Raw genomic sequence first — 56746 nt, forward strand, 5'->3', positions numbered from 1 at the left:
GCGCCTCTTTGCGCTTTGCCCTTCCCCCCCACCCCTGTGTGTGCCAGTATTTTCGGGCGGTCAGGGCACCTGTTTTCGGGTCAGGGCTACAACGCTACAACGGTTGAGAATGTCACCGTTGTAGGGTCCGTTGTAGGCTTTTTTGCAACCAGATCAGCCACTTACCACCTCCCTACAACGCTACAACGGCAAAAGCGGTATATGCCTCATGTGTGCACGCGCGCGCGCGCGCATGTGAGGCTATCTCTATTTCTCCGTTGTACCGTTGTAGGTAGATATCAAGTATCTGGAAAGATTGAGAAAAAGCCTACAACGGGACCTACAACGGAGGCCAAAAGCGTTGTAGGAACCGTTGTAGGCCTGCGGTGCGATCTGCCTAACCCTCTGAAAAGCAATAAAAAAGGGGGTTTTTGAGATGGCAAAGGCGCGGAATTCCATGGAAGTCATGGCGCAGAAGGCTGCAGAGCGGATCGCCGAGGCGCGGCAGGCCGGTCAGCAGATCTCGTTCCTACCGGATGAGCGCGGTGCGCCGCCGGTCGACACGATCGAGCGCAAGGCTGGCCGTCCGTCCGGTGCTGCGGGCAAGGGCAGCAGCGAGATGCGCAAGTATCTGGCGGCCAAGGGCATGCGCATGCCCGAGGATGTGCTGGCCGAGATGGCGGGCCTTGCCAGCAGCGACACCGCCCTGATCACGGCGATGATGCAGGCCGAGCAGGTGCTTGCCTGGGCGTTTGCGGAGGCCAAGGACAAGGATGGCAAGATCCTTGCACCCGGCCCCCAGCAGCGCCTGGCCATGTTTTCCCAGCTCTACGTCCAGATGCTGCGCGCCGCTGACGCCCTGCTGCCCTACGGCACGCCCAAGGCAGCGCCCGACGTGGCGGTCACCCAGAACGTGCAGGTGGTCATGGCGCAGGGTCCGTCGCAGTCCGACCAGGGCGGCAGGATGCGCGATGTCACGCCCCGTTCGGACCGTCGGATGCGTCCGGCTGATGTGCGTCTGCAAATTGAGCAAAATCAAAGGCTTAACGAGGATGATGCGCAGGCATCGGACGGCGACACTCGGACGGATGAGGCAAGCGATTGAGAACGTTGGATAAAATGCGCACCATCGCACTAATTGAAAATCAGTTTGATATGCGCCGGATCCGCGCCGCCAGTTGCCCTGGTGCGGCATCGACCCACGCTGTGGTCATGGCCCTGCGCGCCCTGGCAAACCGGCCTCGACCCCCCCGGGGGGGGCCTGCGGCCCCTTTCTGTATGCCCCCCTTTCCGACCCCATTCACTATTTTGGCAATCCAAGGTCCGAAAAAATGAGCGTGAACATTGGCCATATGAAACGGGGTAAGGGGGTGAGCTGGTCGCTTGCTCATGAAGGGGCTGGGGGGGCTCAGGCGTCCGTGGACGCTGCTATCGCAGATTTGGAGGGTCTGGACGCGAAAGAGGCAATCGAGACGCTAGACGTGTCGTCCCCGGACGGCAATAGCTTTCTTGCCCTGCGTGATGACACGTTCCCCGGCCCGATCGCCGAGGAGTTCTATTGGTCCGACGGTGACGTGATCGCCATCCAGGGGCCGGTCGGCAGCGGTAAGACGACCACGCTGATGAAATCGCGCCGCCGCCGCGCGATCATGATGCCCCGATCCACCATCGACGGGGTGCGCCGCTACAAGGTCCTGTTCATCCGAGAGACCTACCGCCAGCTGTGGTCGACCAGTATCCCGTCTTATCTCGAAACCTTTCCCAAGGGGCTGGGCAAATGGTCCGGCGGGCGTGGCGACCCAGTGACCCATGTGATCAACTTTGAAGATCAGGATGGCCCGATCGAATTCACCGCCGAGTTCATGGCTTTTGGCGATGATCCGATCGCGGCGATGCGCGGGATCCAGACAACCGACATCGTGCTGAACGAAGCCGACACGATGCTTGTCATGATCCTGACCGTCGGCATCGGGCGGATCGATCGCTTCCCATCGCGCGAGCATTTTGCCGGTCTGCCGATCGATCTGCAGAGCTATGGCCAGATCTGTTGTGACCTCAACGCGCCGGATGAAGACAACTGGTGCTTCAAGGTCTTTCACGACAAGGAAGAGCGCGAGCGCATGGCAAAAGAGCTGTCCATGGCGCTGCCCGTGGGCACCAAGCCCATCGAGATCCTGTTCTTTGAACAGCCGGGCTATGGCATGCCGGGCTGCGAGAACCTGCAGAACCTGTCACCCAGCTATTACCCGCGCCAGATCGCATCGATGCAGCTCGCAGGGCGGGGCGATATGGTCGATCGCCTGGTGCGCAACAAGGTCACGTACCTACGCGTGGGCGAACCGGTGTTCAAGCGCGAGTACAACAAGCGGATCCACGTCGCCGAAGATACGATCCCCTACGATCCGCGCCTGCCGGTGCTGATCGGCCTCGATCAGGGCTTCAAGGGGGCTGCCGTGATCGCCCAGCTGGCCGGGTTCTTTCGCTGGCGCATCCTGGGCGAGGTGCATTACCCCAACGACCGGCTGTTTGCGCATGTGTTTGGCCAGCGTCTCAAGGAATATCTGGATGAACGCTGCCCTGGTGCGCGCATCGAGGCGGGCTGGGGCGATATGGCGGGCGAACATGGCGCCAGCCAGTCGGCAGATGAGAACGCGACCTGGAACCTGATGGTGGGCCGTGCGGCGGGTTTCCACATCCGCCCGCAGGTGATCGGCACCAACCGCATTCAGCCGCGGCTTGAGGCGATCCGCGCCGCCCTGGAAGCGCCGATCGAGGCGGGCGAACCCGGGCTGCTGATCGATCCGGACTGCAAGTTCCTGAAGCGCGGGTTTGAGGCGCGGTATGTCTGGACCGATGAGATCGATGCCAGCGGCGACAAGCGCAAGGTACCGAACAAGAAATTCACCGAAGCCAACGTGATGGACGGCCTGCAGTACCTGCTGCTGGGCCAGCATCGTGGCGACGGTATGAGCCCCTATGTGGCGAGATTGTCTGACAAGCGAAAGGGGCCGCCGGACATGCGCGGCCATAAAGGCGGGCCGCCGTTGTCGGGCAAACCAAAAAGTGGCCTGCGCACGGGATGGGACATCCTGAACCCCTATGGAGCGAACTGATGACAACACAAAAGGCCAAAGCGACAACCGCCGCGCCCAAAAAGGCCGCGCCGAAACCCGATCTGGACAAGCTGGAACGGATTGTGACGCTGATGAAGGATTATCCCAGCATCAACACCGACATGCTGCACCGACTTGACGTCGAAGAGGGCATGACGTTCCGCATGTCGCTGGGCAAATCCCTTGTCGCAGCGGGCAAGCTGAAAGCGCGTGGCCAGACGGATGCCGAAGCCGTCGAGAACTGGGGCAATGCTGCCCGTCGGCTGTTGCGCGCAGAAGGGCGGGCCGTGTGATGTTCCAGCACACATTCCGCGAAAAGGGCCTATGGCGCGGCTGGTTGAAGAATGGCCAGTCCGTCGAAATCTCGACAGCCAAACATGGATGGGATTTTGGCGCTGGCATCCACATTCACGGCAATGATGATGACATGGGCGACAGGATGCTTTTCCTCAAGCTCTGGCGCCTGACCATCGTCTTGCCCATGGGTGTGATCGAGCATCCATGGCCTGCAATGGATGGCCCGCAGTGGTCTGCCTATGCCTCCAGCGAGTTCGGCTTGATGTTCCACTGGGGCATGTCGAGCAAGTCGTTTGACATGCCATGGTTTTTGCACACGCTGGCCTATGAGCAACAGATGGCGGACGGATCCTGGATCAGCGTCTTTGATCCGGATGCAAAGCCATATGCGGAAGCATATCCATTCACCTACACGTTGAAATCCGGAAAGATCCAAAACCGGATCGCAACTGTGTCCAAGCGCCGCCACGTCCTCTGTCGGCGCATGTTCAAGATGTTCGGCTGGCCGAGATGGATCAAGGAAAGCATCGATATCGATTTCGACGGCGAAGTCGGTGAGCGTTCCGGTTCGTGGAAGGGCGGCACCATGGGCTGCAGCTACAACCTGCGCCGCGGTGAAACGATGGAGCAAGCGCTGCGCCGTATGGGGCGGGATCGAAAATTCAGATGATCCAAGCGGGACCATACGAGGATCACGCGGCACTGGAGGTGTTCCGCCGCCTCGATGCCTCTGACCTTCAGGAGGCCGCGCTGGCGCGGGGGGCGGAGGGTTCGCACCTTGCGCTGTGGGCGGAATGGCGGGGCATGCAGGCTGTGGGCGTCCTGTCCCACGTCCTGCGCACCCGCAGCGGCATGCCGTTCGCGGTGCTGGCCGTTGTGCCAATGTCACGCGGCGTCGCCCAGGGCGCATTCCTTGCCCGGTCCCACACCAGTTTCCGCATGCCGCTTGCCCGGGCGGCTGTGGAAATTTGCCAGCGTCTGCCCGTCTGGGCAAAAAGCGCCGGCATTCACCGACTTGAGGCCCGCTGTTGGGCCGCACATCCCACCGCCCCCCGCTTTCTGGCGGCCTGCGGTTTCACGTTCGAGGCGATCACGTCGGGCTATGGCCCGAATGGATCTGCCGATTTCCTTCAATTTGCATGGGTTCAACCAGGAGGCCAAAATGTGCAGTGCACCTAAAGTTCCGAAATCCCAACCGGCCCTGATCGCCGCACCCCAAACCGGCGAAGCTGCCAGCGGCAACATCGAGGCGCGTTTGCGCCAGGCGCGATCGGGGGCCGCCGCAAACATCCTGACATCGCCACTGGGCCTTGCCGGTGGCGGCAAGCTGGGCGGGGGCATGTGATGAAATCCGCAATCCTGTTCCCCGGAGATGAGCGCGCGCGCGAAGCTGAGCGGCGCTGGACCGAGCTGAAGGAGCCGCGCCTGCAGTTCGAAAGCGATTGGGAGGATATCGCGCGCCTGATCCGCCCCCAGCGTGGTGGGTTCCGCATCGACACACCCACCACGCGCGAGCTGACCAAGACGCTGAACAGCGAGGGGGCCATTGCGCATGGCCATTTCGCCGCCGGGATCTATTCCGGCATCACGAACCCGGCCACCCGCTGGGGTGGTTTCACTACCCCGGATGAGGATCTGAACCGCTGGCCACCGTTTTCCGAATGGCTGGATCGGGCCGCTGCCAAGGTGCACACGTCGTTTTCGCCATCAATGAGCAGCTTTTACCCTGCCAGCTATCAGATCTATGCGGATCTTGCGGCCTTCGGTAACGGTGCGGCCTATGACGAGATCGACACGGATAATCGCAAGTTTATCGATGTCACATTTTCCCTGGCAGAGATCGTCGTGGATGTGGATTTCCACGGCCGGGTGATCGAGGCGGTGCGCAAGCGCCATCTGACGCCACGCCAGGCAGTGCGGGCATTCAAGGGCAAGGTGCCGCCGCGCGTGGCCGAGCTGGCCGAAAAGGCCAGTATGGAAAAGCACGTCTATTTCCAGCACGTCATGCCGAATGAGGATTTCCAAGCACGCAGCCTGGGCACACGCGGCAGGCGCTGGCTAAGCCTGTGGTGCTGTGCGCTCGATTACTCGGTCGTGCGCGAAGGCGGCTTTGATGACATGCCGATCTATTTCCCGCGCTGGGATGTGGACAGCGGCATGGCCTATGGCACGGGGCCCGGTTCGATCGCGCTGGGATCAGCCCGCAAGCTGGACCTGATGGAGGCCGCGACCATGCGCGCCGCCCAACGGGCCGCAGATCCGACCAAGCTGGCCCCGGATCGCAACGCCGTGCCGCTGGACGGTGAATTCCGGCCCGGGAGCGTCGTCTATGGGGCCGTCAGCATGCAGGGCAACCCGCTGGTGCGGTCCGAAGAGTTCAACGGCAACATCGGCCTGACGCTGGAGGAAAAGCGCGCCGCCGCCGAGGCGGTCCAGAACGCGTTTTACTACTCGGTCATGAACATGACCGGGCGCACCGGCGTATCCGATGCAGAAAACCGCGTGATCGAAGAGGCGCGCCTGCGCAACTGGGCACCCCATGCCGATCGCATCATGGAGGAATACGCGGCGCGCAAATACGAACGCCGGTTCCGCATGCTGCTGAAGGCCGGGCAGATCGCGCCGCCCCCCGAGGGGATCCCGCCGAACACGCCGCTGATGGTATCCTACACCTCTGCCGCTGCCATGGCCCTGCGCGCCTCGGAGGCCCAGACCGTGCGCCAATACGTTCTGGGCGATCTGCTGCCGCTGGCCCAGCTCAAGCCCGAGATCCTAGACCGGATCAGCGCGGACGATTACGCCGAGGTGCTGCACGAAGCGAGCATGGCCGTGCCGCAGCGGGTGCTGGTGTCGCGCGAGGTGGCCCAGCAGACGCGGGAGGCGCGCCAACAGGCCCAGCAGGCCGCGCAGGCGGCTGAGCTGGCCAAGACTGGCGGTGCCGGGATGCGCGACATGGCGCAGGCGTCGGCCATGATGCAGGGAGGGCAGGGCAATTGATCCTCGACCGCCTGTCGATGGTGCTATCCCGGTTCGGGACCACGGCCCATGCGCGCGCGGCGGCTGCCGAACATGCCGCCATCTGGCGCGATGCTGCGCGCAAAGTGCCCGGGCTTGTTCCCGATCTGATCCGTCAGGGTGGGCTGTGCGCGGCCGAGCCTGTGAAAATGACCGGGGGCGCGCCCAGTGTTGCGCCCCTCGACCCATACCGGCTGGCCTATGAGGCGGGCCGCCGGGATCTGGCCCTGCAGCTGCTTGCGGCGGCGGGGCTGACCGTAACCCAAATGAGTGAACTTCTTGAGGAGCAGGATTATGTTTGATTTTCTGATGCGCATCCGCGCGCGGCGTGTGTTCAATGTGGCCGATGCTGGCGCTGGTGGCGGTGGTGGAGCCGATGATGGCGCTGCTGCTGCCGCTGCAGCAGCGGCAGGTGGAACTGGTGGAGACGGTTCTGGCGCTGCCGGTGGCGGAGCTGACGGGGGCGCGAAAAGCTGGTGGGAAGGCGAAAAGTTCAGCGCGTCCCAGCGGGAACAGCTGACGGCTCTGGGCCTGACGGTGGATGATCCGCTGGATGCGGTGGTACGTCTGGCCGACATGGAAAGCAACGCCAAGAAAAAGCTGGGCAAACCGGCGGATCAGCTGATCAGCAAGCCCGGCAAGGACCAGGATGTCGCGGACTGGATGCGCGAAAACGCCAGCGTGTTCGGGATCCCCGAAGCGGCCGACAAATACACGATCGAAAAGCCCCAAGACTGGCCCAAAGATGCCGCCTGGGACACTGACATGGAGGCGAAGGCGCGCGAGCTGGGCCACAAGATGGGGTTGAACGGATCGCAGCTGCAGGGGGTGGTCAACCTCTACGCGGAAAAGATGGCAGGTATGCTGACCGGCGCGGAAAAGGATCTGGAAACCTCCAGCGCTGAGCTGCGCGCAGATCTGCAAAAAGACTGGGGTGATCAGTACGGCTCCAAGGTTGCCTTGGCACAGCAAGCTGCCAGTGTCTTGGCGGAACAGGCGGGGCTGGACAGCACGGGCCTGATGAACATCGCCCAGGTGCTGCAGGGCGCGACCGGCGATGCCAATACCCTGCGCCTGTTTGCAACCATCGGCGAGATGATGGGCGAGGATCGGATGATCCAGATGCCTGGCAATGGCGGGGGGCTGGGCACGACACCAGCCGAGGCGCAGACCCAGCTGAACGCGATGCTCAAGCCAGACAGCGACTATGCCAAGGCCGTTGCGGACAAGCGTGCAGGCAAGCCGGGCGCAGCTGCGCGCTATACAGAGATGGAAAACCAGCGCACCAGTCTGGAAAAGATCATCTCTGCTGCCACAGCCAAGGCTTGAGCTGAAATATCACAAGGCCCTGCGCATTGCGCGGGGCCTATGTTTCGGCACCACATCTGGCGTTTTTTCTTGACATCCCCGCAAAATTCGCGATGAACTTGCCCCTGACGGGCGACCCTGCTTTTTACGGGTCCGTCTGATCCGGGCAATTCCGGCGACTAAGCCACGTTAAGGTTCAGGTGTGGGTCCGGCGTTCCGGGCGACCCCTCCGAAAATTCAACACATCATCGCTGATTTTTCGTGAGAGGGACCTTTATGGCCTATCAACAGGTGGTCGAACCGCACCACAAGCTCAAATTTACCGGCAACGTGACACTGGTCCATCAGCAGATGGAAAACCCGCTGCGCGGCGCTGTGACCGTGACCACGGCCGAGGGCGAAGCGCAGGACATCGCCGATCTGATCGATGCCGACGATTACCAGAGAGGCGAAGATTACAGCCGCCGCAACCCGGAATTCGTCCCGAAGAATTCCCGGCGCTGGCTGGTCCGCCCCGAGGTGATCGAAACCGGTCAGTACATCACCAAGGAAGAAACCTTTGACAAGGCGATGGACGCCAGTTCCATCCTGCTGCGCAACAAGGTCAAGGCCGTTGAACGCGGCGTGTTCGATACCATCCTGGGCGTCGAAAAGGTCAAGGCGACCGGAAAGTTTCGCATTGCCGGCGGTGGCATCATGGGCGGCGTGTACGAGGGCAAAACCCCCAACACGCTGGTGACCCTACCTGCCGGAAACTACATCGCGCACAATTTCGGCGGCAGTGCCGTCGGCCTAACAGCTGAAAAGCTGCGCGCCGCGACCGAGGCTATGGAGCTGGAAGATTTCGGTCTGGAAACAGACGAAGAGATCTATGGCTTGATCAGCCCGAAGCAAAAGACGGATCTGATCAATCTTGCGATCGCCACCAAGACCAGCCTGAACCCGTTCGAGATTGAGAACATCCGCAGCGGCAAGCCCGGCATGCTGCTGGGCATCAATTGGCTGTTCTCCAACCGCTTGCCCTATGACAGCAACGGCTATCGCCTGAACCCGATCTGGACCAAGTCCAATGTCGTCGCCGGGTTCTGGCAGGATGTCGATGGCCGGATGTGGAATGACACGGCCGCCAAGAACCTGCCGTATCTCTACGTCGACGCCTACGTGCAGGCGGGCCGTATGCAAGACACGGGCGTGCGCATCATCCGCAACGTCGAGAGCTGACCGGACCAGGCCGGTCTATTCAGCCCGGCCTGACCTGACCCCAAAATCCTTCAGGAGAGAGCCATGGCCGTCGTTTCCGGCAAATCCAACCTTATCCGTGATCATTTCGACATCACCGCAGTGCCGCCCGACCCCGAAGTGGCGCGCGGCCGTCTGATCCTGTCCACCGGGCGGGTGACCAATCTGACCACCGACAGCAACTTGTCCAAATATTGCATCGCTGAAGTGCCATCCAAGGCGCTGGTGCATGAGGATACGTTTTTCGACGTGGCGGACTGGGGCTTTGCCCAGATCGTGATCGGCACCGAAACCGACACCGATGCGCTGGTCGATCAGACCAAGGCGACCGAAAACATCGTGACCCCCTTTGCTGTCGGCGATACCAGCCATCTCAAGCGCTGGTGGGAAGTTCTGGGCCTTGCCGCAGATCCCAATGGGCTGCTGGAACTCTGGGTGCATGCAGAGGCAAACGCCACCGCTGCGGGCACCATGGATTTCCGCATCGCCTATATCATGCCCTAAACCAAACGGCGGCCGGGTCTGACCCGGCTGCCCACGAGGTTGCCTGATGACCACAGCCATTGCCGCCAGTTTTATCGCCCGACAGGCCTTTCGCATGATGGAACTGCGTCCGCTGCAGTCTTTTGGTGAAAACACCGAAGAGGCGATCGGGGCCACGGAGCAATACCCCGAGGCCATGGGCATGGTTTTGGAAGCATATGACTGGTCGTTTGCCCGCCGCCTTTTCAAGCCTGCCCTGGCCGATCTGGGCCCGACAGAGGTGGCGGATCCGGACTTTCCTTTCACCTATACCATGCCGCCCGAGCTGTTGAAGCTGCGCAAGGTCTATGATCATGTGCGCTACCGGCTGGACGGTGCCCTTTTGCGGTGCGATCGGGCGGGTGTCCTGGTGCGTGGTACGATCCGCATCACAAACGAAAACCGATGCCCCTCTGATTTCAAGCTGGCGGTGTCCTGCCAGCTGGCGGTCCTGTTAAGCCCAAAATTCGTGGGATCACGCACCAAACGTGTGGAGCTGAAGGACGATCTAAGCACCGCCTTCCAGCGTGCGATCACGTCGGACAATTCCACAGCATCCGCCAGCCGCATCGATGGCCTGTCTGCGCAGACCAGCGATGACTGGGTGGCCGAGGTGCTGCGATGACGGCGACACGGCCGCCGCAGGTTGCCTGGTCCAGTGGCGAGCTGGACCCGCTGCTGCATGCGCGTGAGGATTTCCAGCGCCACCAGACCGGCCTTGCGATCTGCAGGGGCTTTCTGCCCCTGCGCCAGGGCGGTTTTACGCGTGCGCCTGGCACGATCTTTCGCGGCACGACACGCGGCAACAGCGTGGCGGTCCGGGTGCCCTTTGTCTTCTCGACCAGCGATGCCCAGGCACTGGAATTCAGCGACGGCAAGATGCGCGTTTGGCGCTATGGCGTACTGGTTCTGAGTGGCGGCGTACCTTACGAGATCGATACACCCTTCACCGCGGCGGATCTGGCAAACCTGAATTATCTGCAGGATGCAGATGTCATGTACCTTGTCGACGGCCGCAACCCCATGCAGCAGCTGAGCCGCTTTGCCATCGACAACTGGACCCTTGCAGAGGCTGAGCTGGATGCCGGACCCTTCCGAGTGCAGAACCTGGACGAGGATCGCACCATCCAGGTGACCAACGGTGCCGGGTCCGGTGCCATCACTGCCTGGGTGGCCAATGCCAATCTTATCGTCAATGATATCCGCAAATTTGGATTGCGTGTCTATCGCTACAAGGGCACCGGCGAGACCATTGGCGTTGCCACAGATGGATCTGTCGGACCAAACCCGCCCAGCCATGCGGCCGGAACAGTGGCAAGCACAGTTACACCAGATCCCGGCGCAACCTATGCCTTTTGGGAATTTTTGTACGACACCAGTGTCAAACCGGGTGATACAAATGTGACGCTGTCTGCAGTTGGCGATCTATTCACACCTGAACATCTGGGCGTGGTCTATCTTCTGGAACCAACAGACTGGCTTAAAGTGCCGATCTGGACTGGGAATGTCGATGTCAACAACGGCCAGCTGGTCCGTTATGATGGCAATGTCTATGAACTGAGTTTGGCCAGCAATACCGGTGTAAATCCACCGGTGCATACCTCTGGCACCGTACAAACCGATCTGAACAGATCCACCCGTTACCGGCATGTCTCCACCGAAATCGGCGTCGTAAAGATCACGGAAGTGCTGGATGCAAACACCGCACTGGCCGATGTGATCAAAGCCGTACCGCAACCCTGCATCGATGATCCGACCTATCGCTGGTCAGAGGGTGCCTGGAACGACATTTATGGCAATCCGCGCCATATTGCGCTGCACCAACAGCGCCTGTTTGCAGCACGCACTGAGACCGAGCCTCGCACAATCACTGCATCGACCATTGCTGCCTATCGCGATTTTGAGCCCGGCGATGAAGACGACAGCAGCTTTTCCTATGACATCGGTGGCGTCAGTTCAAAGAACGAAATCAACTGGCTGATATCCGGCAAGCGGGGCATCTATATCGGCTCGCTTGGCGGAGTGCGCCTAGGATCCTCCGGCGGCAGGGATGAGCCGATCACGCTGGCGACCTTTCGCCCAGAAGTTGTGGCGACCGACGGTGCTGCAGCGGTTCAGCCCGCGCTGCCCTACGGCTGGCCCGTCTATGTCACGCGGGACAAATCGCGTGTCATGGAAACCCGCTACAATTTTTCCGAAGATGATATGAGCCCGGTCGAGCTGTCGCTGCCGTCGCAGCATCTGGGCAATCCGGGTTTCGAACAGATCGTCTGGCAGCCATCGCCCTATCAAAGGGGCTGGTTTCGCCGTGGCGACGGCACGCTGGCCTGTCTGATCTACGACCCCAAGGAAAATGTCCTGGGCTGGGCACCGGTCCCGGTTGCGGGTGGTTTCGTCGAGCATATGGACATCACGCCCAGCGAGGACAGCCGCTATGACATCCTGACCATGATCGTGCGCCGCATCATCGATGGCGAGACCGTGCGCTGTATCGAAGAGCAGGCGCTGAACGTGTTGCCCATGAACGGGGCCAGCGGTGTCGAAAACTTCAATCACGCCTTTTGCAGCGCAGAGTTTTCCCCCGCATCGCCCACCAGTGAATTTTCCATGCCCCATCTGGCCGGTGAAATCGTTTCTGCCTGGACCGATCGCGGATCCTATGATGGCCTGAACGTCGCCCCCGATGGCGGCGTGATCCTGCCCGATCCGGTCAGCCATGCGTTCATCGGCCTGTTCGATGACACACACCGGGTGCGCACGCTGAGCATCCGCGCCGATGCGAAGGATGGCGACACACGCGGCAGAAAGCGGCGGTTGCAAAAAGGCAGCGCCCTGATCCTGCACCGCACCGCCGGCGGCTTTGTTGCAGCTGTCGAGCGCAGCCGCGCCGAGCAGGAATATGTCGGATCACAGACAGAGATCCTGCCCTATTCGGTGGGCGAGCAGATGGCCCGCGATGCCAACGGCATTGTCGAGATCGATATCCAGAGCGGCGAAGCCCACGAAGTTGCGATCGAATTCACGCCTGATGGCCTGAAACCCATGACCATCACTGGCCTCGTGCCCAATATCGAAGAGGTTGGCGGCTGATGTGCATCATTGAGGCAGGGGCAGCAATTGCAGGCGCAGCGCAGGCTTTGACGCTGGCGCAGGGTCTACAGCTTGCCGGGACCGCCGTCGCTGCAGGTGGATCAATCTGGCAGGGTGTGCAGGCCCAGAACACGGCCACTGCGCAGATCAAAGAGATCCAGACCCAGAAAGAACAGACGCTGCAGCAGAATGCAGTCGAGGATCAGCGTTATCGTGGCCAGTTCCGTCGCCAGATCGCGACGCAGCGGGCCGAGTTGGCATCGCGCGGCATTGATCTGGGTAGCCCGTCCGCCGTCTATCTGGGCCAGACCGCTGCCGAAGAAATGGCCTTTGGATCCGCATCGATCCGCCAGACGGGGCAAGCGCAGGTGACCGAGCTGACCGGCCAGCAGCGTCTGCTGCGTGCGCAGGGTCAGAATGCCATGCTGAAGGGTGGGCTGTCTGCAGCGGGCAGCGTTCTGACAGCGGCCCCCGAGATCTGGCCGGAGCTGCTGAATTGACCCGGCTGACGGTCCCCACTGCCGGTATCAGCGCGGGCCCCGTCGCCCGTGCCACCCCGCAGCAGGCGCCCGAGGGCGGCGCCGCCTTTTCCGAGCTGGGCCAGACCTTGTTCCGTGTCGGCACCGGGCTTGAAAACGAACGCCTGGACCGCGAGATGAAACGCGCCCAAGTGGACGTGACCCGCGATGTGAACGATCTGCGCTTGCAGGTCGAAGAGATCGGCGATCCGGACGCCGCAGATCAGGCCTGGCAAGAGGGGGTGAAAGGTCTGCGCGATCGTTTCCAGACCGAAACGACAGATACCGGCCGCCCACGGATCGATCCTAAGAACAGCGAAAAGTTTGGGCTGGTTTTTGATGACCTGACCAATTCCGTGGCATACAGTCTGGGCCGCCGCACGTTGGGCCTGCGCAATGCAGAGCGCGAAGCAACCTATGTCAATTATGCCTATGAGGCCGCGCGCACCGGCGCCAGCGCTGATGAAGGCACGATCGATGTGCTGGTGTCGCAAGGTGATGAGCAGATCGATGGCCTGGTGGCCGCTGGCGTGATTGATGCGGCCGAGGCCGAGCGCCGGCGGATCGGGTTGCGTGGCGACATCTCGAATGCACGCGCAATCCGCATGGTCAAGGAGGATCCGGAAGGCTTTATTGCTAAGTCCACAGCAGGCGGCTTTGACGGCTTGGAGGCTGACACGGTCGCAAGTTATCAGGTGCAGGCCCAGAATGCGATCGAGGCCGATGCCAAGGCCGCTGCCACGGCTGCAGAGAAAGCCGCCAAGGAACGCAAGACGGCCGTCGATGACAGGGTCAAGGAAATTCGCGACATTGCTGCCGATGGTCGCGAGGCGGTGGATGAGCAGTTCCTGAGCAATCCCGAGGTCAAGGCATCCGAATTCTTTGGCGAGGCACAGGCTGCGATTTCCCTGCGCAAGGAAAACGGATCGCTGGCCACCATGAACCCGGCCCAGCTGGACACGTTGATCGCAGCGGAAAAGGGCCAGAAGGTCGCGAAGCCCTACCAGACCGAGCGGCTGAAGGTTCTGCAGAAATGGCGCGATGATCACGAAAAGGGCTATGACGAAGACGCCATAAAATATGCCGACAAGGTCGGTGTCGCAAAGATCACACCCATCGATTTTACGGCAGACAGCACGACGCTTGCGACCGAGCTGACCCGCCGCGCCGAAATCGGCACTGATCTGGTCGATCAAGGCTATACCCGTGACCGGCGCATTCTGACGGATGATGAGGCGGATCATCTCAAGACCGCCCTTGATGTCGATGCGGATCCGGAGGAACGCCTGCGCCTGGCTGCAACGATCGCGGGCACGCTGGGCACGGGCGAGCTGATCAAGCTGGATGATGATCCGGTGTTGATCCATGCCGGGGATTTTATCGCAGCGGGCAATTCGCCTGGCCGTGCGCTGGACATGCTGCGCGGCGAGGCGGCGATGGCGCGCGACAACATCGTCATGCCACCGCTGAAGGACCGGCGCGGCGCATCCTTTGAAGTGCTGGACGCGGTCTATGCAGATCTGCCCGGCGGTGATGCGCTGCAAGAGCGCACACTGGCAGCGGCAGACGCGCTTTATGCGCAGCGAATGGGGCGGATTGATCCGACGGCCGACATCGACCAGGACCGCTATCAGCAGGCCCTTCATGAGGCGCTGGGGGGTGTCGGCAGGTATGGTACCAGTCAGGCCCGTGGCGGCATCCAGGACATGGACGGTGTGCCGGTCCTGCTGCCCAAGGGGATCAGCGTGGACAGCGCCCAGATCGCGATCGCCACATCCGGCACGGTAAAAGACCCGACCAACCCGCGCGCCGCCCAGTGGTCTGATGAGGCTTTCGCCAACCGCATGCGCATCGCTTCGGGCGGGCAGGTGCCAGACATCAACGGCGAACTGCCGGACCGTCGCACGCTGAGCGATCTGCAGATCATGGCGGTGGGCGACGACAGCTATGTGTTTGTCCGCCCGGCTGCAGATATGGCGGATCCGCCGACCATGCTGATGAACCAGGATGGTGCACCTTTCACCTTCAGCTTGCGCCGTCTTGTGCGTGAGGTGCGCAAATGACCTTCACCCTCGGGCAGATCAAAAGCGCGCCGCTGATGGCCCCGCTGCAGGGGCAGCTTCCGGATTTTGGCGAAACCTTCAGCGCCGGGGTTCAGGCGGAGCGGATCGAGACAGACAGCTGGCAGCGCGCACAGCGCACAAGCCGCAGCCTGCTGGACGAACAGAAGGATCAGCTGACATCCGGCAACCTCTATGGCGACGGCCCGACACCGACGCGCGCGCGATCGACACAGGCGCAGTTCGATCATCAGCTGGATTATGTCCTGGCGCGCAACGCCGAAATGCTGGGCACCAATCCGGAGCTGCGCAGATTTGGCGTGCCTTTGCCCACCACCCGCGAGGAATTTGCCGCCGAGGTCACCACCCGTCTGAAGGCTGAGCATGACGATGCCATGGACGTGCTGCAGATCGGCAGCGGTGGCACCGCCTTTCTGGGCCGGATGTGGGCCGGTGTCACGGATCAGAACACCGTGCTGGCCCTGCCGTTCGGTGCCCCGGCCGGGTCGCGCATTCTGGTCGCGGCTGGGGTAGAGGCGGCAGTCAACACCGGGATCGAGGCGCTGACCCTGGGGCGTCAGTACGACATGGCCGACAGGCTGGATCTGCCCCAGCCGAACACTGCCCTGCAGCTGGGCATGGCGGCTGTGACTGGTGGCATTCTGGGGGGCGGTATCGCAGGGGCAGGGCGGTATCTGAGCTATCGGCGTACCAGGGCCGATGCCCTGGCAGCACAGCGCCCCGAAGGCGCGCCGCAGCTGGGCTTTTCCGATGATGTCGCCCAGGCCGAGCGCGAGCTGCGCGGTCAGGCCCCCAGATCAGATCGCGCACCGCAGCCAGCGGCATCGCCACCCCCTGGCGCACCGGCTGGCTGGGTCGAGATCGAGAATGGGATTTTTGCCGGTGAAAGCGGTGGAGATTTCAACGCGCTGTTCGGCTTCCAGAACCGCCAGGGCGGCACGTTTCAGGATGTGAAGCTGACCGAAATGACGGTTGACCAGGCGCTGGATTTTTCCGCACCCAGTGGCGCCTATGGCCAGTGGGTCAAAGGCAAGATCGGCAGCGTTGCCACCCCGATGGGGGCGTTTCAGGTTGTGGGATCCACCCTGCGCGCCGCGAAAAAGGGCCTTGGCCTGCGTGGCGATGAAGTCATGGACGAAGCCCTGCAGCGCAGGATCGGCGTCTGGATCTACCGCGAGCAGGGGACCGGTGCCTGGGAAGGGTATCGCGGCCCACGCCGTGATCCTGTCGGGCCAGTCAATCCCAATGCCCGCGCGCAGGAATTTCGCGGCTATTCGCAGACATCGCGCGGTTACACCCAGACCGGACAGGTCAGTGCAGGCGATGGGATCCGCGTCGATGTGGAATATCAGGTTGTGGATCTGGCCAGCCTGCAGCGCGCCAGCGGTGATCTGCAGCCGCGCGATCGCAGCCGCGCATCGAGCGATGAGCAGATCAGCGCCATTGCCTCCGGGCTGGATCCCGCCCGCCTGATGCCATCGCCAGAGGCGGACCGGGGCGCGCCCATCGTTGGCCCCGACAGCGTGATCGAAAGCGGCAATGGCCGCATCGGAGCACTCGAACGCGCGTATCAGATGTATCCGGACCGGGCCGATGCCTACCGCCGCCAGATCGCCGATGCGGGTTTTCCCATTCCGGAAGGGATCGATCAACCGGTCCTGATCGCGCGGCGCACGTCTGAAATGGACAGCGGCCAGCGGCAGGGATTTGTGCGCGCCGCCAATCAGTCGCAACTGGCCCGGATGAGTGCGACCGAACGTGCCGGTGTCGATGCACGTGGCCTGAATTCGCAGACCATTGGATTGTTTAACCCGGCCCATGGCCTCGACACAATCGCCAACCGCGATTTCACCCGCGCCGTGCTGAACACGATCCCCCAGGCCGAACGCGCCGGGCTGGTCGATGCCGCCGGTGCCGTGAATGCCGAAGGCGCGCGCCGCATCCGTGATGCGCTGTTTGCCCGGGCATACGACGCGCCAGACATCATCGCGCGCTACGCCGAAACCGAAGCCGGGCCGCTCAAGTCCCTGATGGATGCCCTGGTCGATGCTGCCCCCCAATGGGCGGCCCTGCGCAATGCTGTAGCTGATGGCCGTGTCCGCCCGGAAATGGACATCACACCCTTTGTGCTGGATGCGATGCGCACCATCGCCCTGGCGCGCGAGCTGGCGGCCCGCGACGGCGGCAAGATCGGCGCGGCCCTGGACAACATGCTGGCGCAGACCGATGCCTTTGTCGGTGACACAGCGCCGCTGACCGTGGCGCTGATCCGCAAGTTTGCCCCCGGTGGCCGGACCGCCAACAAAGAAAAGATTGCCGACTTCCTGAAGCGCTATGCGGATGAGGCCCAAAAGATCGGCGGCACCGAACGTGGGCTTTTCGATGCGCCAGGCCCACTGGACGCGCTGAAGGCCATTGATCGCAGCGCCTTCAGCGGTTTGACCGAGATCGGCCGCGCCGCCGTGCCAGCCGCCCCCACGCGCGACCTGCAGCTGCAGGACATGCCCGAGGGGGCCTTTGCCGATGGCGCATCCAGCCCCGAAGTGCTGGCCGTCAACAAAAGTGTCCTGAGCGAGATGCAGGCGGCCCTGCAAACCCGCCAGCTGACCCAAGCCGAAGATGAGGCGATCGAGCAGATGCTGGAAACCCAGATCCGCGCGAAAACCAGCCTGACCCCCGATCAGCAAAAGCGCATCGATCAAAGCTATGCCACCAACGGCGCCGATGATGTGGCGCAGCTGATCCGCTCAGGCATGGTCGATGCCCCCCAAGAGATGACGCTTTATCGCGGCTTTGCCGGATCTGATGTTGCCCCCGATGGGTTGCTGTCCTTCAGCGCCAGCCAGAAGACAGCCGCGAATTTTGGCCGGGTCGAAACCGTGACCATTCCTGCAGGCACACCGATCTATTCGCCCCGCTCTGGCATCTCTGGCGGCGAGGTGCTTGTCCCGCGTGAAACCTATGAGGGCCTGACCGGCAAATCCCTGTCCACAGCCCCGGCGGATGCGGCACCGACTGTTGCCCAATCCGCAGCACCGGATCGCCAGATCATGGCAGAGCTGCGCGCCTTCGAGGCGCAAGGCTTCGATATCCGCAACCAGAATGGCGACATCGTGCAAACCATCAGCCTGCGCGATTATCTGGATGATATCGATGCTGACGAGGTTCTGGAAACAGTGATCAGCGGCTGTACCGTGAAGGTGGGCAGCTAATGGGGTTGTGCGGCATTAGAAGCTGGAATGTGAGAATTGCCGTTGCAGGCATGCCAACGAAACGCGGCGGCTCGCTGACCGAATTCGCCAAAACACCACCCAAAGTGGAACAGCACGACGCTCGTCTGATATCGAGCGCCACAGGCAAAATTCTCATCTATGGCCGTTGTGGTTTGTCGACGGCACAATTCATTCCAACGGTCGAAATCGGAAAACATGACTTTTTCGATAAATGCTGGGCTTTTAGCAAGCCTAGCATTGCCTTCTGCAAAAGCTGTGGAGGCGAGAGAAATGGACATAAACAAAAAAAACCGAAAGCCCATCATACCCTCCCTAAGCCCGCAAGCACATTGACACCACACCAGACCTCTGGCAACCTCGCTTTGCACACGCAAAAAGCATGTGCCAGATTTGGCGATCTGATAACCTCTAGGCGCTCAATGCCGCGCCGTTTGCGCGGCATTTCTATGTCCGGGCGCAGTGGGATCCCTTGCGGGATGCCGGTACCTAGAGGCCGGTTCGCCAACCTGCTGTTGCTCGGGCACCCGTTTGGCGACGGCCCCGAGTTCAATTCGAACTCTAGGAGGGCCGCGTCATGAACGCAGCAATCATCCCATTTGACTTTGAAGAACAGGCCGTGCGAGTGATCATGCGCGGCGAAGATCCGTGGTTCGTGGCAGCAGATGTCTGCCGTGTTCTGGAAATTGGTAATTCCCGTGATGCAGTTTCCCGCCTCGATGACGATGAGCGCGACACGGTAAATCTGAATACCGTCGGTAGTACCGACGGTATTCGCGGAAACCCCAACGCAACTGTCATCAACGAAAGCGGTCTCTACGCGCTCGTCCTGACCAGCCGCAAGGATGCGGCCAAGCGGTTCCGTAAGTGGATCACATCCGAGGTACTGCCTGCGATCCGCCAGCATGGCCGGTATGATCTGGTCCCGGCGGCAGAGCCGGAACAGGGGCAGATTGCGGGCCTTCCGATCCGCGAGGCCGAGCTGTGGTTGCAGATGGTGCGCGAGGCGCGTCTGACGCGCGGCACCCGCGCCGCCCTGTCGATCTGGGGCCGCAGCCCGCTGCCGCAGATCGGTGATACCGCCGCGGTTGATCCGGGCGAAGGGCAGGCGGCGCTGTCGCATCTTCTGGCGCATCTGGGCCATCTGATCGCCGCCTGCCGCGCCGGTCAGGACACCACCGCCCTGACCGAACAGGGCCTGCGCATCGAACAGGCGGGCCTGTTCGTCGCAAACTATGCGCTGCCGGTGTTTGTCGGCAGCCGCTGGGCGGCTGGTGCGCATCGCGCCGCACTGGCCACGCTGCCGGGGGTTTTGCCGGTGGCAACGCCGCGCACTCTGGCCAGTGTTCGCACCCGTGGCGTGATCCTGCCCTGGCAGATGATCGAAGCGGAGGGGCTGTGATGCAGACGCAAGACACATTCGACCGGTCCGAGGACATCGCCGAGGCCCTGCACGAACAGGAAGGGCTGGAACTGGCCCTGATCGGTTTCATCGAACACCAGCGCCTGAGCGTGGACATCGAACAGGTTCTGTTCGCCCTGATCCACGCACAGGGGCATTGCCGCCGACGGGCACAGGCGCTGACGCGCGACATTGCCCTGTCAGACAGGAGGACTGATGGCGAACATCCACGATTGTCTTGATGCCGCCGTAAAGGGCGGACAACTTGACCAAACCCGTGCGGCCGAGGCCGGACGGGAATACGATCAGCTGTTGGCGCGGTTTGAAGATATCATGCCGCGCCATCAGGCTGAGGCGGCCGCGCTTGCAACTTTGAAAGAGGCAACTTCAAAGCAGGCGCGGTCGCGCAGACATACGGTGATCAACCAGCTGCAGAGCATGCGCCGCCTGCATGCGCTGATCAGCGAGGCACCGGACCCCGCGCTGGCCCTGCGCGATCTGATCGAGCATTCCGAAACCAGCCGTTTCACGGGCGAAAGCATCGAAAGCCTGCAACGGGCGATCATCAAATCGGTCAATGCCGGTATTTATGACGCGCTCAAGGCGACGGGCCGCAACCTGCTGGGCGAAAGCCGCGCGCCTGCGCGCCTGCGCAATATCATCCGCGAACTGCATGGGCAGGACGCGGGCGATGCCACGGCCAAAACCATGGCGCAGGCGTTCCACAAACAGCAGGAACGCCTGCGCCAGCTGTTCAATGCGCATGGCGGCGATATCGGCAAGCTGGATGATTACGGCGCACGTCACACCCACGACGCCGCTGCAATCCGCAAGGCCGAACCGGGCGCATGGGAAACCTATGTGTTTGACCGCGTGGACTGGTCTCGGATCAATGATTTCCAGACCGGCAAGCCGTTCGTCGCGGAAAAGGGGTCTATCCCGAACCGAGAACGCGCCATGCAATTTCTGGCCGATGTACGCGAGGGCATCCTGACCAAAGGCTGGGACCGGCGCGACCCCAGCATGACGCCCGGCGGCAAGGCGCTGTACAACCGCCATTCGGAAAGCCGTGTGCTGCACTTTCTGGATGGCGACGCCTGGATGGATTACAACGCGCGCTTTGGTGCCTCTGATCCGTTTTCATCCCTTGTGGGTGGCCTGCAAGGCATGGCCCGCGACATCGCCCAGATGCGCGTGCTGGGGCCGAACCCCAAGATGGGGTTGGAATATGCCACACAGGTCGCCCAGAAGCGCGTCGCAGGTAATGTAAAGGCCGAAACTGCCGTTGCGCAAAAGGCGGCAAAGGCCCGCCAGATGCTTGCCATTGTCGACGGGTCGATCAACCGCACGGAATATGAGGGGCTTGCACGGTTTTTCGCGAATGTTCGCAATGTGCAGACCTCGGCCAAGCTGGGTGCTGCGATCCTGTCTTCGACAACAGACCCTGCCTATATGCGTATGGCGGCGAAGGTTGTGGGGATGAGCCCAACAAATGTTCTGAGCCGCGCTACCGATCTCATGTTCAACAATGCCACGCGGGAAACGGCGGCGCGCATGGGGTATGTTGCCGAAACGCTGGCCGATACCGGTGCCGCCGCTGCGCGGTTTCATTCCGAACAGATGAGTTCGGAGATTACGAACCGACTGACCGGCTTTACCATCCGGGCCTCTGGCCTGGGCCATTGGACCGACATGAACAAGGTCGCGTTCCAGATGGAATTCGCGGGCTATCTTGCTGAAAATGCAGCTCGCCCGTTTGACGGGATCGAGCCGAAGTTGCGTCAGGCGCTGGAAGCGCGGGGGATCACTGCCCGGGATTGGGAGCATCTGAGCGCCCCCGAGGCACGGTTCAGAACCGACGGTGGCGCAGATTTCCTATCGCCGATCCATTGGCGTGAGCATCAGACCACGTTGCCCCCGATGGAGGCTGAAGGGCTGGCCATGCGGTTGCAGATGGTGATCGAGGAACAGCTTGAATATGCCGTGCCCGGTCAGCGTGTCGAAGGCCGGGCATTTGCTCTGGGCGGCAATGCGCCGGGAACGTTGTGGGGGGAAATCGCGCGCAGCGGCAAACAGTTCAAGGGATTTACCCTGTCCTTTATGATCGGGCAATACCGACGCGTCATGGCCCTGCCGACAGCGGCAGACCGCTTTACCTATGCCATCGATTTGTTTGTGCCGCTCATTCTGATGGGCGCGGTCGCGGTCCAGCTGAAGGAGCTGGTCAAGGGCAACGATCCACGCCCGATGGACACCGACACGTTCTGGAAAGCCGCTGTTATGCAGTCGGGCGGTCTGGGCATTTTTGGCGATTTCTTTGCCTCTGGCACCAACCGGTTCGGTGGTGGACCCGCCGAAACCCTGCTGGGTCCCACGATTGGCCTTGGTTCGGATGTGCTTGTCGCGGGCGCGTCGAACATCAGCCGGTTATCGAATGGTGAGAAGACCTATGCCGGACGCGATCTGACCAATTTGGCCCGCTACAACACACCGGTTCTATCGTCGCTCTGGTATCAAAGCGCAGCTTTTCAGCATGGGGTCGCCGATCAGATACAGCGCATTCTGGATCCAGAGGCCGAGCAGCTTTGGAAGCGCCAGGCGCGCAAGCGCGAAAAGGACTATGGCACGCGGTCCTGGTGGGGGTCTGGCGACCTAGCACCCTCCCGTGCGCCAGATCTGAGCAATGCACTTGGAGGGCAAAGATGAGCATAGACGAGCTGACACCGGCACCGGTTCAGACGATCAACGGCACGGGGCCCTATGCGGTGCCACATGCTTATGGCGGGGCGGATGAGCTGGTGGTGACCGTCATCACATTGACCAGCCGCACCAATCTGACACTGGCGCAAATCACGCTGAGCCCGGCCAGTTCCAAGACATCCGGATCGCTATACCTCGAAACTGATGTCGCCGCCCAATACGACGGCGCAAAAATTGCTATCTTGCGCCGCACCCGGATCGAGCAAGGCTATGTCGGTGACAATGCCCGCGAGGTCGGACTGCAGGGACAGCTTGATCGCACGATCCTGGCCACGCAGGACGCTGATCGCCTGATCGCCAGCGCCCTGCGCACGGCCCCTGATCAGGGGCCGATCAACGCGGTAACCAAGCGTCCGGATGAGCGGGGCGGCAAGATCTTTGCCTGGTCTGATGATGGCTATTCCGTTGTCGAAGGCCCGCACCTGCAGGCGATCGATGCGGTGATCAAAAGTGCACCTTTGGAATTTCCGCTGGATCTTGGCTGGACCAATGACCCCGTGATTACCGCAACCTATGACCTCGGCTGGACCGACGAAACAACATAAGGAAACAGGCTTATGGCTAAAGAACTGCAATATCGTCGGGGCACATCCGCGATGCTTGACAGTGCAGTCGGCGCTTTTGCCGAGGTGCAAGTGGATGTCCAGAGCAAGGAACTGCGCGTCTTTGACGGCGAAACGCCTGGTGGCTTTCCGATTGGGCGCAAGCCATTTCTGACTGCCCGTGGAATGCTAGACAGCCCCGAGGGATCACGAGGGCTGGGCGCAGCATGGGAAGCGGGGGAAGATAAATATACGGAAGTGGCCGCTGATGATCCTGACTATGACGTGGAAAAAACGGGCGGCATCAGGCTCATCAATCGCAGCGATGTATATCAGCCAATTGCGTTTGGCTGGACAGACGGAGACGATATTGCCCCGTACATCGAGCAGTTCTGGGCAGGGAGATGGACCATATTCGTCGGCCCGCAAGGGAATTCATACCCTACGCTTACCCGCCGCGTGGAACTCGATACCGATGATGTGACCACGTTCGCAAAGCGGTTTCACCTTGATGGCTGTTTCATCCAGCAGACGAGCGATACCGCATGTATCGTGCTGGAATCTGGCACCGCAGGTCCGAGCATCCCAAAGGTGCAGGTTTATGGCGGCGATACCATCTTGTTCAGCGATGCGAGTATCGGCTGGGATGTGATGGATATCCGCCGCACGGAGTTTCACAAGCATACCGTTTGGGGATCGCTGATCAATGCATCTCAAGGCACGGCATGGCGCCTGCACAACAAAAACGCCTATACCGAGCGCACCAAGCTGATCGATTGCGAGGCGCGCTATGTGCGCCATGCGGTAAATTTCCACATGGCCGGTGGTGAAGATGGCGGGCTGTCCTTTGCAAGGACTTATATCACCAATATGACCTTGTCCGGGGGCGTCTCGGGCTATTCTCTGATCGCAATCACCACAGAGGTGGAGGCGTCTTTGGCCGTCGCCGCAGCCAATGACTATACCATCGGCGAAGTGATCACCCAGGCGTCAAGTGGCGCAACCGCTGTTGTCTCTGGCTGGCCGGAAGGGCGCGACACCCTGTTCGTGCGCAACATCGTCGGGACATTCGGCACAGGTGGACCCGTCGTTGGTGCAACATCCGCGGCATCCAAGACGCCAAGCAACGTGATCACGCCGCGCCTGCCCAACGTCTATGACAGCCGTATCGTCGGCATCACCGCCAACATGAATGATGGCGTGATTTTCATGGATCTTGGCGGCGGAATGCGGGGCACACGCATCGCAAATCTGGGCTTTGAGGCATCGCCTGGCACAACAGCATATGTGTTCAAGCACCTGAACAACTGGACATTTGTTCGCCCTCAGATCGAATTGCCGGATATTTTCCGCGCTGGCTACAGCGGGAATATCGCGCTGAACTATAACGCCCGCACATCGAAATCCAATTGGGCGGCCCATTTCTGGGACGGACTTCGTCTTTTCCCGAGCGACTTCACTCCAGACACCTTGGAAGGCACGATCAGCATGGCTGACGGTGTCGGCTGGAACCCCGGCAGCGTCGGAACCCCGGACGGAGCCAAAGGGATCTTTGCCTATATCGGCACAAACTGGCGGCGCTTTATGATGCTGCTGCAGGCAGCTGCCGCCGATTTTTCGAATGATGCCGCTCTGATCAATACTGCAAGCCAAAAGCACCTTGGTGCGATGGCACTCGACACAACATTTTCCCGGATGCGGATTGCAACAGGCGCAAGCGCGGCGTCGTCATGGGCATATCTGTCGTCACCACCTTTCGGTGTAACGGCATCACGCCCAGCAAGTCCGGTGGTTGGAGAGCACTACTACGATCAGACTCTGGCAAAGCCGATCTGGTGGTCCGGAAGCGTCTGGAAAGATGCTGCCGGAACCAACGTCTAAAGGAGCCTGGCATGGATCCGAATTGGTGGGTGGAACGGTTTGGAACGATCGGGCTCATGCTGTCGGCGATGCTCTATGATCGCCACCGCCTGCTGAAAGATGCAGCCGAGAAGGACAAGCGCATCGAGGCGCTGACGGACCGGTTGATCGAGCAGTCGCAAAGCAACCTCAGCGCCGCGATCGCGCGCGAAGTTCAGACGCTAACCCAGCTGACCCACATTTCGGAAGCGATCCAAAAAGGAGCCGTGCGATGATCTGGCCGTTCCGCAAACCCTGCCCACCGCCGGGTGATGATCGTGTCCGACAAGCCGCCCCAGTTATCGCAGCGCAAGAGCGCCAGCTGGCCGAGCTGACCCAGAAGCGCGAAGCCATCCAGCGCGAAATTTCCAAGGCTCTTGACCAGCTGACAGGACAAACGAAGGAGAACCACTGAAATGGATGCCCACCAAATTACCGCAGGCCTTGCCCTGGTGCTCGCCCTGTTTGCGGCCCGGGCATACATCCCCAACCTTTTGGCCGAAATGACGCCACCGGCATCGAGCCTGGCATGGGGGTTTTTCTTCTTCAGCCTGGGCGCGATCGGGCGGTCGACCTATTGGTCGTTCGGTCGTGTGCTGCCCGGGGATGCCTGGCCAGAGATCCGCGACCAGCTGGGCGGGCTCAATGCCAATATCGGCTTTGATCTGATGTTGATCCTCGGGCTGATCCTGATCTTGCGCGCGCGCCTGCTGGCGATCCCCGAGGCCGACCGGCGCGGCTACAACATCATCACCTGTGTCACGTACCCCGAGCCGTTCCGGCTCTATTCCATTCTGAGGAGAAAGTGATGTTTTACAAAGGTGCCGCCCGGCGGTTGGACGACATCGATCTGCCCCGCATCGGCCATCGCATTGGCGTGGGCGAGGATGAGCTGCACGCTGTCCTGGATGTTGAGGCCGCCAACAGCGGCTTCTTTCCGGACGGCCGTCTGAAAATGCTGCCCGAACGACATGTTTTCTGGCGCGAACTGGGCGCTGGCACCAAGCGTGATCAGGCCGCACGGCAAGGGCTGGCCTATGCGCGATGGGGCGAAAAGTCCTATCCGGTATCGGCCGACGCCCGCTATGATCTGTTTGATCGCATGGCACAGATCGATGAGCGCGCCGCGATCCGGTCCTGTTCCTGGGGGATGCCCCAGATCATGGGGTTCAACGCATCGCTCTGTGGCTTTGATACCGGCCGCGCCATGGTCGAGGATTTCGCCCAGGATGAAGAGCATCAGCTGGACGCCATGGTGACCTTTATCGTCGCGGCCGGGCTGGACGATGAACTTCGCCGCCATGACTGGGCTGGCTTTGCGCGCGGCTACAACGGGTCGCAGTATGCAAAACACGGATACCACACCCGCCTGGCTGAACGTTTCGCCTGGTGGCAGGGCAAACCTGACACGCCCTGGTCACCGGGCATGTGCGGCAGTTACGCGCTGTCGATCGAGGATCTGAATACCAAGGTGATGGCGTGATCCGCAAAGTGCTGGCAGGCGCGCTATGCGCCGCGCTGGTGACGATTGCGGGCCTTGGGCTACTCCTGCGCCAAGAAATGGCGGCAAGCGCACTCCTGATACAGGAAAAGGCCCTTTCTGATTTCGCTCTGGCGGGATGCACCGCCCGTGCGGCCACCCTTCAACGTGACAAGGAGAGTGATAATGCGATTGACCGCATTCCTGACGCTGATCTGCGCAATGTTCCTGACCGCTGGCTGCGACAAGAAACAGCCCATTGAACTGGCGACCAAACTGGATCCGCTTTTCTGCGATGTTGAAGAGCCGCGCCGCTTCACTCGTGCTGAACTGGACGCCCGCGCCGCCAGCTGGCCGGAAAATCTGAGGCTGGATATCAAGACAAACACCACATGGGACCGCGAGTGCGTCCCGTCACAAGGAGACTGAGATGGCGTTCACCGGCCGCAAAGTTGCGAAGAAAAACGAATACACATTGCTGACCGACAGCGACGTCGTTGCGCTCAGCGTGCAGAACCTCGATTACAGCGGCGAGATCTGGCTGATTGCGATGCCTGATACCACGCCACCAACCAATACCGATCGCGGGATCCGCCTCGATCCGGAGGTTCCTTTTTCCGAAACTCTGGCCGACTGGTGGCGTGACATTGACACAGGACGTGTCTTCGCCTGGTGCACCCGAGATATCAGCATGTTCGTGTCCCATGCTTGATGGTCAGGTTTTCGGCAGCTTTGGCCGCCAGCGTTTTGGCAGACGGCGGCGCGGTATCGAGACCGCTCCCACGATATTCGATCTGCCAACAGCCCCAACCGTCCGGTGGGCGCCGCAGTTTTCCGCAATCACTACCAGCGGCGGGCGGGTCGTAACAGCCACGGATAGCATGGGGATTGCGCCGCTGACTGATGATGCGGTTGGTACTGGCCCTCTGGCGCTCACTGATACAAATGGCCGAAAATTCTGGCGTTTCAATGGATCTCAACGCCTGTCGTTTACGTCTGCGCTTACGTACAGTTCTCGCAATTACACGGTCTTTATGATCGGCAGACAGCACAGGGGCACCACAAACAACCGCATCCTCTGCGGGTATGACGTACCGCAGCCATCGCTTGAGGTCGCAACACAAGGCGGGTCTGCGCCTTTCCCGCGCGCTGGTCGGATTATAACGGCGCAGACCGGGCGCGAAAAAATGATGGTAGGCTCCGAGATGTCTTTGATCGGCGCGGCCTGCGGGGCAACTGCTATCCGTTATTTTGTTGATGGCGCGGAGGCTACGACCACGCAGGGCAACTTGTACACTATCGCAGGCGGCGAGATCGGGAGGTTCGCAAATACCCCAGAGACGCCAACCTATCAGGGCCTATTCGACCTTTACGAACTTGTCGTTTACAACAGGAAGCTTACTGACACCGAGGCACGGGCTGTGCGCGATACGCTTCTTGATCATTACGGTATTGTTGAGAAAACAAACCAGATCGTCTTCGACGGCGACAGTATCACGCAAAGCATATCCGTCTACGACAGCGGCAAAAATTGCGCAATGATCCTGAGCGATCCGGCGGTCGCGCTGCCTAGGTGGAAGTACGTCAACATCGCGCTCAGCGGCTCGCAGGTGCCCGATCTAGTTTCCAGACGAGACGAGGCGCTTGCGAGTTGGGCTGACCAGCGCCTTTTGGGACAGAACGTGCTAGCCGTTGAGGTCGGGACCAATGATTTGGGAAATGGGGCGCAAACACCCGCGCAGACCTACGCGCGCATCGTGAACTACCTGAACACCACCACTACCGGCGTGCTACAGCGCGGATGGACCGTCCGGCAGTTGATCAATATCGCGTCTCGCAGCACTTCAAAGCAAGCGGATCTTGAGGTTCTGCGTGGTCTGCTACGGGCTTCGACATTCCTTGACGACACCCTGACAAACACAGGGCAAACGTATGCCGGGAAGCTGTCGCGTGTTGAGCTGCCGCTTATAACCGTTGGCGGACAAACGATCTTTTCGACGGTATCGGATGCGTCAAACACGTTCTATTACAACTCAGAGGATGGTATTCATCCGACAGAAGCCGGGGCAGTTGTACGCGCATTGGGCGGAGACACGCCGCAGTATGGCATTGCGTATGGGCTGACGTGATGTCTGGCCGCGCCTTATGTAGCGGAGGTGATCCACCATAAGCCATTGATATGTTTAACCTTAGTTTACGTTATTAAAAAAGCTAAGTATTTGAAAACATTGATTTGCTCTGTAATTTGTAATCAGTAGGTCCGCGGTTCGAGTCCGTGTGGGGGCACCAGTTCACCTGTTGAACACCGTTATTTCATTGCTTATAAGGCGTTTAGGCTGTGCTTTGGGACACTTTCCGGGCCACAACCGGGACACCTAGGGCCATGGCGATGACCGTTATACTGAAATACTTGGACACTCTGACCGGAGGTCGGAAGCGTTACCGACGCCGATTCCCCAAGCACCTGCGGACCATCTTGAAGAAGGAGTTCTTTCAGGAACCCATGCAGGTCCGCGAAGGTGCAGCGCTTGTCCGCGAGCATGAATACCTTACGCGGTTGTTCGATACGGTGGTCTCCAAGGCGGAGGCGATGGCGACGGGCACCACTGTGCAGACCCCACGCGACAAATGGCTGGCGGCGATAGCGGAAGCTGACAGGATCGAAGCCGAAAGCGTCGGCCTTGATGACGTTTACGACGAATACATCGGTGTGGAGATTGACCCGGGACGGCGAGAGACCATAGCCGATTCTGTCGCAGACGCGAGAGGCGACCCTGTGCTGGTCAAGGCCTTGCTGAACCCGTCAGCGCCGACACCAGAGGTCACCCTGCAGGATGCCGTGAACATCTACCTTGAGGAGCGCCTGAGCGGGCCAGAGAATGAGGCCGGAAGGGTGCGCCTAAGCAGGGTCTTCAAGAGAGTGAAGGAGGCGCTGGGCGATCTCTCCTCCATCGCTCTGGTCGATCTGAAGCGGAAGGACAGCAGGGCCTTGAGAGATTTCATGCTCAACAGTTCCCGCAACGGTGGTGGCACCTTGAAGCCCGCCACGGTCCACAGGGAACTGAACTTGGTGAGGGCGGTGGTCAGCGCAGCGTTGGCGGCGTCTAGCGCGACACTTGAGGCCACCAAGCGACAAAGCGACAGATCCCTGCGGCAGCAATTGTTCCAGATCGAGGATCTGCAGGCCGAGATTTCCGAGCTGCGCGCCGGGGGAGAGACATTGGAGGCACGTATAAACGCCCGGGTCCAAGCCGGCACAGCCTAGAAGAGTGTGATATCCGCGGCGGCGCGGACTGGTTTTGGCTGCGGTGGCGGCGTCGGCTCCACGGCGCCGGGCACCAGAAACTGTTTCACCTGTCCGGTTGTCGGCCAGAAGCGGATCCGTCGAGCTGAATTTCCACCGACGCTTTCTCCGCCACAGGGAATCGATTCATTCGCCAGAAACTCTCTGGCAAATGCGACATTCGAACCACCGATGTCGCGCAGGGTGCTGTTCATGGAGGCGCCGCCAAACATCTTTGCGACCAACCTGTCCTTGCGCGCGCCCCGCTTCAGCAGCCCGTTGATAAGCAGTTCCATGGAATAGGCACCATACCGGAAACTCTCTCCGGCCTTGCCGTCCTTTTGTGGCAGCAGAAAATGGTTCATTCCGCCAATTGCGGCAACAGGATCTGTCAGACAGACCGCGACACAGGAGCCCAAAACGGTCGTCAGGACAATATTTGGGTCTGCATCGATCGCATATTCGCCCTGGATGACGTTGATGATCTTTTCTTCTTTGTTTTCTGGCATCATGAGCGCTCGTTTGCTTTGACGCCGCTGGTCGCGTCAGAGGATTTCAGGATAGCTTGGCAAATTTGGCTCAGTGGCAGGATGCTCATCGCTGCGCCAAGTTCAGCAGCCGCACGTGGCATGCCGTAAACCGTGGAAGTGGCCGCGTCCTGAGCAAGGGTCGTTGCACCGGCCGACCGCAAGGCCGACAAACCCTCTGCGCCGTCTCGCCCCATACCCGTGAGGAGAGCCGCAGTGCAGCGCTCTGCAATTGGTGCCGCGGATTCGAAAAGCACATCGACCGAAGGCATATGCCCGCTGCGGGGGGGGCCGCTCACCAGGCGCGCGCGCAAGGTGGTGCCACAGTCGAGCCGCATATGCGTGTTGCATCCTGCTGCGATCAGGATCTGACCCCGCCGCAGCTCGTCCCCGTCCTCTGCCAGCTTGACCTTGCACGCAGACTGCCGGTCGAGCAGGTTTGCAAGGCTGCCGCCAAATCCACGTCCGGTGTGCTGCACGATCAGGGTGGCTGGGCCATCCACGGGATAGCTGCCAAGCACCGTCAGAAGCGCATCGACGCCTCCGGTTGATGCGCCGATCAGGACCAGCTTTTCATTGCGGCGAAGCGCGTGGGACTCGGTGGTCACCACCTGTCGCGGAGTGGGGCTGAGGCGTGAGCGCGTCACCGTCAGGATGGTATCCGCGATACGTTGGATGGGTGTGCCCGCTTCTACCGGAAACAGATCTGATTTTGGGTTGCGCGACGGTGTCGCAGTCTGACGTCGATCTGGTGACGATACCACCAGCCAGCGGATGTCCAAAGCTTTGAAAAGGCCTCGCATCACCTCGAATTCCGCCCGGCCGGCCATGTCCTGGTCGATCAGGACAACCTGCGGAGATCGTTCTTCGACGATCGTGTAGGTCTGCATGAGGTCCGTCGCCTCACGCAGGACAGTGAACTGCGGCTGTTTGTTCAGACCATCAGCCAGGCGCGCACGTTCCTGCTCGTCGCCCATCGCTATGACGATTGATACAATTTGCATCGCGCACCTTCTGTTGAACTAGCATTCCTTACCGTTTTCATGAAGGACCCGGTCAGTGAGGCTATTGAGAGTGAATAGGACACCCGTGTTGCCAAATTTCCTGTTTGGCGTCCGAATCCTGCGCTAACGCGATCAGAATTCGGTAAATGTATGCGAAACTTCCTCATGTGCCGCTCCCGAAAGGCGCATCGCCATATCGCGCAAAGGGACGCGAGACACAATTTCAGGAAGAGCCAGGATTTTCTCTTCGGACATACTTTGTTGCACGGCTTTCAGAACAATTGCTATGCATTGCAAGGACTGGGTTAGGATATCCACCTCTTGCAGGGATTTGATCGTTTGTGTCCGCATTTGAGGTGTCTCCTTCATGAGAATGGATTCTACGTCGCGTTCGAATATCTCCGCACGTGCCAAAAGCAAATCTATTTCCAGAAGAACACGATCGGTCAAATGATGCGGTGAACAATTCTGTGGTATATCATCGTAATTCACAGCTTTCCCACCACACTTTCGATGCATTGCCGCATCGAGTCCGAAGTGAACGGCTTCTTGATCATGTTGTTGAGGCCAAGTGCTTTTGCCTGTGTCACCATGTCGGGCGTTGGCTTTCCGGTGACAAGTATGAAACCGATGCGTTGTGTTGACTTTGTCTGACGCAAAGCCTTGAGCAACCCCAATCCGTCAAGCTCTGGCATGTTGTAATCAGAAAGGACCAGATGAACGGGGGTGACGACCAGCTTTTGAAGTGCGCCTTTGCCATCGTTTTCTGTCAGATAGTTTTTGATGCCGATTTCGTCCAGCGCTTGAGTGATCAAGCCCCGGCTGGTCGACATGTCGTCCACCACCATCACGCGAAGAGTTTCTTTCAGACCCATTTTTGTCTCCTAATTCCCGGCGGTATTCACCGTGGGCTGGTTTTTTGGTAGGCTGTAACACCTATGCTGCGAAACGCAGATGTTGCCGATCCTGTGACCCGCTCAGAGTGCCCGATGAACAGATATCCTGATGGAGACAGGGCATTCTGGAAACGATCCCAGAGACGGCGCTGTGTTTCTGCGTCAAAATAAATCGTCACATTACGGCAGAAGATGACATCAAACGGTCCCTTGATGGGCCAGTCTGAAATCAAGTTGAGCACACCAAATGAAACGAGGTTTCTGGCGGATTCGGATATCGTAAAATTCTTTGCATCACTTTCATTGAGATCGAGGAACCGATGCGCCGTGTTAGGGATAGCCTCGAGCTCCGACTTGGGGTAACTGGCGTCGCGAGCCCGAGCCAGAATATTTGGGTCTATATCGGTGGCCAAGATTTTGAAGTCGTAGCGTGCGACATCTGGGAACGCGCCCAAAATGGACAGCGCGATGGAATAGGGTTCCTGTCCGGAAGAGCAGCCTGCTGACCAGATGCGAATGCGTTCACCTTTTTTTGCCCTCGCCATCAGATCTGGAATGACGTCTTTGCCCAAGGCTTCGAAATGATGCATTTCCCGAAAGAAATGCGTGACATTTGTTGTCAGAGCAGAAAGCAACTCTGTTTTTTCGGCTTCTTCGTTTGCTTTGGACAAAAGCGCTAGATACTCTTGGAACGTAGATAACTTGCGCAGTCTGAGCCGTTTTGCCAACCGAGAATAGACTAGGGGTTTCTTGCTGTCGGCAAGATTGAGCCCGAATTCGGTCTTTGCAACATGTGCGATCTGCGCGAAGTCGGCATCCGTAAAAGCGAACTCCCGAGCCGCAGTTGCATTGATAGGCTCTATTGTCATGCCGCTAGCCCTGCATCTGCACCGAGAACCGCATCGAGATTGACAACGCGTATCATCTCTTCATCTACGGCGATTACGCCCTGGATGCTGTTGCGGGTCGCCTCGGATTTGATATCCGGGGTTTGCTGGATCGTATCGGTATTGACCGACAGGATTTCCGAAACGGATTCCACGAGCAGGCCGATCGTATTGCCGCCTGCCGCCGCAACAATCACCACATTCCGTTCATTGTCAGGAGTCTTGCCCAGGCCAAAACGTGCGGCAAGGTCGAAGATCGGGATGACTGCGCCGCGCAGGTTCATCACACCCAGAACGTCACTTGGTGTATGGGGAAGCGCCGTTACAGGTGCCCAGCGTCGGATTTCACGGATCTGAGTGATTTCCAGGCAATAGCTCTGACTTCCGGCTGAGAAAGCGACGAACTCAAAGGTCTTGGCTTCGGACGCTTCAGGAGTGGAATGCATGGTGAAGATCCTCTTGGTTCGCGATGATGGGCATCGGGGCGACATCGTCTGAGTTGAGCTTGACTAGTTCTTCGGGGTCGAGGATCAGCGCGATCTTGCCATCGCCGAGGATGGTTGCGGCTGACACACCGGGGATGCGGCCATAGTTGCTCTCTAGGCTCTTGATCACGACCTGCCGCTGATCATGAATGGCGTCGACCCGCAGGGCGTTCAGTTCCTGCATTTCGGTTTCGACCAGAAGAAGCACGCCGTTTCCGTTGGTGTCGACATTGCGTTGCAGGCCAAGATTCTGGGCAACATCCACGATGGGCACATAGCGTCCGCGCACTCGAAGAACTTCGCCGTACATACCGATGCGATGCAGATCGCGTGCGTGGGGCGTTATGGTTTCCAGGATCGAGGCAATGGGGATAACCATCGTTTCCTGTGCGACGGAAATCACAAATCCATCCATAACAGCCAGAGTCAGCGGAAGAATGATCGTAAAGGTGGTGCCCCTGCCGGGTGTTGATGTGATCGAAACCCGCCCGCCAAGAGCCTGCACGGCGTTTTTGACAACATCCATCCCGACACCGCGTCCAGACAGGGCGGATACCTCGGCGGCTGTTGAGAAGCCTGGCAGAAAGAGAAGGTTGTCGATCTCTGTCTCGCTCAGTTCGGCGTCCGGGGCGATCAGGCCTTTCTTTATCGCTGTCTCTAGAATGCGGGGCCGGTTCAAACCCGCGCCGTCATCGCCGATTTCGATGAAGACACTGCCAGATCGATGGGCCGCCGACATGCGAATTGTGCCGATCTCGTCCTTGCCCATCGCACGTCTTTTTTCCGGCGATTCCAGTCCGTGGTCGACCGCGTTGCGCACCATATGCGTGAGCGGATCCGCCAGCCGTTCGATCACGGTTTTGTCCACCTCGGTGGCATCGCCCACCGTCACCATGCGGGCGTTCTTTCCTGTGGCATCCGATGCCTCGCGCACGATTCTGGACATGCGCTGGAACAACGGCTTCACAGGTTGTGCGCGGATGGCCATCACCCCTTCCTGGATATCGCGGGCCAGAAGTTTGTAGGCTTCGAGTTCATTGGTCAGATTTGCCCCGGAGGGCAGGTCCAGTTCCTCGATCCGCTGAACGATCATCGCCTGGTTGATGATCAGCTCACCTACCGTGTTTATGAGCCGGTCCACCCGGTCGAGATCCACACGCAGTGTAGGTTTTGGGCCGCGGTGATCGCGATCAGCTGCGGCTGCCGTATTTGCAGGCGCTGAGGCCGCGGAAGACGACGGGGCCGGTTGTTTCACAGGGCCCCGCGCGGGGCGTTCTGGAGACATTTCTGGCGCTTCAGGGGCGGCGGAGGCTTCGGGTACGTCAGGTGCAGCCTGCGCCTTGGGCTGCTCTGCTTCAATCGTTTCCGATGGGGCCGCCGACTGCTTTTCCTGCTGTTGCACCTTTATGTCGATGTCACACAGAGAGTCGACGAATTCGAACACCTCGTGGAGCACGGTTTCGCTTTCGCTGGTTTCCAGCGTCAGTTTCCAGATGATGCCGGGCTCTGCCGGATCGAACGCCGCGAAGGCGGGGATCGCAGAGGTGTCTGCGCTGACAGTCAGGGTGCCGAGTTCTGCAATGGCATCAAACAGAAGAAGAGGTTCGTGCCCGTTTTCGAACAGAGAGCGCTTTGGCGCAAATCTGATCGCGATCTTGAGCGACGACTGACCATCGGAACTATCTGCCGATTCTGAAGAATCTGAGGTATCTTCGATGTCGAGAAGGTCGGGCAGAACCAGCTCTGCGCCAAAATCGAGACCCATTGCGTCGAAGACGATTTCCTCTTCCGCATCTTCTGCGCCAAGGTATTTTTGCAGCTCTCCCAGCACGACCGCCTGAGCATCGCGATTGGGGTCTTTGTCATCCCGAGCAGCTTCGACCAGATTTGCAAGCTGATCGCCGGAGCGCTGAAACAGCTTGAGCAGATCGGGATCGGCCTCGAGCGTATCCGAGCGGACCTTGTCCAGAACGGTTTCGAAGGTGTGTGCAAAGTGCACAAGTTCATCAAGGCCGAAAGCGCCGGCGCCGCCCTTGATCGAATGTACGGCGCGGAAGACGGCATTGACCGTCTCCTTGCTATGGTCGGGGTCTTCCATTTCGGCAAGACCTTCGACCAGCGCCTCCAGAAGCTCCTCACATTCCTCGAAGAATGTGTCCCTGATGGACTGTTGACCAGACATCTCAGGCCGCATGCCCAGTCAGGCGCCGCAGCACCGACACAAGAGATGCGTCATCAAACGGTTTGACGATCCATCCGGTTGCCCCGGCATTACGGGCACGGGCCTTGAGGTCATCCGAGCTTTCCGTGGTGAGGACAATGATCGGCACACTGGTGCGGTCGCGGTTGCGCAGGGTTTCGATCACGCCATACCCGTCCATGTTGGGCATGTTGATGTCGGTGATGACCACATCGGGGTTCACCTCAGCGAATCGCGCAACCCCTTCGACACCGTCACAGGCGGAATGGAATTCAAAGCCTGCGGTTTCCAGCGAGAGCCGCAAAAGGTTGCGGATCGTGCGAGAATCGTCGATGGCGAGGACTTTAGTGGTCATTGTTGAGCTTCCTTGTCGAAGTGATCGGGCGAGAGACCAAGGCGTTCGAGCCCGGACCGGAATGCGGGGGACATATCGATAATCTGAAATTCCAGCCCGTCGATCTGCCACTGCCGTTCGGCACTGATCAGTATCTGCAGGCGATAAGCATCGACGCGATGAACATCGCGCACCGAAAGCGTCACAGGTCCCTTTTCGACGCCTTGCAGGAAGGTCATCAAAGGGTCTTCACCCTGCCGGGGACGCTGCGCGGACAGAGCGTGAAAGTTTATTGTTGTTCCCATGACGCAGTTCACACCATTCTCGTGCCAGTTACAGCGCGTCCCCGGTGCAATATTTCCCGGTTCCGCCACCTGCAAAGTCATACGTGCGGTGTCTTAACAAAGCGTTCCGAGATGCCAGTCCCGACTGGGTTTTGTAAAAATCAACTCTCGTAACGGGTGCGGCCCCGGCGGCTGGTGTCCAGCGGCAGGTTCATGTGCAGCGGCTGATGCGCACGCTGAGCGCAGGCTTGGCGCGGGCAGATGTGGCAGTTAATGCCGATCTGGCTATAGAGTCCGGGCCCGTCCATGTTGTAGGGGCGGGCATAGCCTATCCTGTCCGCATGACTGTTTTCGCATCCTATGGCGACGACGAGGCGGCGGTCCTGGGTCTGACGGCTGAACACCGGCCGGTCGGTGGTGCGGCTGATGGTGAAGAAGCGCGCCCCGTCGGGCAGTTCTACAAATTGCGGCAGGATCAGCCCGGGCACCCGAAAGGCGCCGTGCAAATCCCAGACCGGGCAGGCGCCGCCCTCTTCGGCCAAGGTGAAGTCTGTGGCATTGAAGCGCTTGGTCACATTCCCCGCTCGATCCACGCGCAGGAAAAAGAACGGCACGCCGCGTGCCCCGTCCCGCTGAAGGGTGGTCAGACGGTGGCAGACCTGTTCAAAGCTGACCCCAAAGGTGGCGGCGATCCGGTCGATATCGTATTCGGTTTCCTGCGCGAGGGTCAGGACCTCTTCATAGGGCATGAGCAGGGCGGCGGCGAAATAGTTGGTGAGCTCGACCCGCAGCCGGGCAAGGCCTGCCTCGCTGTCGATACCGCTTTCCTTGGTCAGCCGCTCGACGATTGGGGCCGCCTCGACCAGGCCCAGCACATGGGCCAGCTGAAAGATGCGGTTGGTGTGGTCAAGCGCCTCGGACAGGGCGACGCTGTGGTTCTGCTGATCAAAGGCGCGCAGGGTTTCAGGCATGTCGCTGATGCGGCGCACCTCGGTCTGGATGTTGTGTTCGATCCGCAGGTGGCGTTTGAGAAGCGCATACATATCGTCATGCGGGCCACCGATCCGGGTGGCGACAGCCTCTGCGGAACGTTCCAGAGCGTCGAAATGATTGCCGTGATCGCGGAAAAAATCGTGAATCTGCGTCTCTGGCGTGCTGAGGCGCAGATCTGACGCGGCATCCGATCCGGCGAGCCGCTTGACCTGATCCACCACCGAGCGATGTGCCTGATAAAGCTGCACCAGCCGGGCCACCAAACGCGGCGCATGGTCGACGGCGGCGCGCAATTCTGTCAGGTCCGGCTGTTCCGAGGAAAAGAGCGGATCGCGCATGAGTGCCCGAAGATCGGCCAGTTTGGCGCCTTCGTTGTCCTGCACGAGGGAGCGGCCGTCGATGCCATAAGCCTCGGTCAGAGCCATCAGAACCTGCACGGAAAGGCTGCGCTGATTGTTTTCCAATAGATTTACATACGCGGGACTGATGGACAGGTGCCGGGCCATTTCGGCCTGGGTGTGTCCATACTGACGTCTCAGCTGGCGCAATTGCGGGCCGACTAGGGTTTTGCTCATGATAACAACATTACACTAAATTGGATTGTTGTGGTAATGATTAACACGCTTACTCCTTTTGTCGTGATATTTTCTTACGTCACGATATGTAAAGTGATGGACTTGTGAGGGGATGCGGAAAAGACCGCACGCATAGAGAGAGTCCGCACAGGAGGAGAAGTTAACATGAACAACACTTTCACGCGGCGTGTTGCGCTGGCGGTTGCGGCCTCGGCCGCGTTGATCTCGGCCACGACGACATCCGCGCTGGCTCAGGACTGGAAGCCGATAAAGCCGATCGAGATGGTGATTATGGCCGGGCAGGGCGGTGGGGCCGACCGTCTGGCACGGCTGTTCCAGTCGATGATCCAGCGCGAGAATCTGTCGAACATGCCGATCCTGCCGGTGAACAAGGGGGGCGGATCGGGCGCCGAGGCGCTGCGCTATCTCAAGGACAAGGAAGGGGATGCCTATGTCCTGATGGCGACGCTGAACAGCTATTACACCACGCCTCTGCGCACCGATATCGGCGTCGATATTGCGGAATTCACGCCGATTGCCCGTATGGCGGTCGACACTTTCGTGCTTTGGGTCAGCGAAGACAGCGGAATCACCAATCTGGACGAATATGTCGCCGCCGTGAAAGCGGCCGGCAAAGACTGGAAGATGGGGGGAACCGGCACCGGCGCAGAGGACAGTCTGGTCACGGCGATGCTGGAAAAGGAATTCGGTCTTGAGATGACCTATGTCCCGTTTGAGGGCGGTGGCGAGGTCGCGAAGTCGCTGATCGGGGGGCATATCGATTCGACGGTGAACAATCCGTCCGAACAGATGGGGTTCTACAACGCCGGCAAGGCCATTCCGATTGCCGCCTTCACCCCTGAACGCGTCGCGGCCTTTCCCGAAACCCCCACGATGATCGAGCTGGGGCATGATCTGGTCTATGCGATGCAGCGGTCGTTTGTGGCACCCAAGGACATGCCACCTGAAGCCGTCGCCTATTACACCGAGATGTTCACCAAGCTGAACGCTCTGCCAGATTGGCAGAAATACACGGTGGACGAGGCGCTCGAGGCGGATTTCCTGACTGGCGATGACCTGCAGGCCTATTTCCTGGAAGAACGTGCCAAACACGAAGCTCTGCTTAAGGCGATGGACGAACAAGCGTCCTGAGCGACACTGAAACGCAAGACCGGGCCGGGGCAACGTCAGCCCCGGCCTTGAACGTAGAAGACGATGTTCCCGGGGGGAGAATACCATGCTAGCCGCTGACCGTTTGATCGCTGCCGCATTGATGGCGCTGTCTGCCTATTTCATGTGGCATGCCACCGTGCTGCCTATCGGCTGGAATGGTGAAACCGGCGGGCCGGGGGGCGGAGGGTTTCCGTTCTGGCTGTCGGCGATCATGTTCGCAGCGGCCTGCGGCATCCTGCTCAAAACCTTTCGCTCTCAGGCGCGGTCCGGCACCTTCTTTGATCTGTCGATGGTCCGTTCGGTTCTGGCGGTGGTCATCGCGCTGGTTGTCACCATCGCGCTCATGCCGATTGTCGGCACCTATATCGCGCTGCCACTGTTCCTGTTCTGGTATCTGCGGATTTTTGGCCGACACAGCTGGGCGGTCACCGTGCCGATCACGATTCTGACGCCGGTCTTTCTGTTCTTCTTTTTCGAGGTGACGGTTAAGATCCTGTTACCCAAGGGCTTTACCGAGCCGCTCTTCTTTCCGCTATACGCATTTTTCTTCTGAGGAGCCAACGTCATGGAAATGTTTGCACATCTGGCCGACGGTTTTGCCACCTCATTGTCCCCCCTGAACATCCTGATCGTCGTGCTGGGTGTGACGGCGGGCCTGTTCATCGGCGCCATGCCTGGGCTGGGGTCGGTTAACGGGGTGGCCATCGTGCTGCCACTTACTTTTGTCGTGCCGCCGTCCTCGGCGATCATCCTGCTGGCGGCGATCTATTACGGTGCGATGTACGGGGGGGCGATATCGTCGATCCTGTTGGGAATACCCGGTGCCTCGACCGCTGTGGCGACGACCTTTGATGGTCGACCCATGGCGCAGCAGGGCAAGGCGGGGCTGGCGCTGATCGCTGCCGCCGTTGCGTCTTTTGTCGGTGGGACGATCTCTGTCATTCTGTTCACGCTTTTTGCGGCACCTCTGGCCGATATCGCGCTGAAGTTCGGACCAGCCGAGGAATTTGCGCTGGTGCTGATGGCCTTCACGACCTTTGTGGGCCTGGGGGGGGATGATATCCTCAAGACCATCGTGATGATCTGCCTTGGCCTCGTGCTGTCGACCGTCGGGCTTGACCTGATTTCCGGCCAGCCACGGCTGATCTTTTTTGACCAGCCCGGGTTTTATTCCGGCATCAGTTTTCTTGTGCTGGCCATCGGTGTCTACGGGATTGGAGAGGTGCTTTATACGATCGAAACCTCCAAGACCGCGCCTGCGGTGACGCCCGCCAAGATCACGCTCAAGGAATTGGGTCTGGGCCTGCGCGAGATGAACAAGCTGTGGAAGACTATGACCATGGGGTCGGTGCTGGGCTTTTTTGTCGGCATGCTGCCTGCGGCGGGGGCGACCCCGGCGGCGCTGATGTCTTATGGCATCGCGAAAAGCACGTCAAAGACCGGCCGGACCTTTGGCAAGGGCAATATCGAAGGTGTGGTTGCGCCCGAGACGGCCAACAATGCCGCCTCGACCGGATCGCTGCTGCCGATGCTGACGCTGGGCATTCCGGGATCACCGACCACGGCGCTGCTGCTGGGGGGCATGGTGATGTGGGGGCTGGTGCCCGGACCGATGCTGTTCATAGAACAGCCGGATTTTGTCTGGGGGCTGATCTCGTCGCTTTACACGGCGAACTTTGCAGCCGTTGCGATCAACATCGCACTGATCCCGCTGTTCGTCTGGGCGCTGCGGATGCCGTTCACCGTGCTTTGCGCGCTGGTGCTGGTGCTGTGCATCGTAGGGGGCTATGCGCCCAGCCAGAAGATGCACGACGTCTGGCTGATTGCAGGTTTCGGCGTCGGAGGCTATCTGATGCGCAAGGCGGATTATCCGATGGCGCCGCTGGTGCTGGCCCTTGTGCTGGGGCCGCTGATGGAGAAAAGTTTCCGTCAGACGCTGATTGCAGAGCGGGGGGATGTCTTTGCCTTTATTGAACGCCCGCTGTCGGGAACGTTCATGGCGCTCGCGCTGCTTTTCTTTCTGCTGCCGTTGATCAACTATCTGGTCAAAGGCGCAAAGCGTAAAATAGCTCCGGCGGAGTGACCGGGGACGGGACTAGGGAAGGACTGACCACATGACGATTCTCAAAGATCTGATTGCGCCGCATGACGCAGGCGCACCCGCCATCGGCGCGCCGGGGCGCGACTGGCTGAGCTATGGGGCGCTGCGTGAGCTGACGGCAGATATCGCCGAGACGCTGCATGGGTTCGGCATCGGGTGCGGTGACCGCGTGGCCATCGTGTTGCCGAACGGGCCGGAAATGGCCACGGCTTTTGTCACCATTGCACAGGCGGCGACCACGGCACCGCTGAACCCGGGCTACCGCGAGGATGAATATGTCTTCTACCTAGAGGATCTGAAGGCCAAGGCGCTGGTGGTCGAAGCCGGCTATGACGGCCCGGCGCTGGGCGCGGGGCAGAAGCTGGGACTGGCAATTCTGCGGGTGAATGTGGCTGGCGATGCGCCTGCGGGGCATTTCACGCTGAGCGCAGATGGCACCCCCGAGGGCACTTATGACGCCGCAGCGCCGGGCGCTGATGACGTCGCGCTGATCCTGCACACCTCTGGCACCACGTCGCGCCCCAAGATCGTGCCATTGCTGCAATCCAACATCGCCGCGTCGGCGCAGAACATCGGTGCGTCGCTTGGCCTTGTCGCGTCTGATCGGTGCCTGAACGTGATGCCGCTGTTCCATATCCATGGGTTGCTGGCGGCTGTTTCCGCTTCGCTTGCCGCAGGCGGGTCGATCTGGTGCGCGCCGGGCTTCAATGCGTTGCAGTTCTTTGCCTGGATGAAAGAGGCACAGCCAAGCTGGTACACCGCCGTGCCGACGATGCATCAGGCGATCCTGTCGCGCGCGCCGCGAAACGCGGATGTGATCAGGGATGTGCCGCTGCGCTTCCTGCGCTCCTCGTCAGCCTCGCTGCCCGCGCAGGTCATGGCGCAGCTGAACGAGGTCTTTGGCGCGCCGGTGATCGAGGCCTATGGCATGACAGAAGCTGCGCATCAGATGTGCTGCAACCCGTTCGACATGCAGAAACCCGGATCGGTCGGCAAGGCAGCGGGGCCTGAGGTGGCCGTGGCCCATGAGGCTGAGGACCGGATCATCGATGGCACGGGTGAAGTTGTCATCTCGGGCGCCAACGTAACCCCGGGCTACGAAAGCAACCCGGACGCGAATGCCAAGAACTTCTTTGAACAAGATGGCAAGCGCTGGTTCCGCACCGGGGATCAGGGCAAGATCGACACCGATGGATTCCTGCATCTGACCGGGCGTCTGAAAGAGATCATCAACCGGGGCGGTGAAAAGGTATCACCGCTTGAGGTTGACGGGGTGCTGATGGATCACCCGGCGGTTGGTCAGGTCGTGACCTTTGCCCTGCCGCATCCCAAGCTGGGTGAGGAAGTGGCGGCGGCTGTGGTGCTGAGAGAAGGTATGGAGGCAACAGAGCGCGAGATCCGCGACTTTGCCGCCGAACGGATGGCCGATTTCAAGGTGCCGCGCAAGGTGATCATCCTGGACGAGATTCCCAAGGGCGCGACCGGCAAGATGCAGCGCATCGGTCTGGCGGAAAAGCTGGGCCTGGTTGAAGACGCCTGAGGGCCTTTTCCGGTGTCTGTCCCTGTGGCAGGCACCGGAATTTTGCGTATTTGAAAAAGAGAAGAAGCAGGGGACGCCCGGCAGATGACGCCGGGGCGGTGGGTAAGACTGAATGAAGATCTGTGTGTTCGGAGCGGGCGCCATCGGCGGCTATATGGGTGTGAAGCTGGCGCAGGCGGGGGCGGATATCAGCCTTGTCGCGCGGGGGCCGCATCTGGCGGCGATGCAGGCGAAGGGTCTGAAGCTGATCGAAGAGGGCGGCGAGGAGACCGTTGCCAAGGTCACCGCGTCGGAAGATCCGGGCGAGATCGGTGTGCAGGATTATGTCATCGTGACGCTCAAGGCGCATTCGGTGCCCGCGGTGGTGGAGCGGATGCAACCGCTGATCGGCCCCAATACGACAATTGTGAGCGGGGTGAACGGGGTGCCTTGGTGGTATTTCCACAAAATCGGTGGCGAACTTGAGGGCACCCGGCTGGAGTCTGTCGATCCCGGCAACAAGCAGTGGGACGGTTTCGGGCCGGACCGGGTGCTGGGCTGCGTGGTCTATCCGGCGGCCGAGGTGATCGAACCTGGCGTGATCAAACATATCGAGGGCAACCGGTTTTCTCTGGGCGAGCCAGACGGGGCAAAATCTGACCGTGCGCTGGCCCTGTCCAGGGCCCTGTCTGAGGCGGGGTTGAAGGCGCCTGTGAGGCCGCGTCTGCGCGACGAGATCTGGGTCAAGCTCTGGGGTAATCTGTCGTTCAACCCGATCTCGGCGCTGACCCATGCGACGCTCGATGTGCTCTGCACCGATCCCGGCACGCGGGCCGTGGCAAAGGGCATGATGCTTGAAGCGCAGGCCGTTGCGGAAAAGCTGGGGGTGAAATTCCCGATTGACGTGGAAAAACGCATCGACGGCGGCGCGGCTGTTGGCGCGCACCGCACCTCGATGCTGCAGGATCTTGATCAGGGGCGTCCGATGGAGATCGACGCGCTGATCGGGTCGGTGCAGGAACTGGGGCGCGTCACGGACACAGCGACGCCGACCATCGACACGGTCCTGGCGCTGGTGCAGCTGCGGGCACGTTCTGCAGGTCTTTACACCTGAGAAAAGACGCGGACAGGCGGCGGGTTTCATGCGGGATCAGAGCGGGTCTGATGCCGGAGCAAGGCGCTTCTCTGCCTGACGCGGACTGCAAACGCCTTTTGGGCGCAGGGCCTTGCTTATGAGGGTTTTCATGGCATTGCAGCTCCTGCACTTGATCTCCGCGCGATTTTGCAGGCTTTTGGGGCTACAAAAATTTTGTCACATAAAGAGTGATTTCGCCTTGTAATACCTCTGTTTGCTTGGCTATACGCGTCAGTGGAGATGTGGCCGAGTGGTCGAAGGCGCTCCCCTGCTAAGGGAGTAGGCCCGGAAGGGTCTCGAGGGTTCGAATCCCTTCGTCTCCGCCATACTCCTTTGATGTTGCAACGTTATCAAACTTCTCTCATCTTCTGATTTTGGGCGGCCTGTTCAGGCAATATTCGGCGTGCGACGAGGTCCCTTTAACGTTGTGCACTGATACATCGCCATTGCGACTCTGTTAAACACGGCTGTTTTTGCGCATCGTGCATGAGTCTGCAGCTTTTGTCCGGGAGGAGAAATCCCAACAAGGCTGTGCCAGATGGTACGTGACAAGAATGGCCATGAACGGGTAGGTAGACCACATGAAACATGTCAAAAAAACAACCACCGAAGATGCCCTCATTCAGGAATTCTTGGAGAAGGGCGGTAAAGTCAGCGTCGGTAAAACCAAGCCGCTTCCCAGCGGGTTGGGTTTGAGCAACAACGCCTGGAACAACAAGCTGACCAAGGAAGAACGGGCCGCGCGCGACAAGAAGTGATCTGTTGCTGACTGTGCGGATTTCGCCGGGCGCCAGGCGCGAGGCTTTGCTGTTATGGCGCGCGTGAGGCATCGTGCAACCGTTTAGCATTCTGGTGTCCGTGGATGTATTGCGCCGTACCTCATGGCAGAGTCTTGACGTGACGGGGCGTTGATCTGCTGTTTTGGAAAGTGCGCTTTTACAGATTATGTCTGACTGGCAGCGGTCTCTTGAAGAGGGAAACACCTTCGCCGCGGCCCGGACCCCCCCCCCGGATTTTCGGCAGGATGGAGTCCCGACCGGGCGGCGTGGTGCCCATTGGGGTCCGCGTTTGTGAGTTCTGTCAGGGCTTTAGGGTCGCTTTCATACCTGCGTCGGGAAAGCAGGTTGCACTGTGTCCCTGCGCCTCTTGCCAGCGGCCAATCGAGCGGCGGGTCTTGAACCCGGGCAGGCCGTCCGCGCCACCCACATCATGGTCCTTCTTTTTAAGCGCGCGCTGCATTGTGGCAATATCGGAACGATAAAGCCCGCCCACGGCGCCCCATTTGGCCTGAAAGTCGCCAACGCCATACTGGATGCGGTCCCCCACATGACCGACGAACAGCGCGTAGAGGTCGCTCATGTTGTAACCTTTCAGCACATAGAAATTGGGTGTGACAAGGAAGGCCGGACCAGAACGCCCGGCGGGCATCAGCAGAAAGCCGACCCCTTGCCGTTCCTGTTCGGGAAAGGGGCGGCCAGAAACGCGGGCGATCCCGGCCTGTTCCCAGTCGCGGATGAGACGCCCTTGATCCGGCCCTTCGAGCGTACAGGACAGGGAGTGTGGCACCGTGACCTCGAACCCCCAGTCGCGGCCCGCAACCCAGCCATGACGCGCCAGATAGGTGGCGATGGAGGCGATGGTGTCCGGTTCCGAACGCCAGATGTCCGCGCGCCCGTCGCCATCGCCATCGGCGGCATATTTCAGAAAGTTGGTGGGCATGAACTGTGGCTGTCCCAGCGCCCCGGCCCAGCTGCTTTTCATCACGCTTTCGGGCGCATGACCTGCCTCGGCAATTTGCAGGGCGGCGAGGAGTTCATCGGTGAAGTAGGGGGCGCGGGTGCTCATGAAACCCTTGGTGCCCAGAACCTGGAAGGCGTTGTGGGGAATGGCCGCGCGGCCATAGCCGCTTTCGCGACCCCAGATGGCGAGGAGGATGCGGCCGGGCACCCCTGTTGCCTTTTCTGCCGCCGCCAGTGTCGCGGCGTGGCGTTTGGCCATTTGCCGACCCACCGATGTTGCCGCGTCCAGAGAGCCGCGATTGAAATATGTGCCGGGCGCGCCGAATTCTGCCTGACGCTGATGTTTTGGCGTCTGCGGTTTGGTGCCGGGGGGCAGGAGGTCAGGCAAGTCCCAGTTCAGCGTGACGCCTGCAAAGGCGTTGTCGAACGTAAGCCGAGACACGCCGGAAGAGTGGGCGCGGGGCCAGACTGTGTTTTCCAGCCAGATGCGAAATTGCCCTTCGATCCCGGCACGATCCTGTGCCGCTGTGGGAAGGGCCAGAAGGCAGAGCATAAGGCTGAGGAAAATGTTGCGCAGCATTGGAAGGTTCCTATTCAGAGGTTTCCGGCCAAAGGTTTGCGTGTCGTCAAACTGAGGACAGAAAAACACGCAAGGCGCCCGCAGTTTCCAGCGGGGACTGGTCGGGAAAGAAATGCCCGCCGGGAATCGCTGCATGGCGCATGTCGGCCAACCGCTCCGCCCAGGTGGCAGGCACATCCATCGCCCGCGCCATGGCGCCGTCCTGACCATAGAGCACCAGCGCGGGGCAGCTGACCCTGCGGGCCAGATCGGTGGCATCCTCGGCGAAATCCACATCAATCGCGGCGCGGTAATCGTTGCACATGGCGCGGATGCTATCGGGATCCCGCCATGCCTTGCGATAGGCGTCCAGAAGGTCGGCATCAAAATCCGAAAGCTGCGCCTTGCCGAAGCCCAGCAGGCAGCGTTCGAAATAGGCATCCGGATCGTGGCCGATCATGGTTTCGGGAAAGGGAGCGGGCTGGGCGAGGAAGAACCAGTGATAATAGGCGCGCGCCACCGAGGTCGAGAGCGTCGCCAGCAGGTGATGGGTCGGCACGATATCCATCAGCGTCAGGCTGTGCAGCGCCTCTGGCCTGTCCAGTGCCATCCTGTGGGCGGTGCGCGCACCCCGATCATGGCCAACCAGATGAAAGCGTTCAACGCCAAGCTGTTGCATGAGCATATTCATGTCAGAACCCATATTGCGAAAGCTCATGTCCGTCATGTCTGCCGGTTTGGAGCTCTCGCCGTAGCCGCGCAGATCTGCGCAGACGACGGTGAAATCTCGCGCCAGATCCTGTGCGATGGGCCCCCACATGGCGCGGGTCTGTGGAAATCCGTGCAGCAGGAGCACCGCGGGGCCGTCTCCGCGGATGTCACAGGCTATGACCTGGCCGTTGACGTGCAGTTGCTGCATGGTCTTTCCCTTCAAAGGGCAATCGCAGAAGGACTGTCCTGCGCGAGGAGAATGCCGGACGGCCCCTGACAGAGCCGCCCGGCAGATGTGCTTTAGCTGATCGCGTCGAGCACGCGCGCCCAAGAGCGGATGCCCTTGTGAAAGCTTTCCACATCATACTTTTCGTTCGGGCTGTGGATCTGGTCGTCATCCTTGCCAAATCCGATCAGCATGGCGTCGGTGCCGAGGATCTTTTTGAAATGCCCGGCGATGGGGATCGACCCGCCGCAGCCCACATAGGCAGCTGTCTCTGGCCATTCGTCGGAAAGCGCTTTGCGCGCGGATTCGAAAGCCGGGTGTTCGATGGACATGGTGGAGGCACCCGAATTGCCGTGCCCGCGGAAATCGGCGGTGCAGTCGGCGGGCAGCTGTGCAGTGACCCAGGCGCGAAAGCTTTCGCGGATGGCATGCGGGTCCTGTTCGCCGACCAAGCGGAAGCTGATCTTGGCGCTGGCCTTGGAGGGCAGCACGGTCTTGAACCCTTCGCCGGTATAGCCGCCCTTGATGCCGTTGACCTCGCAGGTGGGGCGCGACCAGATCATCTCAAGCGGGGTACGGTCCTGTTCACCGGCGGGCTGGGACAGGCCCACGTCGCCGAGGAAGCTGGCGTAGTCAAAGCCGAGTTCCTGCCACTGTTCGGCCATTTCGGGCGAAAGTTCCGGCACACCGTCATAAAAGCCGGGGATGGTCACACGGCCGGTTTCGTCATGTAGCCCTGCGATGATGCGCGACAGCACGCGGATCGGGTTCATCGCCACACCGCCGTACATGCCCGAATGCAGATCCTTGGTCGCGCCGGTGATGGTCAGCTCTTCGCCCAGAAGGCCGCGCAGCATGGTGACAATGGCGGGGGTCTTGGATTGGAACAGGCCGGTGTCGCAGATCAGCGCGATGTCGGATTTCAGCTCTTCGGCGTTTTCCTGCATGAAGGGGACGAGCGAGGGCGAGCCGGATTCCTCTTCGCCCTCGAAAAAGAAGGTGATCTTGCAGGGCAGGGAGCCGTTGACTGCCTTCCAGGCGCGGCAGGCTTCGACAAAGGTCATAAGCTGGCCCTTGTCATCCGAAGACCCACGGCCCCGGATCACGCGGCCCTTGGCGGTGTCTTCGATCTGCGGATCAAAGGGGGCACGGTCCCAGAGTTCCAGCGGATCGACGGGCTGCACATCGTAATGGCCGTAAAATAGCACATGCGGGCCGGGAGCGTCGATATGGCCAACGACCATGGGATGACCGGGTGTAGGCCGCTTGGTCGCGTCGATACCAAGTGACTGAAGGTCTGCCACCAGCCAGTCGGCGGCGGTCTGGCAGTCGGCCTTGTAAGCCGGGTCGGTCGAGATGGACGGGATGCGCAGTAGGTCGATAAGCCGGTCGGTAGCGGCGGCAAGATCGTCGTCGATGCGGCTGAGCACGGCGTCGAGGGTCATGGGCGAAACTCCTTCATCTGGGTTTGCGCTGACGGTATCAGTCCGGTGTCTGGTGTCCAGAGCGAGCGGAAGTGTGCGCCTGACAGAAAGCTTCGTTCAGAGGTCCGTGTGATGACGCTATTGTGAAAACCATTCGGAACCAAAGTCTTGGGGGTTGATCCGAGCCAATTTTAGGTAAAGAGCACGCTGCATGCCCACTTTGGTCTTGTGGCATCGGGTGTCAAAGGCCGATATTCCTGTCCTCCAACTGCCAGAGCTTTGACTCAGATCAAGGCTGCGACACCAGGTCATCAGGTAGGGCGGTTGTCATGAGCGGATGGAGACTATATCCATTCACGAAGCTGAATACAGGTCCGATGCAGGGGGTAGGACTCTCTGGGCGGGCCAAGCCTAAGGAGCTGCCTGGTGGATTACACCGCGAAACTTGATCAAGCGCTGGACCAACTGCATCAGGAAGGCCGTTACCGTACGTTTATCGATATCGAGCGCAAGCAGGGCCATTTTCCGCATGCGACCTGGCGCAAACCCGACGGATCACACGCGGCGATCACCGTCTGGTGCGGCAACGACTATCTGGGCATGGGCCAGCATCCCGTGGTGCTGAAAGCCATGCACGATGCCATTGATGCAACCGGCGCCGGATCGGGAGGCACACGCAACATCAGCGGCACCACGACCTATCACAAGCGTCTTGAAGCCGAGCTGGCGGATCTGCACGGCAAAGAAGCGGCGCTGCTGTTCAATTCGGCCTATGTGGCCAACGATGCGACGCTGTCCACCCTGCCCAAGCTGTTTCCGGGGCTGATCATCTATTCCGACGCGCTGAACCACGCCAGCATGATCGAAGGTGTGCGCCGAAACGGCGGGGCCAAGCGGATCTTTCGCCATAACGACGTTAAGCATTTGCGCGAACTGATGGCCGCAGATGATCCTGCCGCGCCCAAGCTGATCGCTTTCGAATCGATCTATTCGATGGATGGGGATTTCGGTCCGATCAAAGCAATCTGCGATCTTGCAGACGAATTTAACGCGCTGACCTATCTGGATGAAGTCCACGCCGTTGGCATGTATGGCCCGCGCGGGGCCGGTGTGGCAGAGCGGGACCGACTGATGCACCGTCTCGACATCATCAATGGCACACTTGCAAAGGCCTTTGGGGTCGTCGGGGGCTATATCGCCGCAAGCTACAAGATGTGTGATGCGGTGCGCTCCTATGCGCCAGGGTTCATCTTCAGCAGCTCCCTGCCGCCTGCCATCGCCGCCGCCGCCGCCGCGAGCGTTGCGCATCTCAAGCGCGACACTGCGCTGCGTGAAAAGCATCAAACTCAGGCCAAGATCCTGAAAACACGTCTTAAAGCCATGGGTTTGCCGCTGATAGATCACGGCAGCCACATCGTGCCAGTGATCGTGGGGGACCCCAAACACACCAAGATTCTGAGCGACATGCTTCTCGACAGCTATGGTATCTACGTCCAGCCCATCAATTTTCCTACGGTTCCCCGCGGGACGGAACGCCTGCGTTTTACCCCATCACCGGTGCATGGCCCTGCCGAGATGGACAAGCTTGTGCGCGCCATGGACGCCTTGTGGTCGCATTGTGCGCTAAATCGCGCCGAATTGAGTGCGTGATGCCAACTGCCGTATAATTGTGTTTAATATGTGTTAACTTTCTGTGGATAAGAATACGACACGAATCGTATCTTAATTTGTCGCACTGGCAGGCACGGGACGTGTGATGGTGGAAATAGGGCAGTCGGAATGATCGGGCGCAAACAATCGCGCATGGCAGTTGAAGAGGAGTCAAAGCCACGCAGCTTTGACGACTTTGTTCTGCGTCTTGGTGACGTAATGCGTGGCGAACGCGCCACCATGGGTAAAAGCCTGCTTGATGTGCAGCGGGAACTGCGTATCAAAGCCAGTTACATTGCTGCGATTGAAAACTGTGACCCAACCGCTTTTGATACCCCAGGGTTCATCGCAGGATATGTGCGTTCCTATGCGCGGTATCTGGACATGGATCCGGACGAAACTTTCAGCCTCTTTTGCGCGGAAAGCGGCTTTGCGACCGCACATGGCATGTCCGAAAAGGCGAGTGTCCTCAAAAAACGCGATGACATCGCCCAGGTGAGCAGACTGCCTGCGCGCGATCCCTTCTCGCATCCGTCGATGCCTTTTACGCCGGGCGGTGATTCTTTTTTATCGCGCATCGAACCAGGTGCAGTCGGCTCGACTTTGGTTTTGCTGCTGTTGATTGGCGGCATCGGCTTTGGTGGCTGGTCCGTGTTGAAGGAAGTTCAGCGCGTACAGCTTGCGCCGATCGAACAGACTCCGATCGTTCTGTCTGATCTGGATCCGCTGGATACAGCAACTTCTGCCACGTCCATCGAAGTTGCTGACGCGGCCGGGGTGTTCAGTCCTCCGAGCAATGAGGCGATGGATCGCCTCTATCGTCCGCAAGCGCTGGATGTGCCGGTGCTCGTGGCGCGTGATGCCCCGATCTCGACGCTTGATCCCCGCAGCGTCGGTGCGTTTGCAAGTGCCGCGACCTCTGATCTCGAGAAGGTTCAGACCGCCGCACCGGATGCTGCGGGCGCGATCGAAACCGCCTTGGCACAGGCATTGGAGCCGCCCGCTTCGCCACAGGTGCTCGAAGCTTCGGCTCCGGGTGTTACCATGATCGCGGTGCGTCCGGCCTGGGTGCGCGTGCGGGCCCCGGATGGAAGCGTGATCTTTGAGGGCATCATGAATGCCGGCGACACCTATCCTGTGCCACAGACTCAGGACGCGGCAACAGTGCGTGTCGGTGAGGCTGGCGCGGTATACTTCGCGATAAAGGGACAGACCTATGGCCCTGCAGGGGGCGATGGTCTGGTGAAGACCTTGGCCCTGGCGGCGGATCAGCTCACGGCCTCTTACAGCGTTGCAACGATCGATTCAGATCGTGACCTTGCCCGTGTCGTGGCACAGCTGAACGCGCCCGTGTCAGAGTGATCATATCCTGTGTCGAAGGTTGATAACGACGCCTTCCAACGCTAGCTATAGGGACGGGGTCAACATCTGACCCCACAAGTTTCATGCAGGCGAGGGAGCCTTCGATGAGCCTCAACCACATCCGTCCGTGGCGCAACATCTATCGCCGCAAATCACGCCAGATCATGGTGGGCAACGTACCGGTCGGGGGGGATGCGCCGATCACGGTACAGACCATGACAAATACGCTCACCACAGATATCAAGGCCACCATCGCGCAGGTTCTGCGTTCTGCAGAGGCCGGTGCAGATATCGTACGGATCTCTGTGCCGGATCAGGCTTCGGCCAAGGCGCTCAAGGAAATCGTGCGCGAAAGTCCGGTGCCGATCGTTGCCGATATCCATTTCCACTATAAACGTGGGATCGAGGCGGCTGAGGCTGGCGCGGCCTGTCTGCGTATCAATCCGGGAAATATCGGCAGCAAGGAGCGAGTGCGCGACGTCATCCAAGCCGCACGCGATCACGGCTGTTCCATGCGCATCGGCGTCAACGCTGGTAGCTTGGAAAAACATCTTCTGGAAAAATACGGTGAACCTTGCCCGGATGCGATGGTCGAAAGCGGTCTGGAACACATCCGTATCCTGCAGGATAACGATTTCCACGAATTCAAGATCAGCTGCAAGGCATCGGATGTCTTCATGGCCGCTGCCGCCTATCAGCAGCTGTCAGAGGCGACAGATGCGCCCATCCATCTTGGCATCACCGAGGCTGGTGGGCTGACCTCTGGAACGATCAAATCCGCCATCGGCCTAGGCAATCTTTTGTGGATGGGCATCGGTGACACGATCCGCGTCAGCCTGTCCGCTGATCCGGTGGAAGAGGTCAAGGTCGGATTCGAGATTCTGAAGTCCCTTGGCTTGCGCCACCGAGGCGTGAATATCATTTCTTGCCCAAGCTGCGCGCGTCAAGGTTTTGATGTGATCAAGACGGTCGAAGCCCTAGAACAACGGCTTGAACACATCAAGACTCCGATGAGCCTGTCGATCATCGGCTGTGTGGTGAACGGCCCCGGAGAGGCGCTGATGACCGATGTCGGTTTCACCGGCGGCGGTAATGGGGCCGGTATGGTCTATCTGGCCGGAAAGCAAAGCCACAAGATGTCCAACGAACAGATGGTTGATCACATCGTCGAAGAGGTCGAGAAGAAGGCCGCGAGTCTTGAAGCACAGGCGGCGGCCGAAAGCCAAGCCGCAGAATAGCGTCTTCATCTGCCTAGAAATATCCTCGGGGAGCGCGAGGGGCAGACAGCCCCTCGTTTCTGCCTTCTCAGATCACGCCGCTGTCACCATGACATTCTGACGGCGCAGTTCGGTTCGACCATAGGTTGTCAGAAACGCGATATCCGTGGCATCACGTCCGACGCAGATCCGCGCCATATCCTCTGGTTTGGCCATGCCGGTCGGGTCCACCAGATGCCAGGCCCCTTCCAGCCAGACCTCGACCACTGCGTGAAAATCCTGAGGTTCCACACCCAGCGCGTAGACGCTTACGATGCGCGCCGGGATCGTTCCAGCGCGCGCCAGCGTGATGAGCATATGCGCGAAATCGCGACAAACTCCCTGACGCAGCACAAATGTTTCCAGCGCCGAAGTTTCCGCGTCCGAGGTCCCCGGAACATAGGCGAAGAAGGTGTTCACAAAGGTGTTCATCGCGGCCAGTTTGGCGCCCCCCTGCAGCGTGCCGAATTCAGCATTCACAAAGGCAAGGAACTTGTCTGATGGGCAGTAGCGCGACGGAAACAGGTATTTGACCACCTCAGGAGGCAGGTCATGGGGAAGGTCAGCTTTCAGTTCCGCGATATTTTCGGTCTTGCGCTTGATCTTGATCTCTGCGGCATAGTGCCAGGTCAGTGCGCTGGTCTCCTGCACCCAGAGCCGTTCGCCGATATCCTCTTCAGCTGGGGTGGTGCGAGGGGTGCGGGTCTGTGTGGTCAGTAAGCCGGAGACCAGGGTCTGGTCAGGCATGTCTGCGGCGTAGATCTGTGCCAGGCAATCGGTTGGACCGAAGAGGGCATAGTCCAGCGTCACGTCGATCTTGAGGTTCATGGTCTCTCCGGAGCAAGTCAGGTCTATGATGAGGTTTGGTCTGGGCGCACAAGATAAGGCAGCGCCGCTTTGGCGCTGCCTTATCTTGCTCTTCTGAGCGAATGCAAGGGGTGGGGTATAGGTTCCCGAGTGCCCTTGCTGGCGTTGCAAAATGTCAGATGGCTGACAGGGTCTCAGCCCTCGGAACGTTCCTTGGCGACGATCTGCTCCATCGTGTCCAGCGGAACGTAGCCGCGCACAAGTTCGGTTCCCATGACGAAGGTGGGGGTGCCGTTGATTTTCAGATTCTGCGCAAGCGCACGGGTTTCGCTGATCTGACGCTCGATCTCGGGATCGTCCATCCTGGCGAGAACTGCATCAGCATCCAGTCCCAGCGTGTCGGCCAGACGGCGCAGCACCGGTTCACTCATGTCCGAGGTCATGGTGATCAGAGTGTCATAGGCGGATTTGTAAGCCTCATCCCCTGCAACAAGGCGCACGGCCAGGGCAAAGCGTGTCGAGATCATCGAGGCTTCGCCCAAGATCGGGAACTCCTTGACGATAAACTTGATATTGCCATCCGAGCTGATCAGCTCGGCCACTTCATCATGTGCCTTGCGGCAATAGCCACAGCGGTAGTCCATGAATTCGACCACGGTGATATCCCCGTCGGGATTGCCGCCGACCCAGGAATAGCCGTCCTCAAAAATCTGCGTGGCGTTGTCCGTCAGCAACTGGTCATCGCCTGCGGCCTCCGCCTCGGCCTTGCGTTTTTCGGCGACATCGACGGCCTCGAAGATCACCTCTGGATTGTCGAGCAGATAAGCGCGGACTTCTGCGCGGAAGGCTTCGCGCTCTGCGTCTGACATGGCCGAGACGTCAAAGGCCGAGGCCGGGGCGGAGAGGCCAACGGCAAGTGCGGCGGCGGCAGTGAGGGTCTTGATCATCAGAGGTCTCCCGAAAACAATTAGGGTCAGCGCCGTTGCGCCTGCTTGGCTGCATCTAGCACATCCAGCGCCCGTTGCCACGGGGCAGAGCCGCGCGGCAGCTGATCCACCGCGCGTTTGGCATGAATCCCCGCATCTGCCAATCGGCCTTGCAGGGCATAGCGTTCCGCCGTCACGACCGAGGCCATGCCGGGCTGTTCGGTCTTGGCATAAGCCACGGCGAGATCGCGCAGGATTCGCGCATCGCGCCAGTCCCGGCCACGGGCCTGCTCTAGCACGGTCAGCGCCTCTTGATACTCGCCCGCCGCCAACAGTGCCCGGCCCAGGCCGCCGAGAATGAGGGCGTTGTTCGGAGCGAGTGCGACGGCCTGCCGATAGCTCTGGACCGCCGGACCGGCCTTGCGGGATTCCAGCAGGATTTCCGCCTTGAGATCGATCAGAAAGGGATCGCGTGGGCGCAGGGCAATCGCGCTGTCGATCGCCTTCAGCGCGCGGGGCAGGTCGCTTTGCTGGTGATAGGCGGCGGCCTCGCTCATAAGGGCGATGTCACGGGTAGGGCTTTCAGAAGTGCGTCGCAGCGTCCATTTCGGGTTGCGGATAAAGGCCGACAGTTTGCCCTGCACCCGGGCGAACCAGTAGGCAGCCTCCGGGTCATCGGGCAGGGGTTTTGCGTAGGCTGTGACAAAGCCTTCCATTGCCCGCATCCGGTCGCGGGTCAGCGGGTGGCTGAGCATGTAAGGATCCTGACGGCCAACCGACAGCGCCTCTTGTCCCCGAAATAAGTCGAACACCTCGACCGCGCCTTGAGGGTCAACGCCAGCGCGCACCATGGTGCGGACCGAGCTTTGATCGGCCGAGGCTTCTTCTGCGCGGGAATGCGCGAGGTAGTTGCGCATGATCGAGGATTGCGCACCAAAGGCGATGCCCATCCCTGCTTCGCCTTGGCCCGAGAGCACGGCTGCCGCTGCCAGAGCCATGCCGATCCCGACAGCGGTATTGGCGTTGCGCAGGTTTCCGGCACGGCTGCTGATGTGACCATTGGCAATATGCGCGGCCTCATGTGCGATCACGGCCTGCAGCATGCGCGCACTTGTCAGTTTCAGGATCATGCCGGAATTGATAAAGATGTTCTGGCTGTCGATGATGAAAGCGTTCAGTGAGGGGTCATCCACCACCAGCACGCGCACCTGTGCCGGGGACAGGCCTGCGGCACGGATGATCGGGTCAGCAATCTGGGTGAGGCCATATTCGATGTCCGCATCCCGCAGCAGGGATATCGCCCGTGCCGGGCTGCCCGCAATCAGCGCAAGCCCAAAGGCAAGAACCAGAAATCGGAGTTGCAACATTGACCCTGCGCCCTGTTCGTTTTCTAACCGCCCGTATACCGGACCCTGACCAACCGCCTGTACGCCGGACGAATTCCGACCTGTGTCTACGCGAAGATGGTTAACACGTAATCTAGGGAGAGCGAGATGAGAAACTCAAACCGCGGGGCTGTTGATCCCTTTATCGTGATGGATGTGATGGAGGCTGCCCGCGCCGCCGAGGATGCCGGGCGTCACATCATCCACATGGAAGTTGGTCAGCCGGGCACTCCGGCGCCCGTTGCAGCGCGCGAGGCCCTGGCCAAGGCGATGGAGACGGACGCGCTGGGGTATACGGTGGCTTTGGGGTTGCCCGCGCTGCGTCAGCGGATCGCGCAGCTTTATGGCGAATGGTATAATGTGGACCTTGATCCGGCGCGGGTTGTGGTCACGCCGGGGTCGTCTGGGGGCTTTATCCTTGCCTTTACCGCGTTGTTCGATGCGGGGGAGCGGGTGGCACTGGGGGCGCCGGGCTATCCGTCCTACCGCCAGATCCTGAAGGCGCTGGATCTGGTCCCGGTCGAGGTGCAGACCGCAGCAGAGAATCGCCTGCAGCCGGTGCCGTCTGATCTGGCCGGGCTGGATTATCAGGGGCTTATGGTCGCCTCGCCCGCCAATCCCACGGGCACGATGCTGGACAAGGATGCGCTTGGTGCACTGATCGGGGCCTGTCAGGAGCGCGGGGCGGCGTTTCTGTCGGACGAGATCTATCACGGCATCGAATATGAACGGCGCGCGGTCACTGCGCTTGAGATCAGCGACGATGTCTGCGTGATCAACTCGTTCTCGAAGTATTTCAGCATGACGGGCTGGCGCGTCGGTTGGCTGGT

At 60.2% G+C, this 56746-nt stretch carries 56 protein-coding genes and 1 tRNA gene (1 of these 57 cut by a window edge); 40 read left to right on the plus strand and 17 right to left on the minus strand.

Going from position 1 to position 56746, the window contains the following annotated elements; all coding sequences use genetic code 11:
- The first annotated feature begins 415 nt into the window (after window positions 1–415).
- From P775_RS07960 to P775_RS08035, 16 genes are all read left to right on the plus strand, one after another.
- Window positions 416–1084, plus strand: a complete 669-nt coding sequence (locus P775_RS07960; protein ID WP_099910480.1) for a hypothetical protein — start codon at window positions 416–418, stop codon at window positions 1082–1084.
- Window positions 1085–1310: 226 nt separating this feature from the next.
- A complete protein-coding gene (locus tag P775_RS07965; protein WP_099910481.1) occupies window positions 1311–3092 on the plus strand; it encodes a hypothetical protein in 1782 nt (593 codons plus the stop codon).
- A complete protein-coding gene (locus P775_RS07970) occupies window positions 3092–3385 on the plus strand; it encodes a hypothetical protein (protein ID WP_099910482.1) in 294 nt (97 codons plus the stop codon). Before P775_RS07965 ends, P775_RS07970 begins: the two co-directional genes overlap by 1 nt.
- Window positions 3385–4059, plus strand: coding sequence for a hypothetical protein (locus P775_RS07975; RefSeq protein ID WP_099910483.1), 675 nt, complete (start codon window positions 3385–3387; stop codon window positions 4057–4059). The genes P775_RS07970 and P775_RS07975 overlap by 1 nt, the downstream gene beginning before the upstream one ends.
- The gene (locus P775_RS07980; protein WP_099910484.1) at window positions 4056–4568 is read left to right on the plus strand and encodes a hypothetical protein; all 513 of its coding nucleotides are present in this window, start codon (window positions 4056–4058) and stop codon (window positions 4566–4568) included. Before P775_RS07975 ends, P775_RS07980 begins: the two co-directional genes overlap by 4 nt.
- Complete coding sequence (locus P775_RS07985; protein WP_099910485.1) at window positions 4552–4734, plus strand: hypothetical protein; 183 nt, start codon at window positions 4552–4554, stop codon at window positions 4732–4734. Before P775_RS07980 ends, P775_RS07985 begins: the two co-directional genes overlap by 17 nt.
- A complete protein-coding gene (locus P775_RS07990; RefSeq protein WP_099910486.1) occupies window positions 4734–6386 on the plus strand; it encodes a portal protein in 1653 nt (550 codons plus the stop codon). Before P775_RS07985 ends, P775_RS07990 begins: the two co-directional genes overlap by 1 nt.
- Window positions 6383–6706 carry a hypothetical protein gene (locus tag P775_RS07995; protein WP_099910487.1) on the plus strand — a complete coding sequence of 108 codons (324 nt, stop codon included), beginning with the start codon at window positions 6383–6385 and terminating at the stop codon, window positions 6704–6706. The genes P775_RS07990 and P775_RS07995 overlap by 4 nt, the downstream gene beginning before the upstream one ends.
- Window positions 6699–7733 (plus strand): hypothetical protein, encoded by a 1035-nt coding sequence (locus P775_RS08000; protein ID WP_099910488.1) that lies wholly within the window; start codon window positions 6699–6701, stop codon window positions 7731–7733. Before P775_RS07995 ends, P775_RS08000 begins: the two co-directional genes overlap by 8 nt.
- Before the next feature lie 255 nt (window positions 7734–7988).
- Window positions 7989–8933, plus strand: coding sequence for a phage capsid protein (locus P775_RS08005; RefSeq protein WP_099910489.1), 945 nt, complete (start codon window positions 7989–7991; stop codon window positions 8931–8933).
- 63 nt (window positions 8934–8996) lie between these two features.
- The gene (locus tag P775_RS08010; protein WP_099910490.1) at window positions 8997–9455 is read left to right on the plus strand and encodes a hypothetical protein; all 459 of its coding nucleotides are present in this window, start codon (window positions 8997–8999) and stop codon (window positions 9453–9455) included.
- 46 nt (window positions 9456–9501) lie between these two features.
- Window positions 9502–10098: a phage connector family protein gene (locus P775_RS08015; RefSeq protein WP_099910491.1), complete on the plus strand. Its 597-nt coding sequence runs from the start codon at window positions 9502–9504 to the stop codon at window positions 10096–10098.
- Window positions 10095–12563, plus strand: coding sequence for a phage tail protein (locus tag P775_RS08020; RefSeq protein WP_099910492.1), 2469 nt, complete (start codon window positions 10095–10097; stop codon window positions 12561–12563). Before P775_RS08015 ends, P775_RS08020 begins: the two co-directional genes overlap by 4 nt.
- Window positions 12563–13063 (plus strand): hypothetical protein, encoded by a 501-nt coding sequence (locus tag P775_RS08025; protein ID WP_099910493.1) that lies wholly within the window; start codon window positions 12563–12565, stop codon window positions 13061–13063. Before P775_RS08020 ends, P775_RS08025 begins: the two co-directional genes overlap by 1 nt.
- On the plus strand, window positions 13060–15144 hold the full coding sequence (locus tag P775_RS08030; protein WP_099910494.1) for a hypothetical protein: 2085 nt from the start codon (window positions 13060–13062) through the stop codon (window positions 15142–15144). Before P775_RS08025 ends, P775_RS08030 begins: the two co-directional genes overlap by 4 nt.
- Window positions 15141–18374, plus strand: a complete 3234-nt coding sequence (locus P775_RS08035) for a hypothetical protein (RefSeq protein ID WP_099910495.1) — start codon at window positions 15141–15143, stop codon at window positions 18372–18374. Before P775_RS08030 ends, P775_RS08035 begins: the two co-directional genes overlap by 4 nt.
- Here the strand turns inward: P775_RS08035 and P775_RS27530 are convergent.
- A complete protein-coding gene (locus P775_RS27530) occupies window positions 18371–18697 on the minus strand; it encodes a hypothetical protein (protein ID WP_143520844.1) in 327 nt (108 codons plus the stop codon). The two genes, P775_RS08035 and P775_RS27530, sit on opposite strands and share 4 nt — an antisense overlap.
- 272 nt (window positions 18698–18969) lie before the next feature.
- Here P775_RS27530 and P775_RS08040 point away from each other — a divergent pair, with 272 nt between their 5' ends.
- From P775_RS08040 to P775_RS08100, 13 genes are all read left to right on the plus strand, one after another.
- Window positions 18970–19794, plus strand: a complete 825-nt coding sequence (locus P775_RS08040) for a BRO-N domain-containing protein (RefSeq protein ID WP_099910496.1) — start codon at window positions 18970–18972, stop codon at window positions 19792–19794.
- Complete coding sequence (locus P775_RS08045) at window positions 19794–20036, plus strand: hypothetical protein (protein WP_099910497.1); 243 nt, start codon at window positions 19794–19796, stop codon at window positions 20034–20036. The genes P775_RS08040 and P775_RS08045 overlap by 1 nt, the downstream gene beginning before the upstream one ends.
- Window positions 20011–22500 carry a hypothetical protein gene (locus P775_RS08050; RefSeq protein WP_099910498.1) on the plus strand — a complete coding sequence of 830 codons (2490 nt, stop codon included), beginning with the start codon at window positions 20011–20013 and terminating at the stop codon, window positions 22498–22500. Before P775_RS08045 ends, P775_RS08050 begins: the two co-directional genes overlap by 26 nt.
- Entirely contained in the window at window positions 22497–23099 is a 603-nt protein-coding gene (locus tag P775_RS08055) for a hypothetical protein (RefSeq protein ID WP_099910499.1), read from the plus strand. The genes P775_RS08050 and P775_RS08055 overlap by 4 nt, the downstream gene beginning before the upstream one ends.
- Before the next feature lie 12 nt (window positions 23100–23111).
- Entirely contained in the window at window positions 23112–24977 is a 1866-nt protein-coding gene (locus tag P775_RS08060; RefSeq protein WP_099910500.1) for a hypothetical protein, read from the plus strand.
- An 11-nt stretch (window positions 24978–24988) separates the two neighbouring features.
- Window positions 24989–25231, plus strand: a complete 243-nt coding sequence (locus P775_RS08065; protein ID WP_099910501.1) for a hypothetical protein — start codon at window positions 24989–24991, stop codon at window positions 25229–25231.
- On the plus strand, window positions 25228–25410 hold the full coding sequence (locus tag P775_RS08070) for a hypothetical protein (RefSeq protein WP_099910502.1): 183 nt from the start codon (window positions 25228–25230) through the stop codon (window positions 25408–25410). The genes P775_RS08065 and P775_RS08070 overlap by 4 nt, the downstream gene beginning before the upstream one ends.
- Window position 25411: 1 nt before the next feature.
- Window positions 25412–25804 carry a hypothetical protein gene (locus P775_RS08075; protein WP_099910503.1) on the plus strand — a complete coding sequence of 131 codons (393 nt, stop codon included), beginning with the start codon at window positions 25412–25414 and terminating at the stop codon, window positions 25802–25804.
- Window positions 25804–26478: an N-acetylmuramidase family protein gene (locus P775_RS08080; RefSeq protein WP_099910504.1), complete on the plus strand. Its 675-nt coding sequence runs from the start codon at window positions 25804–25806 to the stop codon at window positions 26476–26478. The genes P775_RS08075 and P775_RS08080 overlap by 1 nt, the downstream gene beginning before the upstream one ends.
- Before the next feature lie 183 nt (window positions 26479–26661).
- Window positions 26662–26904, plus strand: coding sequence for a hypothetical protein (locus P775_RS08085; RefSeq protein ID WP_099910505.1), 243 nt, complete (start codon window positions 26662–26664; stop codon window positions 26902–26904).
- Between the two features lies 1 nt (window position 26905).
- Window positions 26906–27187, plus strand: coding sequence for a hypothetical protein (locus P775_RS08090; protein ID WP_099910506.1), 282 nt, complete (start codon window positions 26906–26908; stop codon window positions 27185–27187).
- On the plus strand, window positions 27180–28604 hold the full coding sequence (locus tag P775_RS08095) for an SGNH/GDSL hydrolase family protein (protein WP_099910507.1): 1425 nt from the start codon (window positions 27180–27182) through the stop codon (window positions 28602–28604). The genes P775_RS08090 and P775_RS08095 overlap by 8 nt, the downstream gene beginning before the upstream one ends.
- A 374-nt stretch (window positions 28605–28978) precedes the next feature.
- Window positions 28979–29740 carry a hypothetical protein gene (locus P775_RS08100; protein ID WP_143520845.1) on the plus strand — a complete coding sequence of 254 codons (762 nt, stop codon included), beginning with the start codon at window positions 28979–28981 and terminating at the stop codon, window positions 29738–29740.
- Here the strand turns inward: P775_RS08100 and P775_RS08105 are convergent.
- From P775_RS08105 to P775_RS08150, 10 genes are all read right to left on the minus strand, one after another.
- The gene (locus P775_RS08105) at window positions 29737–30270 is read right to left on the minus strand and encodes a chemotaxis protein CheD (RefSeq protein ID WP_099910509.1); all 534 of its coding nucleotides are present in this window, start codon (window positions 30268–30270) and stop codon (window positions 29737–29739) included. The two genes, P775_RS08100 and P775_RS08105, sit on opposite strands and share 4 nt — an antisense overlap.
- Window positions 30267–31289, minus strand: a complete 1023-nt coding sequence (locus P775_RS08110) for a CheB methylesterase domain-containing protein (RefSeq protein WP_099910510.1) — start codon at window positions 31287–31289, stop codon at window positions 30267–30269. Before P775_RS08110 ends, P775_RS08105 begins: the two co-directional genes overlap by 4 nt.
- 132 nt (window positions 31290–31421) lie before the next feature.
- Window positions 31422–31781, minus strand: a complete 360-nt coding sequence (locus P775_RS08115) for a hypothetical protein (RefSeq protein ID WP_143520846.1) — start codon at window positions 31779–31781, stop codon at window positions 31422–31424.
- On the minus strand, window positions 31778–32164 hold the full coding sequence (locus P775_RS08120) for a response regulator (RefSeq protein ID WP_099910512.1): 387 nt from the start codon (window positions 32162–32164) through the stop codon (window positions 31778–31780). The genes P775_RS08115 and P775_RS08120 overlap by 4 nt, the downstream gene beginning before the upstream one ends.
- Before the next feature lie 26 nt (window positions 32165–32190).
- Window positions 32191–33054, minus strand: coding sequence for a CheR family methyltransferase (locus P775_RS08125; RefSeq protein ID WP_099910513.1), 864 nt, complete (start codon window positions 33052–33054; stop codon window positions 32191–32193).
- A complete protein-coding gene (locus P775_RS08130) occupies window positions 33051–33518 on the minus strand; it encodes a chemotaxis protein CheW (protein WP_099910514.1) in 468 nt (155 codons plus the stop codon). The genes P775_RS08125 and P775_RS08130 overlap by 4 nt, the downstream gene beginning before the upstream one ends.
- Window positions 33502–35739 (minus strand): chemotaxis protein CheA, encoded by a 2238-nt coding sequence (locus tag P775_RS08135; protein ID WP_099910658.1) that lies wholly within the window; start codon window positions 35737–35739, stop codon window positions 33502–33504. The genes P775_RS08130 and P775_RS08135 overlap by 17 nt, the downstream gene beginning before the upstream one ends.
- Window position 35740: 1 nt before the next feature.
- Window positions 35741–36112, minus strand: a complete 372-nt coding sequence (locus P775_RS08140) for a response regulator (protein ID WP_099910515.1) — start codon at window positions 36110–36112, stop codon at window positions 35741–35743.
- On the minus strand, window positions 36109–36330 hold the full coding sequence (locus P775_RS08145) for an STAS domain-containing protein (protein ID WP_245875608.1): 222 nt from the start codon (window positions 36328–36330) through the stop codon (window positions 36109–36111). Before P775_RS08145 ends, P775_RS08140 begins: the two co-directional genes overlap by 4 nt.
- Window positions 36331–36536: 206 nt before the next feature.
- Window positions 36537–37943: a helix-turn-helix domain-containing protein gene (locus P775_RS08150; protein WP_099910516.1), complete on the minus strand. Its 1407-nt coding sequence runs from the start codon at window positions 37941–37943 to the stop codon at window positions 36537–36539.
- 165 nt (window positions 37944–38108) lie between these two features.
- On the opposite strand from P775_RS08150, the gene P775_RS08155 reads away from it, so the two are divergent.
- The 7 genes from P775_RS08155 (at window position 38109) to P775_RS27990 (ending at window position 44629) form a co-directional block, all read left to right on the plus strand.
- On the plus strand, window positions 38109–39095 hold the full coding sequence (locus tag P775_RS08155) for a Bug family tripartite tricarboxylate transporter substrate binding protein (RefSeq protein ID WP_099910517.1): 987 nt from the start codon (window positions 38109–38111) through the stop codon (window positions 39093–39095).
- Between the two features lie 85 nt (window positions 39096–39180).
- Window positions 39181–39669 (plus strand): tripartite tricarboxylate transporter TctB family protein, encoded by a 489-nt coding sequence (locus tag P775_RS08160; protein ID WP_099910518.1) that lies wholly within the window; start codon window positions 39181–39183, stop codon window positions 39667–39669.
- Between the two features lie 12 nt (window positions 39670–39681).
- Window positions 39682–41199: a tripartite tricarboxylate transporter permease gene (locus tag P775_RS08165; protein ID WP_099910519.1), complete on the plus strand. Its 1518-nt coding sequence runs from the start codon at window positions 39682–39684 to the stop codon at window positions 41197–41199.
- Window positions 41200–41230: 31 nt separating this feature from the next.
- On the plus strand, window positions 41231–42757 hold the full coding sequence (locus P775_RS08170; RefSeq protein WP_099910520.1) for an acyl--CoA ligase: 1527 nt from the start codon (window positions 41231–41233) through the stop codon (window positions 42755–42757).
- A gap of 112 nt (window positions 42758–42869) precedes the next feature.
- Entirely contained in the window at window positions 42870–43850 is a 981-nt protein-coding gene (locus P775_RS08175) for a 2-dehydropantoate 2-reductase (protein ID WP_099910521.1), read from the plus strand.
- 257 nt (window positions 43851–44107) lie between these two features.
- Window positions 44108–44197 (plus strand) — tRNA-Ser (locus P775_RS08180).
- Window positions 44198–44452: 255 nt separating this feature from the next.
- A complete protein-coding gene (locus tag P775_RS27990; RefSeq protein ID WP_180287373.1) occupies window positions 44453–44629 on the plus strand; it encodes a hypothetical protein in 177 nt (58 codons plus the stop codon).
- 322 nt (window positions 44630–44951) lie between these two features.
- Here P775_RS27990 and P775_RS08185 read toward each other — a convergent pair whose 3' ends face one another.
- The 3 genes from P775_RS08185 to P775_RS08195 all read right to left on the minus strand — a co-directional run bounded on the left by P775_RS08185 (window position 44952) and on the right by P775_RS08195 (window position 48551).
- Window positions 44952–46190 (minus strand): lytic murein transglycosylase, encoded by a 1239-nt coding sequence (locus tag P775_RS08185; RefSeq protein WP_099910522.1) that lies wholly within the window; start codon window positions 46188–46190, stop codon window positions 44952–44954.
- Between the two features lie 46 nt (window positions 46191–46236).
- Window positions 46237–47088 carry an alpha/beta fold hydrolase gene (locus tag P775_RS08190; protein ID WP_099910523.1) on the minus strand — a complete coding sequence of 284 codons (852 nt, stop codon included), beginning with the start codon at window positions 47086–47088 and terminating at the stop codon, window positions 46237–46239.
- Between the two features lie 92 nt (window positions 47089–47180).
- Window positions 47181–48551 (minus strand): M20/M25/M40 family metallo-hydrolase, encoded by a 1371-nt coding sequence (locus P775_RS08195; RefSeq protein ID WP_099910524.1) that lies wholly within the window; start codon window positions 48549–48551, stop codon window positions 47181–47183.
- 405 nt (window positions 48552–48956) lie between these two features.
- Here P775_RS08195 and hemA point away from each other — a divergent pair, with 405 nt between their 5' ends.
- The 3 genes from hemA to ispG all read left to right on the plus strand — a co-directional run bounded on the left by hemA (window position 48957) and on the right by ispG (window position 52780).
- Window positions 48957–50180: a 5-aminolevulinate synthase gene (gene hemA / locus P775_RS08200; protein ID WP_099910525.1), complete on the plus strand. Its 1224-nt coding sequence runs from the start codon at window positions 48957–48959 to the stop codon at window positions 50178–50180.
- Between the two features lie 153 nt (window positions 50181–50333).
- Complete coding sequence (locus P775_RS08205) at window positions 50334–51542, plus strand: helix-turn-helix domain-containing protein (protein ID WP_425439895.1); 1209 nt, start codon at window positions 50334–50336, stop codon at window positions 51540–51542.
- 104 nt (window positions 51543–51646) lie between these two features.
- Window positions 51647–52780 carry a flavodoxin-dependent (E)-4-hydroxy-3-methylbut-2-enyl-diphosphate synthase gene (gene ispG / locus P775_RS08210; protein ID WP_099910527.1) on the plus strand — a complete coding sequence of 378 codons (1134 nt, stop codon included), beginning with the start codon at window positions 51647–51649 and terminating at the stop codon, window positions 52778–52780.
- 72 nt (window positions 52781–52852) lie between these two features.
- Here the strand turns inward: ispG and P775_RS08215 are convergent, their stop codons facing one another.
- The 3 genes from P775_RS08215 to P775_RS08225 all read right to left on the minus strand — a co-directional run bounded on the left by P775_RS08215 (window position 52853) and on the right by P775_RS08225 (window position 55898).
- Window positions 52853–53626, minus strand: coding sequence for a transglutaminase-like domain-containing protein (locus tag P775_RS08215; RefSeq protein WP_099910528.1), 774 nt, complete (start codon window positions 53624–53626; stop codon window positions 52853–52855).
- Between the two features lie 173 nt (window positions 53627–53799).
- Window positions 53800–54552 (minus strand): DsbA family protein, encoded by a 753-nt coding sequence (locus P775_RS08220; RefSeq protein WP_099910529.1) that lies wholly within the window; start codon window positions 54550–54552, stop codon window positions 53800–53802.
- A gap of 26 nt (window positions 54553–54578) precedes the next feature.
- On the minus strand, window positions 54579–55898 hold the full coding sequence (locus tag P775_RS08225) for a M48 family metalloprotease (protein WP_099910530.1): 1320 nt from the start codon (window positions 55896–55898) through the stop codon (window positions 54579–54581).
- Between the two features lie 126 nt (window positions 55899–56024).
- Here P775_RS08225 and P775_RS08230 point away from each other — a divergent pair, with 126 nt between their 5' ends.
- Window positions 56025–56746, plus strand: partial view of a pyridoxal phosphate-dependent aminotransferase gene (locus P775_RS08230; protein WP_099910531.1) — the 5' portion only. It continues 424 nt past the right edge of the window; 722 of the gene's 1146 nt are visible here — the first part of the coding sequence; it begins with the start codon at window positions 56025–56027; its stop codon lies off the right edge, out of view.

Source organism: Puniceibacterium antarcticum (genome assembly GCF_002760615.1).
Taxonomy (GTDB): domain Bacteria; phylum Pseudomonadota; class Alphaproteobacteria; order Rhodobacterales; family Rhodobacteraceae; genus Puniceibacterium; species Puniceibacterium antarcticum.

Excerpts from the sequence above, each read along its gene's own strand:
- P775_RS08055 (WP_099910499.1), top strand. The coding sequence starts at position 22,497 with ATGAGCATAGACGAGCTGACACCGGCACCGGTTCAGACGATCAACGGC.
- P775_RS07990 (WP_099910486.1), top strand. The coding sequence starts at position 4,734 with ATGAAATCCGCAATCCTGTTCCCCGGAGATGAGCGCGCGCGCGAAGCT.
- P775_RS08205 (WP_425439895.1), top strand. The coding sequence starts at position 50,334 with ATGGCAGTTGAAGAGGAGTCAAAGCCACGCAGCTTTGACGACTTTGTT.
- P775_RS08065 (WP_099910501.1), top strand. The coding sequence starts at position 24,989 with ATGGATCCGAATTGGTGGGTGGAACGGTTTGGAACGATCGGGCTCATG.
- P775_RS08170 (WP_099910520.1), top strand. The coding sequence starts at position 41,231 with ATGACGATTCTCAAAGATCTGATTGCGCCGCATGACGCAGGCGCACCC.
- P775_RS08090 (WP_099910506.1), top strand. The coding sequence starts at position 26,906 with ATGGCGTTCACCGGCCGCAAAGTTGCGAAGAAAAACGAATACACATTG.
- P775_RS08095 (WP_099910507.1), top strand. The coding sequence starts at position 27,180 with ATGCTTGATGGTCAGGTTTTCGGCAGCTTTGGCCGCCAGCGTTTTGGC.
- P775_RS08005 (WP_099910489.1), top strand. The coding sequence starts at position 7,989 with ATGGCCTATCAACAGGTGGTCGAACCGCACCACAAGCTCAAATTTACC.
- P775_RS27990 (WP_180287373.1), top strand. The coding sequence starts at position 44,453 with ATGAAACATGTCAAAAAAACAACCACCGAAGATGCCCTCATTCAGGAA.
- P775_RS08060 (WP_099910500.1), top strand. The coding sequence starts at position 23,112 with ATGGCTAAAGAACTGCAATATCGTCGGGGCACATCCGCGATGCTTGAC.
- P775_RS08160 (WP_099910518.1), top strand. The coding sequence starts at position 39,181 with ATGCTAGCCGCTGACCGTTTGATCGCTGCCGCATTGATGGCGCTGTCT.
- P775_RS07980 (WP_099910484.1), top strand. The coding sequence starts at position 4,056 with ATGATCCAAGCGGGACCATACGAGGATCACGCGGCACTGGAGGTGTTC.
- P775_RS08045 (WP_099910497.1), top strand. The coding sequence starts at position 19,794 with ATGCAGACGCAAGACACATTCGACCGGTCCGAGGACATCGCCGAGGCC.
- P775_RS08100 (WP_143520845.1), top strand. The coding sequence starts at position 28,979 with ATGCAGGTCCGCGAAGGTGCAGCGCTTGTCCGCGAGCATGAATACCTT.
- P775_RS08040 (WP_099910496.1), top strand. The coding sequence starts at position 18,970 with ATGAACGCAGCAATCATCCCATTTGACTTTGAAGAACAGGCCGTGCGA.
- P775_RS08185 (WP_099910522.1), bottom strand. The coding sequence starts at position 46,190 with ATGCTGCGCAACATTTTCCTCAGCCTTATGCTCTGCCTTCTGGCCCTT.
- P775_RS08080 (WP_099910504.1), top strand. The coding sequence starts at position 25,804 with ATGTTTTACAAAGGTGCCGCCCGGCGGTTGGACGACATCGATCTGCCC.
- P775_RS08125 (WP_099910513.1), bottom strand. The coding sequence starts at position 33,054 with ATGACAATAGAGCCTATCAATGCAACTGCGGCTCGGGAGTTCGCTTTT.
- P775_RS08075 (WP_099910503.1), top strand. The coding sequence starts at position 25,412 with ATGGATGCCCACCAAATTACCGCAGGCCTTGCCCTGGTGCTCGCCCTG.
- P775_RS08020 (WP_099910492.1), top strand. The coding sequence starts at position 10,095 with ATGACGGCGACACGGCCGCCGCAGGTTGCCTGGTCCAGTGGCGAGCTG.
- P775_RS08120 (WP_099910512.1), bottom strand. The coding sequence starts at position 32,164 with ATGGGTCTGAAAGAAACTCTTCGCGTGATGGTGGTGGACGACATGTCG.
- P775_RS08150 (WP_099910516.1), bottom strand. The coding sequence starts at position 37,943 with ATGAGCAAAACCCTAGTCGGCCCGCAATTGCGCCAGCTGAGACGTCAG.
- P775_RS27530 (WP_143520844.1), bottom strand. The coding sequence starts at position 18,697 with ATGGGCTTTCGGTTTTTTTTGTTTATGTCCATTTCTCTCGCCTCCACA.
- P775_RS08025 (WP_099910493.1), top strand. The coding sequence starts at position 12,563 with ATGTGCATCATTGAGGCAGGGGCAGCAATTGCAGGCGCAGCGCAGGCT.
- P775_RS08000 (WP_099910488.1), top strand. The coding sequence starts at position 6,699 with ATGTTTGATTTTCTGATGCGCATCCGCGCGCGGCGTGTGTTCAATGTG.
- P775_RS07975 (WP_099910483.1), top strand. The coding sequence starts at position 3,385 with ATGTTCCAGCACACATTCCGCGAAAAGGGCCTATGGCGCGGCTGGTTG.
- P775_RS08135 (WP_099910658.1), bottom strand. The coding sequence starts at position 35,739 with ATGTCTGGTCAACAGTCCATCAGGGACACATTCTTCGAGGAATGTGAG.
- P775_RS08225 (WP_099910530.1), bottom strand. The coding sequence starts at position 55,898 with ATGTTGCAACTCCGATTTCTGGTTCTTGCCTTTGGGCTTGCGCTGATT.
- P775_RS07985 (WP_099910485.1), top strand. The coding sequence starts at position 4,552 with ATGTGCAGTGCACCTAAAGTTCCGAAATCCCAACCGGCCCTGATCGCC.
- P775_RS08190 (WP_099910523.1), bottom strand. The coding sequence starts at position 47,088 with ATGCAGCAACTGCACGTCAACGGCCAGGTCATAGCCTGTGACATCCGC.
- P775_RS08195 (WP_099910524.1), bottom strand. The coding sequence starts at position 48,551 with ATGACCCTCGACGCCGTGCTCAGCCGCATCGACGACGATCTTGCCGCC.
- P775_RS08140 (WP_099910515.1), bottom strand. The coding sequence starts at position 36,112 with ATGACCACTAAAGTCCTCGCCATCGACGATTCTCGCACGATCCGCAAC.
- P775_RS08015 (WP_099910491.1), top strand. The coding sequence starts at position 9,502 with ATGACCACAGCCATTGCCGCCAGTTTTATCGCCCGACAGGCCTTTCGC.
- P775_RS08175 (WP_099910521.1), top strand. The coding sequence starts at position 42,870 with ATGAAGATCTGTGTGTTCGGAGCGGGCGCCATCGGCGGCTATATGGGT.
- P775_RS08035 (WP_099910495.1), top strand. The coding sequence starts at position 15,141 with ATGACCTTCACCCTCGGGCAGATCAAAAGCGCGCCGCTGATGGCCCCG.
- P775_RS08085 (WP_099910505.1), top strand. The coding sequence starts at position 26,662 with ATGCGATTGACCGCATTCCTGACGCTGATCTGCGCAATGTTCCTGACC.
- P775_RS08220 (WP_099910529.1), bottom strand. The coding sequence starts at position 54,552 with ATGATCAAGACCCTCACTGCCGCCGCCGCACTTGCCGTTGGCCTCTCC.
- P775_RS08105 (WP_099910509.1), bottom strand. The coding sequence starts at position 30,270 with ATGATGCCAGAAAACAAAGAAGAAAAGATCATCAACGTCATCCAGGGC.
- P775_RS07960 (WP_099910480.1), top strand. The coding sequence starts at position 416 with ATGGCAAAGGCGCGGAATTCCATGGAAGTCATGGCGCAGAAGGCTGCA.
- P775_RS08215 (WP_099910528.1), bottom strand. The coding sequence starts at position 53,626 with ATGAACCTCAAGATCGACGTGACGCTGGACTATGCCCTCTTCGGTCCA.
- P775_RS08165 (WP_099910519.1), top strand. The coding sequence starts at position 39,682 with ATGGAAATGTTTGCACATCTGGCCGACGGTTTTGCCACCTCATTGTCC.
- P775_RS07965 (WP_099910481.1), top strand. The coding sequence starts at position 1,311 with ATGAGCGTGAACATTGGCCATATGAAACGGGGTAAGGGGGTGAGCTGG.
- P775_RS08010 (WP_099910490.1), top strand. The coding sequence starts at position 8,997 with ATGGCCGTCGTTTCCGGCAAATCCAACCTTATCCGTGATCATTTCGAC.
- P775_RS08070 (WP_099910502.1), top strand. The coding sequence starts at position 25,228 with ATGATCTGGCCGTTCCGCAAACCCTGCCCACCGCCGGGTGATGATCGT.
- P775_RS08050 (WP_099910498.1), top strand. The coding sequence starts at position 20,011 with ATGGCGAACATCCACGATTGTCTTGATGCCGCCGTAAAGGGCGGACAA.
- P775_RS08155 (WP_099910517.1), top strand. The coding sequence starts at position 38,109 with ATGAACAACACTTTCACGCGGCGTGTTGCGCTGGCGGTTGCGGCCTCG.
- ispG (WP_099910527.1), top strand. The coding sequence starts at position 51,647 with ATGAGCCTCAACCACATCCGTCCGTGGCGCAACATCTATCGCCGCAAA.
- P775_RS08145 (WP_245875608.1), bottom strand. The coding sequence starts at position 36,330 with ATGACCTTCCTGCAAGGCGTCGAAAAGGGACCTGTGACGCTTTCGGTG.
- P775_RS07970 (WP_099910482.1), top strand. The coding sequence starts at position 3,092 with ATGACAACACAAAAGGCCAAAGCGACAACCGCCGCGCCCAAAAAGGCC.
- P775_RS08130 (WP_099910514.1), bottom strand. The coding sequence starts at position 33,518 with ATGCATTCCACTCCTGAAGCGTCCGAAGCCAAGACCTTTGAGTTCGTC.
- P775_RS08110 (WP_099910510.1), bottom strand. The coding sequence starts at position 31,289 with ATGCAAATTGTATCAATCGTCATAGCGATGGGCGACGAGCAGGAACGT.